Here is a 56,333-nt window from a genome sequence, read left to right as displayed (position 1 = left end):
GCTGCTTGCAATCGCGCGGGGAAATCAGACCGCCTATGAGTCCATGTCCGAACACTCACGCAACTGGAGCAGCGACACGATGAAAGCTGTGCAAGCCGAACTGCGGGATCGCGGTTTTTATTCGGGGTCACTGGACGGCAGGATTGGACCGCAAACCATGGCTGCGGTGGACAGGGTGCGCGACGGGTAATCCGCGCGCCGCTCAGGCAAATGGCTGCGTGAATCGCTCTCCATTGAACGTATGCGTGCAACAGCCGCAAGAGGGCACCATATCATCCACTGTCAAATCCGGATCAATCCGCGCCAAACGGTTGTCCTCATCCACGAACAACCCGCTGAAATAGGAGTTCTCACCCAATCTCACAAAGGTTTGCCGATCCTGTTCGTGCAGAGCGACCATCCAGAAAATGGGCTCTTCCCGATCAAGCCGCGCGATCGCTTCGCGATGAATATCGTCCCAATTTTCGCCGACCTTTGCCAAAAGGAACCGGAACAGGGGCGTGTAATCGAACCCGTGCCGGTGCGTTCCATGCATCGAGCCGTGCGACGCTTCGTTACGCTTGGCTTTCTTGGTGTTCCGCTCCCACTTCGCTTTGCCGCCCGCCTCGCCATGACGCACTCCAAGGGTTTGCGTGTTCACCTTGCGATAAAGAGGATGTTTTGACTTCATTGGGTTACCTGGCCCACGATGAACAGGAGGCTCTGATGCTGTAACCGCCCGCCGACGGCATCGGTGTGCCGAACATCAATGGCCGGTTTTCCCGCCGCAAAGCGGCGTCCGTGATCGCGCTACTGCAGCGATTTTCCTGCTGCGAGCGCGCTCAGCGAAAAAAGGCAATGACTGCCATGGGCTCCGACCGGGCGTTCGCCGCGCCAGGCGCGAATGACGATAGGCAGCCCGAAGCGGTCATAGACTTGGTGTGACGCGGCAAGGATGCTGCCGGTGCAAAATTTTCGGGCCATCTCACCGAAAGCGGCCACTCACCGAACCCAGCGAGCTACTGCCAATGCCGCGGACCGCTTCAGGGGGCGCGATGCGCAGGAAGCGCCCTTTGCAAAGTCTTGGGATCTGATGGCCGGCCGGCGACCCTACGCTGCATGAGCGATGGCAGGAACAGACCTTCGCCGCACGTGCAGCCGCTAACCATCATCGAACGAACGGGATGCGGACTTTTCTGCCATTCATTCTTTTTGCTCGAGTGGCTGCTTTTGGAGTGTCCGGTACTTCCCCGGCCTCATTCTAAAATGCGCATTGAAGGCTTCTGAGAAATGGGGGGTGCTTCGGTAGCCGCTTGCTTCCGCGATATCCGGCAAGCTTTTGGAGGAAGACTTCAGCAGGCTGGCGGCGTAGTTCAGCCGGATCCGGGCTGACAGCTCGCCTGGGGTGCAGTCGAACACAGCGCGGGTCAGCCGTGAAAGCGTCCGGCTGGAGATAGCGATTGCGGCGCAAATCTCGTCCAGGGGCCTTGGGGCTGAGAGGGTCTGCTCGACCAGCTGAATATAGCGGGCGAGCCGCGAGTCGAGATTTTCCAGCGAACCTTTTAGTCCAATGGATGCAGCAAAGGTTTCCGAACGCTCAGGTTTGAGCAGCACATGCCTGCGGACATTCTCGGCGATTGCAGGGTCGAAGGCCTGCGACAGCAGCTCAAGCATCAGGTCTGTCACCGCATCTCCGCCGACACAGGTTGCAATCCGCTGGTCGATCAAGAAGGGCCGGAATGTGAAACAGGTTTCGGCAAACGCAGTTTCCAGCGCCGGAAGCTGCGCCGGGTGTGCCGCAGCCCGCCTGCCCGCCAGCAATCCCGCCTGACCCAGGGCGAAGATACTGGTGCCAAGGCCAATAACCCAGCCGCCATGGCGGTGGCATTCCCGCAGACCGGCCAGCAGGGCCGCTTGGGCGCCTTCGGAACCCAGATCACGGGACGAACAGACGAACACATAATCGGCCCGTGAAATCACCGGCCAGCCGTGGTCAGCCAGGATCACCGCACCGCAGGAACTGCGCACCGGACCCGAGTTGGAGGCAGCGGTAGCCACCTCGACCTGTACGTTGCTGCCGGTGTCATTGGCCATGCGGATCAAGTCACGCGCGATTCCGTAGCCAAAAAGTGAAAACCCGGTGTGAACGGCAAAAACTGCGAGCTTCTTAGGAGGCATTGGCGGTATTCCATATCATTCTGGCAGGATACCGTACTATCGAAGCCTGCGGCCATGCAAATCTGCTGCCAGACGATGATTGGAGCGAGGGGAACCATGCTGAACATTCTGGGCTGGCAAGGGTATGATGCGGGGCTGGGCAAAGTGTTTGACAGCTTCACCAGCGACACCGGAATTGCGGTTACTTTCCGGGGCGTTCGCAATCAGGATGAGATGCACGCGTCGGCGCAAACCGAAGATTTCGATATCGCCTGCCCGACCACCGACAGGCTGGCCAGCTGGCTTGACAGCGGGCTGATCGCCCCGCTGGATGAGGACCGGTCCGGATACGGGCGGATTGATCCTGCCTTTCATGCCGATGCCCATACGATCATCCGGGGCCGGCGCTATGGCTCACCCAATCTCTGGGGCGGGGCCGGCATTGGGCATCATACCGGCAAGGCGCCGCTTGACGGGGCAGAGGCCAGCCTAATGACGTTGTTTGACCCCGCTTTCGCCGGGCGGCTGACCCTGCGCGAGGACACGGCCTTTGTCGCTGCCGGGCGGGCGCTCGAAAGTGCAGGCAAGCTGCCGTTCCCGTTTGACGATTCCTATGCGTTTGAGGAGCGGATGATTGCCAATTACGATGTCATCTGCGCCTTTCTTTGCGGGCATGGCGCCCATATCGCTCGCTTCTGGTTCAGCGAGGAAGAGGGCATTGATGCGTTCCGCGACGGCGGGTGCGTGATCGGCTACAGTTGGGACACGACAATGGCGGCCCTGACGCGCCGGGGGCTGCCCTTTGCCTTTGCCGCCCCGGCGGAGGGCGCAAACTGCTACCTGCAGAATTTTGTCCTGAGCGTCACTGCCGATCCCGGCCCCGCGCAGGATTGGATTTCCTGGGTCAACACGCCGCGCGGCGGCGCGCTTTATGCCTCGGCCTACGGGGCCAACCCGGCGGCCCATGGCGCAAGAGAGCTGCTGCCGCCGGAGGATCAGGCGTTCTTTGCTGCCAGTTATCCGGGCAGTGCCCTGGACAAGCTTTGGTGGCAGCCTGAGCAACCTTTGTGGTTTGTGAAAAACCGTGGCGATTACGCCCGGAAATTCCGCGCGGCCGTGGAAGGATGACAGGCTGGCCGGTGCATAAGGTTGAGGTTGGGGCGCTGCGTATCACGGTCCTGCCCCTGGGTGAAATCCATGACGATCTGCGCCGCTGGTTTCCGCCGGGTTCCCTGGCTGTTGCGTGCGGCGAAACACGGCTGCCGGTGAACTGCCTGCATGTCGGCGGGCCCGGCATTTCGGTTCTGATCGATGCCTGCGATCCCCGGTGCTATCCGGAAACCGGATCTGCAGGCGGCAGCATCGAACAGAGTTTAGAAAAGGCCGGAATTTCCCCGGGGGGTATCACCCATATCCTTTTGACACATGGGCATCACGACCATTTCTGCGGTGTGGCCGGCCCCGGTAATGAACCTGCCTTCCCCCGTGCGCGGCATATTTTATCCCCACTGGACTGGACCGGCACCACGCTGACACCCGAAGCGCAACTGGCCGATGGCGATGCCGCCGACCCTGCGCCTCTTGAAATGCTGTACCGGCGCGGATTGCTGGACCTGGGTGAAAGCGCCGTACCCCTGCCGGAGGAAATCAGCCTGCTCGACGCCCCGGGTGAAACCGCGGGCCATCGCGTGGTGCGTGTTTCCTCGGATGGCGAGGTCCTGTATTTTCTGGCCGATTTGTTTCATGTGCGGTCCGAGATTGACGACCCCGCCCTGTGCCCCGTCTGGGCGGATGCGGCCGCGTTGAAGGCAAGCCGTCGCCGGATCCTATCCACCATGCGCCGCGAAAACGCGCGCTTTTTGTGCAGCCACATTTCGGGCGTTCTGTCCCCGGACCTCTTTCGCAATTTCTCAACCAGCTCAGGCGAGGCATCCGCATGACCAAGGCAAGTCAACCAAACATCCTGCTGATCATGGCCGATCAGATGACGCCCTTCATGCTTGAGGCCTGCGGCGGCACCGGCGCGAGAACCGCAAACATGACCGCGCTGGCCCGGCGTTCGGCCAATTTCACCAATGCCTATACGCCCAGCCCGATCTGCGTGCCCGCGCGGTCCTGTTTCATGACTGGGCTCTATACCTCGACCACCGGCTGCTATGACAATGGCGACCCCTATCACAGTTTCATCCCGACCTTTGCGCATTATCTGGCCAATGCCGGGTATGAGACGGTTTTATCGGGCAAGATGCATTTCATCGGTGCCGACCAGCTGCACGGGTTTCAGCGCCGCCTGAATACGGATGTCTACCCGTCGGGGTTCATCTGGTCCTACCCGCTGCCGCCGGAAGATGCCCCGGACTTCAAGGCCTTTGACTTCACTCCGCAATATCTGGCGGAAAACATCGGGCCGGGCTGGTCCAAGGAGCTGCAATATGATGAAGAGACTCATTTCAAGTCGCTGGAGTTTCTGCGTAACGCTCCGGGCAATCCCTGGCTGCTGACAGTCTCTTTCACCAACCCCCATCCGCCCTACAAGGTCCCCAAGAAGTATTGGGAGATGTACAAGGACGCAGATATCCCGCTGCCTGACTATCCCGATGATATGGATGCCAGGTATTCCGACTATGATCTCGCATTGCGCCGCTGGCACGGGCTGCATATCCGGGGCGATGAAATCCGCGACCCGGCAAACCTGATTGCGATGCGCCGCGGCTTTGCCGCCTTGGCGCATTATGTGGACGACAAGATCGGCGAGCTTCTGGAGGTTCTGGAAGACAACGGCCTGCGTAACGACACGATTGTCATCGTCACGTCGGATCACGGCGAAATGCTGGGCGAAAAAGGCATGATCCAGAAAAGGGGCCTTTATGAATGGTCTGCCCGGATCCCGATGTTCATAGACATTCCGGGGGCTGAGCCCCGGCAAATCGGCACACCGGTTTCCTTGCTGGATCTGCCCGCAACCCTGATTGATATCGCCGGGCAGGAACCGGTGCGGAGGCTGGAAGGCCGATCCCTGCTGCCTGCCATTCACGGGGCCGGTCTTGATATCATTCCGGTGATTTCTGAATACCACGGCGAAGGGATCATGCGCCCCAGCTTTATGGTGCGGCTGGGCGACTGGAAGTATCATTACTGCCACGGCTCAGCGCCGCAGCTATACAACCTGGCGCAAGATCCCGGGGAATGGAACAACCTTGCGGGCGATCCCGGTTATACCGAAATCGAAGCCAGGCTGAACCGCGAAATCACCGGCGGCTATTTCGATCTGGAGAAAATCAAATCCGACGTCTGGGACCGGCTTGCCATGAAACAGGTGGTCAATGACGCAATGAAGGCAAATGGTACGGCCTGGGATTACTCAGCGGCTCAGGACGCGGCGTCCCAATACGTCCGCACCTGAGACACGGGGCAACCGGCTTTCGCGGTCGAAATCCGCAGCAAAATCGCGATGCAGCCATTCGACCTGATTGCAGCACCAGCAGATATGGGCTCACTGCCGACTTGCGGCGATGCAGCGGCAGGGTTGCAGCAAAACTTCACCAGGACGCTTCTCCCAGACGACGCCAGGCAGCCCGAAGCGGTCACAGACAAGTGGTGCCGCACCGAAGATGCTGCTGGTGCGAAATTCCATGGTCACTTTCCCGGAAGCGGACCCTCGGCAGGGCCAAGCTGCTTCACGAACTGCTGCGGGTTGAACCGGGGGCAGCGGAGCGCAGACAGCGACCTCTGCAAAGTCGAGGTTCCTCGGGCAGGGCAACAGGCATGACACGGCCCAAAGCAGCCCTTGATCGGGGGTCCCGTAGCTCCAGCGCAGCTTCCCCAGAGCGGCCATTCGCAATCAGGTGCAGCATTTCAAACCAACCAATGCCTCCGTGGCGGGACGGGGACGAAGCCGCTACCGCGGCAGGGGCGCTCGGTGATACCGTTGCGGGATGATCTGACGACTGAGATTTTGGGAATGGGCGTGTCTGTCTGACGATTGGGGTCTCTCAATCAACAGACAGGAGGGTCCCATGGCGGACACAAAGACCACACCGCTTCGAGAGCGGATGATCGAAGATATGCGGATCAAAGGGCTCGGGGAGAGTTCGCAGAAAGCGCATATCAGGGCCGTTCGATATTTTGCCGAGTTTCTTGGCCGATCGCCGGATACTGCAACGCCCGAAGACCTGCGCGCTTACCAGCTGCATATGGTGAACACGAATGTCACCCCTTCGACCTACAATGTGCGGCTTGTCGGGCTGCGGTTCTTTTTTGAAACGACATGCCAGCGCCCGGAGATGAAGCAATGCCTGCACTACCGCACGGAGCCAAGGAAGCTACCGGTCGTGTTCAGCGCCGAATAGGTGTTCGAGCTGCTGAAGGTCGCGCCCGGCCCGGGGCTGAAGTACCGCGCTGCACTCAGCATTTCCTATGGCACCGGGCTCCGGGCGTCGGAGGTCTGCAATCTCAAGGTCACCGATATCGACAGCGACCGGATGCTGATCCATGTCGAGAAAGGCAAGGGCGGCAAGGATCGCAAGGTAATGCTGTCGCCAGGCCTTTTGGCGCTTCTGCGCGACTATTGGCGCGAGGCGCGGCCGGATGGCTGGCTCTTTCCAGGCAAGCCCCGGATCAATCCGCTCTCACCCCGCCAATTGCACCGTGCCTTCAGCGCAGCCAAGCATCTGGCTGGGATCAAGAAGCCGAGGAGCACGCTGCACAGTTTGCGCCACAGCTTCGCAACCCACCTGCTAGAAGCCGGAACAGATGTGCGGGTCATTCAAGTTCTGCTTGGGCACGCCAAGCTGAGCACGACGGCGCAATACACCCATGTCGCGACCAAGCTGATCCGCGACACCGACAGCCCCTACGAGTTGCTGGTGCAGCTCCGGGACCGAAGGTCGGAGTGACGCGCGCGGGCAGTGCCGCGCCCGAAGCTGGAGGTTGCTGACATCTTTCGAACCCACGGTCCTGCCTATCGGCGGGCCAATGCCGGGCATCTGAACCTGGCGCAGTTGAAGGCCATGTCAGCGATTGAAGCCTGCCGAACGGGGGCGCTCGGCGGGCATGTGGCGGCCTGCACCAAGTGCAACCACCAGCATATTGCGTATAACAGCTGCAAGAACCGGCATTGTCCGAAGTGTCAGGCACCAGCGGCGCGAGACTGGATGGCAGCACGCGCCGAGGACCTTCTACCCGTGGAGTACTTCCACGTGGTCTTCACACTACCGGCCGAGATTGCGCGGATTGCTCTCTGGAACAAGCGGGCGCTCTATAGCCTGCTGTTCAAAGCGTCCGCTCAAACGGTCATGACAATCGCCGCCGATCCCAAGCGCCTCGGCGCCCGTGTCGGCTTGACCAGCGTGCTGCACACCTGGGGCTCGGCTCTGACCCATCATCCCCACATCCACATGATCGTCCCGGGTGGCGGCCTGTCGCCCGACGGCACCCGGTGGGTCGCGTGCAAGCCCGGATTCTTTCTGCATGTACGCGTGCTGTCGCGGCTGTTCCGGCGGTTGTTTCTGGACGGGCTGATGGCGCTGCACGGTGCCGGGCACTTGAGACTCTTCGGAGATCTTGTGGAATTGGCAGACGCACCCGCCTTCGCTGAATGGTCGGCCCCGCTGCGCAAGATCGACTGGGTTGTTTATGCCAAACCGCCCTTCGGTGGTCCGGAGGCGGTGCTTGCCTATTTGAGCCGGTACACACACCGCGTGGCGATCTCAAACCATCGCCTGGTCAGCGCTGACGCCGACACCGTAGCGTTCCGCTGGAAGGATTACCGGATCAAGCGCGGGGACCGGATGAAGGTGATGCGACTTGCAACCGGCGAGTTCATCCGCCGCTTTCTGATTCATGTCCTCCCCGACCGGTTCCACCGCATCCGACACTATGGCTTCCTCGCGGGCAGTAGTCGCAAAGAGAAAGTCGCCCGGGTCCGCGCGGTTCTCGGAACGGCGGGCTCTGGCGAACCGGACCAGCCAGAAGACGACCTCAAAGAACCCCTGACCCTGCGCGAACCATGCCCCGATTGCGGCGGACCCATGCGCATCATCGAAACCTTCCGGCGCGGCGAGGTTCCGCGATCCCGGGCACCACCAAGATTGCAGGCCGCATGATGAAAAGCCCGTCTCACAACCACTCTGAGATCAGAAACTTCCCATGCTGGTCAACGGTGCGCTTTGGCCTACGCTCGTGCTCGCACCTCAAGACGATGAAAACCGCCCCGGCAAGACCCGCGAAGTTTCCAGACACTGCCCCAAAGGCCGTGCCGCCAATCGCCCAAGCTCAGCAAACCCCGCGAAAATTCCACCAATATCCATGGCGGATGCCTGCGCTTTCCCCATAGCGCAGCACACACATCCCGCGGCTTCCACCTTGTCAGATTTGTCAACGCGGGCCACCCCGCCAAGCCCAACCTAACCAACTGGCCCGCATCGAAAAATCTTGGACGTAGCTGACTTTCGCTGCAAGTGCAGCTGGTGCAGCCCTTAGTGCCGGGTTTGCTGCAGGTTTTTTGGACGCCAGAAGAAGACTCATCTCAGCGCACGCACAGGCCGACCAAATCTTGCGCGGTGCGTCCTGATGCTCCCTACCGAGGGGACCGGCGCCCAACTTCTCCGTGCAAGCTGACCGCGTGGCGGCTCCCGCTCCAAAGATCCCAAACGGAAGTGTTTTGTCAGTAAGCGGGTTCAGCCCGGGTTCAGGATCGACTGAATCTCATCTATACGGGCCTTGGCAGCCAATCTTTCGGGGCAGTTGGGGAAAAGGGACACCATAAGCAGTTCCATTTGCTGGAGTGCGGTGTCCCGGCCGATGCCGCCTTCATGCAGCCCGCACCGCAGCCACAGCCCGTCGATCATGACCGAAATCGCCAAGGCGACCTCCTCCGCCCTTTCCCGCTCTGCCAGCTGTTCCAGCGCATGCATCAGGTTTGAGCGCATCCGCTGGTGAATGGCGGTCTGTATCCTCTGGTAGCTTGGATTGTACGGGATTTCCGCGAGCAGGGAGAGCCAGGCGTGCGCAATCTTGGGAGTAAAAAACTGGCGCGAGAAATTGGCTTCGATCACTGAATAGACCCTCTCCCACGGCGTGTTTGAGCGAATCAAGAGCGCGCTGACTTCGCGGGCCAGGTCCGCGTTGCCGTAACGCAGGGCCATTTCCAGCAGCCGGGCCTTGTTTCCGAAATAGTGCAGGACGTTGGTCTTGGAGACGCCTGCGCGTTTGGCGACCTTCTCCACGGTGGTTCCGGAAAGCCCTTCTTCACTAAGGGTTTCGAAGGCCGCCTTGGAATATTCCTCGGTCCTTAGCCGCCACAGTTTGTTCCGCTTCATCCGTCTCTCCCAGAGCTGACCGGAGTAAATATTTCGTTGACTCGAGTGTCAATGTGTACCTTTCAGACTAATTATAGACCAATGAGTCTACATAATCTGGGAGGAAAAAATGAAGGCATTCTCGATTTCAGCTGCCCTTGGCATTTCGCTTCTGGGGGCGGGTTTGGCCGAAGCATCCTGCGAGAAAGTCCGGATGGCGGAGCCGGGCTGGACGGACCTGGCGCTCACTTCAGGTGTGGCATCCGTGCTGCTGAAGGGGCTGGGGTATGAGGCGGAAACAAAGGTGCTCGGCACCACGGTCACCTATGAGGCGATGGTCAACGGCGATCTGGATCTGTTCCTGGGATACTGGGACCCTGCCATGGCAACCTATTTCGCGCCCTATATCGAGGGCGATGCCATCGAGACGGTGAACCAGAACCTGGAAGGGGCGAAGTACACCTTTGCCGTGCCGAAGTACGTGTATGACGCGGGCGTCACCAGCTTTGCCGACTTGGCCGCCCACTCAGAAAAGTTCGGCAGCCGCTTCTACGGCATCGAACCCGGCTCAAACACGCAGATGATGGATATCATCGACACGAATGCCTTCGGGCTGGGCGGCTGGAACGTCGTTGAAAGCTCGGAGCAGGGCATGCTGGCGCAGGTGCGCAGGGCCGTATCGCGGGAGGATTGGGTTGTGTTCCTCGGGTGGGCCCCGCATCCGATGAACGTGGAATTCGACATCGAGTACCTGAGCGGCGGCGACGACTATTTCGGTCCGGACTTCGGGGCCGCGACAGTACATACCCAGACCCGCGCGGGCTATACCGAGGAATGCCCGAACATCGGGCGCCTGATCGCCCAGCTGGACTTTACCGTGCCGATGGAAAGCGAGGGCATGGGGTACATCATCAACGATGGCGAAGATCCCGAAGAGGCTGCGATGCGGCTGATCAAACACCACCCGGGCATGCTGGACGGTTGGCTGGACGGAGTGTCCACCCTTGCAGGCGGCCCGGGACTGCCCGCAGTCCGCGCCTATGCCGGGCTGGAATGACCATCATGGAGTGGCTCATTCCTCACACCGCCAAGGCAAATGGCCAGCCGGTGCCGCTCGGCTACTGGGAGGCCGGTGATCCGGCTGCCCATCCCGTTGTCCTCTTGGTCGGGCTAGGCATGCAGGCGATCGAGTGGCCCGCGGATTTTACCCGGCAGCTGTCGGAAACCCGCCGGGTCATCTGCATTGACAACCGCGATGCTGGAAAGTCGCCGCGCTGCGGTGAAGACAGCGAGCCGCTTGCTGCCGGGATCTGGATGCAGGGCGATACCGCGGCCGCCCAGGATTTGGCCCCGTATTCCCTTTTTGACATGCGGGATGATGTCCTGGCGCTGCTGGACCGCCTGCAGGTCGGCACCTTCGACATCATCGGGTTCTCCATGGGCGGCATGATCAGCCAGCTGGTTGCTGCCGCCGCGGGCCCGCGGGCCGGGCGCTTTGTGCAGCTGGCCAGCAACGACGGAACCGCCGAAGTCGATGGCGACGCGGATTCCAAGTGCCGGATGGCGCGTCTGTTCACCCGGCCTTCGGATCCGGAACTGATCCGGACATACCTGCTGGAAGACGCTTTGGCCTATGGCGCGGGCCGCCTCACCGACACGCCGGAGCTTCGGAGCGAAGTCAACGCTGCTTTCTCCGCGGGGTATTCTTGCGGCGGCGCAGCCCGCCACGCACTTGCGGTTCTGACCACACCGGACCGGCGGCCGCTGCTCAAGTTAATCCAAAGCCGGACATTGGTTCTGCACGGCGACCGCGACAGCTGCATTTCCCCGCAACGTGGCGAGGCAGCGGCCGCGCTGATCCCTGATGCGCGCTTCGAGCTGCTGCCGGGCGTCGGGCATGTTCTGGATCCCATGATGTGCGATGCCGCTCTCAACTGGCTGGAGCCGGCTGCAGGCACAAGGACAAGAATTGGAGAAAGCCATGGAGTGGCTTGAAACACATAAGATCCCGGTCGGCCATTGGGCAAAGCTGATGGTCGACTGGCTGACCGGCAACATGGCCTGGTTCTTTGACGGGCTGTCAGAGGTGATCGGAGCCATCGTCGCAGGCACCCTGTGGCTGCTGCAGATGCCGCATCCGCTGGTGCTGGTCGGCCTGGTTTCAGGGCTGGCCTGGTATTTGCACCGCTCTCTGGCCTTGACCGCCTTTGCAGTGCTGGGCCTCCTGCTGATCATCAACCAGGGCTACTGGACTGAGACGACCGAGACCCTGTCTCTTGTACTTGCGGCAACCGCAATGTCGATGACGGTCGGGGTTCCCATCGGGGTGCTGGCCGCCGGGCGGCCCTGGCTCTACCGGGTTTTGCAGCCGCTTCTGGACCTGATGCAGACGATCCCTACGTTTGTCTACCTGATCCCAGCGCTGGTGCTGTTCGGCCTTGGCGCGGTTCCGGCCCTGATCGCAACCGTCGTGTTTGCGGTTCCGGCGCCGATCCGGCTGACCTATCTCGGGATCTCCTCGACGCCGCCTGCACTGGTGGAAACGGCGGATGCCTTTGGCGCCACCCCGGCGATGGTGCTGTGGAAGGTGAAGCTGCCCTGGGCCATGCCTCAAATTCTGGCCGGGTTGACGCAGACCATCATGCTGTCGCTGTCGATGGTCGTTATTGCCGCGCTTGTCGGCGCAAGCGGGCTTGGTGTCCCCACCCTGCGCGCGCTCAACCAGGTCAATGTCGGCAAGGGTTTCGAAGTCGGTATTGCCATTGTCATCATCGCGATCCTACTGGACCGCCTGCTGAAAGCCGGAAGGAGCTGATATGGCACAGCCAGTCATCAAATTCGAAAACGCCAGCATTGTGTTCGGCGACAATCCGAAATCCGCCCTGCCGCTGATGGACGCAGGCCTGAGCCGGGAAGAAGTCAGGGCCGAAACCGGACAGATCCTGGGGGTCCACAACTGTTCACTCGACGTGCAGGAAGGCGAGATTGTGGTGCTGATGGGCCTGTCCGGCTCCGGCAAATCAACCCTCCTGAGGGCATCCAACAGGCTCAACCCGCTGGCTGCCGGCTCTGTGCATCTGCGCAGCAAAGGCGGGCTTGTGGATCTTGCCGCCGCCTCTGCCGCAGAATTGCGGAGCCTCCGCCGCCATGACGTGTCGATGGTATTTCAGCAGTTTGGCCTGCTACCCTGGCGCAGCGTGCTGGAAAACGCGGCCTTCGGGTTAGAGGCTGCCGGTGTGCCACGGGAGGAGCGGCTTCAGCGGGCAATGCGGCAGCTAGAGAAGGTGCATCTTGGGCAATGGGCCAACACCAATGTCTCTGAGCTTTCGGGCGGCATGCAGCAGCGGGTGGGCCTGGCCCGCGCCTTTGCCACCGACGCGCCGCTGCTGCTGATGGATGAGCCGTTCTCGGCGCTGGACCCGCTGATCCGCAACGAACTGCAGGACGAACTGCTGGAGCTTCAAGCGGACCTGAAGAAGACGATCCTTTTCGTCAGCCACGATCTGGACGAGGCGATCAAACTTGGCAACCGGATTGCGATCATGGAAGGCGGCCGCATCGTGCAGCTGGGCACGCCGCAGGAGATCGTGCTGAAGCCGGCTACGGACTATGTGCGGAACTTCGTGTCACACATGAATCCGATGAATGTGCTTCATGCAGCCGAAATCATGAAGCCGGTCAACGGTACCGTCCCCTCCGGCGCGCGGGTGCGCGATGCCGGCACGACGGTAAAGGACCTGATGCGGGCGCAGCTGAACGACGGCGGAGAGTACTTCGTGTCCAATGGCCGCGACATCATTGGCAGGCTGGATCATTCCGATATCTTCAAGGCACTGCTGCGCGAATAGCGCAGCAGGTTTTCCCGGCGCAGAACCAGCTTATTGCTTAGAAAAAACAACGGAGTGGCGACCCGCTCCCATTTTCCTTAAAGGCGCAGCTTGAAGTATCCCTACATAGGGGTAAATACCAAAGCATGAAACGAATCACACATGACCGCGAAAACATGGCCCTGGTTCTGGCCCTCCTGCGCAGTGCCCAGCAGTTCCATCGGGCGATCGGCCCGGCGTTCCGGGCCGCAGGACTGACCGCGTCACAATGGGACGTGCTGGAAACCCTCAGCAACAAGGGCCCGATGACGGTGAATGCGCTGCTGGAACGGGCGCTGGGAACTTCCGGCAACCTCGATGTGGTGATCAAGAACCTGATCCGCTCCGGGCTTGTTAAAAAATCGGTCAGCGATACGGACCGGCGCAGCCGCGTCCTGTCCCTGACAACCGAAGGCAGGGCAAAGGTCGAAACCTTCCTGCCCGCCCACAACGCCGCGCTGGCGGAGATCTTTGAAGGCCTGCCCGCCGACGGCAAGCGCCAGACCATTCGGATGCTGAACCGGCTCCGCCGCAGCATGCGCCACACCCGAAAGGATCATACCGATGAGTAACCGCAGCTTCCTGACAGCGCACAGCGTGATCTACGCTTTCTTCGCGCTGGCGCTGTTCTTTGCACCCGGCCTGTTGTGGCCGAACTACGGCGTCGAGCTGAACGACCGCTACGCCTGGTTCCTGTCGCAGCACAACAGCATCTTTCTCGGCGGCATCGCCGTCATCAGCTTCCTGTTCCGTGACGCGCCCTCCGGCAGCGGCGAGAGCCGCAAGGTCCTGACCGGCCTGATGTGGACCAACCTGCTGGGCCTCGCTGTCACCTTTTACGCCGGTGCGGCAGGTATTTTCACCGGCTTTGGCTGGTCGGACCCGGCCTTCTTCGCCCTGCTCTCAGCTCTCTGCTTCCTGCAGCTCCGCAAGGGCTGAGCCCGCCCCAATGCAATCGCAACCACACGTTTCTTGCAACTCCTCAAAAGGACCCGCGCATGAGCACTCAGAAAATCTGGGACATCCACCTCACCTATGATGGCCCCGTCACCGAAGAATTCCTCCAAGGCGCCAAACAGCTTGCCGAGAGCATTGCCCAGGAACCGGGCGTTGTCTGGAAAATCTGGACCCATGAGGCCGGCACCAATCACTTTGGCTCCACCTATCTGTTCAAAAGCCTTGAGCATCTGGAGGCCTACAAGGCCATGCACATTCCCCGCCTGAACGCGATCGGCATCGAGGTCGTCAGCGACCACGTGTTCGACGTGATGGAAGAACTCAGCCAGATCAACCGCGCGCCAGTTGGGACAAGTTCGTAGACCGGCCCGCTGGTCCTGAGTGCCTCTCCTGACCGCAACAGGAGAGGCCTTCCAAATCCGGGTTCATTCTACAATTTCTTCCCGCCTGCGCCTCAATTGCGGCAAATAAACCTTGGTTCCAGGGCTAGAACGAACAAGTGGGGTAGCCGCTATTCGCCATCCCGGTAGTTTACAGCAAATGCCGACCCGTCCTTGGCAGCAATGGTCTCCATGCCCGGTATGACGTCGGTGTTGTGCGCAGCCAGGACGGTCCAGCCATTGGCCAGACGCTGTGCAAAGAACACCATTATTGCAAACCGGTCCTCAAGGGTTTCACCTGCCTTGCCAATCTGCCCTGCTAGCTTCCAGCGGGTGTGAATGATCGCGGTGTCGCCGCCAACCCGCCGGACCTTGATACCCCGGGCAGTAATCTCCGAGTGCCGGAAAAACGTACTGAGCCCGTAGGCGTGCGCTTTTTCAATGTCGACGCGGTTGTGCCACCACAGGCCCACCACGTTGACGAAATCAGCGTCCTCAGCAAAGAGAGCAGCCAGGGCGCGAGCGTCCCTGGCATTCCAGGCCTCGGCAAAAAGCCGGGGGATGTCATCCGGTGTTTCAGGCATAGGCATGCAGCACCGCCGGGATCAGGATATCTTCCTCGTCATAGGTATGCCGGTTCAGGATCTTGTTCAGAACTTTCGCCTGCTCCAGCGCCTTGCCGATTTGTGATTTTGAGGTTTCCCCGCCGCGCAGCAGGGCAAAAACCTGCTCCGACTGGTCCAGTGCCTGATCAAGGATCTGGTGGTCGTTTTCCAGAAGGTCAATGGCCGAAGCCAGCTGCGGGAAGCGCCCCAGGAACCCGGGCAGCACATTGCTGTCCTCGAAGCTGTGATGGCCGTGAACATGCGAGACCAGATCAAGCCCCAGGCGGTTCATGCCGGTCAGGCCCATCAACTCCTGCGCGCTGCCCTCCGGCTCCCCCAATACGACTTCCAGCCCGCCGATCAGTCGGGCACTGGCCTCAGAGATCGAGGCGTGAAGGCGTTGAAGATGCGCGGGCCAACCAAGAAACCGGGGGTCATCGTCCCATGCCGAACGGTCCGCTGGAAACAGGCCTTGCAGCAGGTCCGGGCCAATCCGGCCGCGCGAGGCAATGTGGTAATCGGGGGCGTTGTAGTCGTAGTTGTGCATTGTCAGCTCAATCCCTGCGCCTTCATCGCCGCCTGCACGCCGCGGTCTTCCAGCATGGTTTCCATGAAGCGTTTCACCGGCGGGTAGTCCTGCCAGGGTTTCGGCGTGTGTGCCGTCCAGCGCACCATCGCAAAGGCGTAGGGGTCGGCAATCGTGCGCTTGCTGCCTGCAACATGCGGGCCACCGTCCAGAAGTGTGCCGAGATGGCTCATTACCCGATCAATCCTGGCGAATGCCGCTTGCCGCACTTCATCCTGCGCACCCGTGGAACCGTTAACCGTGTACCGGTCCGGCACAAAGAAGGGCCAGAACGCGGGATGGAAATCGCCTGTCAGAAAAGCCAGCGCCTCATCCAGTCCGAATTGGCTGAGCGGATCTTTGGCGACGCCCAGGCCGGCTTCCGGGTATTTGGCCTCGATATACTTCAGGATCGCATCTGCCTGCGTCATGATACGGAATCCATCATCCTTAAGCGCTGGGACCATGCCCAGAGGATTGATCTTGAGGTATTCCTCGGACCCGAGTTCAACCCGCTCTGCTTCGTAAGGCTTGCCCGTCCATTCCAGGGCGATATGCGGAGCCAAGGCACAGGTGCCGGGTGCGTAGTAGAGTTTCATGACCGGTGTCCTTTCCATATAGCTTTTCAGTTGCTGCGCGGCTTGAAGGTGAGGCTTTCTGTCTTTTGTCCCGGCTGGCTGTAACCATCGCTGTCCAGCGGCCGGTCGAACAAGCCAGTCAGCCTGTTTCCAGCGATGTCTTCCAGGGTGGTGTCCACCTCAATCCGGTAGTTGGAGCTTGCCCAAGGGGCGCGGGGTGTGAAGATCCACTCCTGCTCATCCGGCCCAAAGCGCAGCGAGCCGCCGAGCCTTGCACCGGCTTCATCGGTCACCCGCACCCTGTAGGCCAGGGAGACGTGATCCATCGGGCCATTCAGTGTTACCAGAAGCGGTTCAGTAGAGTCCGCCATCGGCGCCTGCACCTGCCACTTCACCAAATCAGGCGCCTCGAAATCTGCTTCGGCGGCAACGAAGGTCTTCCCATAGCTGCGCGTTAACGTGCAGCCACTCCTGGTTTCCGCGCTGCTCCTGATTTGCAGTGTATAAGCCTTCCCCGGCTCCAGCGCCCGGCCCAGCGTATTGTGCGCTACCAGCCCGGTCTTCACCCGGCCTGGATCAAACAGCACCGTCAGCCTTCTGTCATCCGGCGACCAGAGATCGAATTTGTTCTCGATGAAGGCCCCCGGAACCACCTTGCCGTTTCCATCAAGCAGCACGACGGAGTCCCATATGCCCTCCCGTGCCATCGGTTCGGAGAAGTAGACATAGAAGCGCAGCAGGTTTTCGGGGAGCACATCAGCACTTGGGTAGACTTGGGTTACCTGGGCAGGACCTGACACGCTTTCCTCGCAGGCCTGTGCCGCTGAACTGGCCGCAAGAAGCGCGGCCAGCCAGAGGGATGCAGCTTTCAGATTGCGGAGCATCTGCACGTTACCTCGCCAGATCAGCGTAGCCCGCGTCTGCCTTCAACATGTTCTGGAAGTTGCGGAAAAACTCCTGCTCCTCCACATACTGATAGTCGGGGAAGTTGTATTCACTGACGAAATCGCTGAGCCGGAAGTAGGCGCCCTTGCGGAAGGAGACCAGGTCGACATCGCCGGTATCCAGATTGCGCTTGAGCGTGACCAGAAACTGCTCATCCTGGTCATCGGCCTGCAAGACTGCTCCCAGCGGGCGTGCAGCGGTTTTCACCCCTGCGTCGCCCCAAAGCTCTGGGGACGACAGCCCTTCGCCTTTGCTGGCCTCGGCCAGGTCAGCCACCCGGATCAGATCGGCATCTCGTTCCTTGTTGATGACCAGCACATATTCTTCCGGCTGGAACTCCTCATTCGGAGCAGTGAAGTGCAGCACTTCAAGGGGCGTGTTGCCATAGCCGAGCTCGGCCACAGTCTTGCCGGACACATGGGCGCCATCAGCTAGATCGCCAGACGGGATCGTGACCAGTGGTGTGCAAGTGTAGGCGGCAACAACCGTCTTCACACCATCCAGATCGACCACGCTCATAGCCCGGATCGGCGCCCGGGTTTCGGTCTGATTGTGAACGGTATGGTAGATTTCGATGCTGGACGCGGAAGCGTTGTCAGTGAACGGGTACGGGATCTGCCGCAGGGTTGAGGCAAACTCTCCGGTCGACAGCCCGGCAGCAAACAGCGTGCCATCCACGAAATCAAGATCCGTGACGGTGAAGGTGGCAGCCGGAATGTCATGCCAGAAAGTGACGCTGTCATCGGGTGTGCCGTTCAGTTCCACCGACGTGCCCTCCAATGCGGTCAGGTCCAGCGGTGTGATACTGCCATCCTGATCCACGCGCACAATCATCGGCGACTTGCTGCCGCCCGAGCGCAGGGACATCGAAATATAGGTTTCCTTGGAGACGGGATGCACAGCGATGTCGTGATAGCTGATGCTGTACGGATCTGCGCCGGTCGAGGCCGCCAGCCGGGCGCCCAGGCCAATCAGGTTGTAACTGCGCGATTCCGCTGCCGGGGCAGCTTCGGGCAGCGTGTAGGCAAAGATCCTTCCGCCGTCGGAGTCTGCCACAAACAGCGTATTGCTGTCGGCAAACTCAAGCACGGTGGTGGACTGAGGCGTTTCAAGCGCGGCAGCGCCTGTTGCAAACGACAGGGACAGAATTCCTGCCGCCAGGGCGGGTGAGGTGAATTTCAGTTTCATGGTGCCTCCAGGCAGGTCGTGGGCTGGCGGCTCCAAGACAGTTTCTGCCTTGCCGCCGTGCCCCAATTTAGCACCTATGGTCCAATGCGGTGAGTAGGAACACTTTGGATACTATTGAAGATGTCAGTTCGCCTTTGCACAGAGGCTGTTCATGACGCGGAACCCGGCGCCCTCCGAAAGGAGCAAGCCTTGGCAGGGCGGCGTATCCAAGGGTACATTTCTGGAGCGAGGAGCTTATTGGGATGCTTGAAGACCAGATGAAGGATGCAACAGAGGATGATGCGGCGGCGCATGTATGCCCGGTCGAAACCGTCATCGAGATCATCGGCGGGAAGTGGAAGTGCCAGATCATTCACTTCCTGCTTGGCGGCACCCGGCGGTTCGGTGAAATCCGCCGTCAAATCCCCGACGTGTCTCAGCGGGTTCTGACCCGCAAATTACGGGAACTGGAAGCGCATGGAATCGTCGTCCGTAAAGTTTATGCAGAGGTTCCGCCCCGCACGGAGTATTCCCTTACGCCGGCCGGGCAGTCTCTTGAGCCCGTAATGCAGGAGCTAGACCGTTGGGCCCAGGCAAATCTGGGCAGTTCCGGTGGCGTAGTTTAGTTAGAATGAGCGATGGCGAAGCCGGGCACGCCTGTTGAATGCCGCACCGACTGGGCGAAGCAAAACAGTTTCGCCAGAGCAAAAAAGATCTTGGAAGGCTGTCTAGAATTCGGTCCAACGCCCGAACTACCGCAACAGCCTTCACAAGGCCTGTTCAGTTCACTCCGCTGAAGCAATGTTCAAAAACGGCGCTAACTGACATGACGCCCGCCTAAGCCGCTAACTCAGCATTTCGCGCGCGATGATGGTTCGCTGGATTTCCGATGATCCTTCATAGATCCGGAATATCCGTAAGTCGCGCAAGTAGCGTTCCACCGGAAAATCACGGGTATAGCCATAGCCGCCGTGGATCTGCAGCGCCCGGTCCGCAATACGCCACGCAGCCTCACTGGCAAAAAGCTTGGCGAATGCAGACTCAGACGAATAACGCTCTCCAGTGCCCCGCTTGCGGGCGGCTTGCAGCCCCAATGCCCGCGCCGCGGCCAGTTCGGTGGCACTGTCGGCCAGCATCCACTGCAGCCCCTGGTAATGGCCGATCGGCCGTCCGCCGACCTCACGTTCTTTGGCATAGGACACAGCCGCATCCAGTGCGGCGCGCGCAATGCCAGTGGCCTGCGCGGCCACTTCGATACGGCCGTTATCCAGCACCTTCATCGCGGTTCGGAAACCGGTACCCTCCTCGCCCAGCCGGTTTTCCGCGGGCACATGGCAATCAAACGAGATCGGAAACACATGGCCGCCGCGCAGCCCCATGGTCTCCTCATGTTTGCCGATCTCCACCCCAGCGGTTTTGGCCGGTTCCACCACAAAGGCGCTGACCCCGCGGGCACCGGCTGCGCTGTCGGTTTTGGCATAAACCACGATAAAATCTGCATCACCCGCATTGGAGATGAAGCATTTGGAGCCCTTCAGCCGGTAGCCGTCGCCTTCGCGGGTTGCGGTACTGCGCATATCAGCAGGGTTGGAACCCGCCATCGGCTCAGTCAGCGCAAAGGCGCCAAGTGCCTCACCCGCTGCGGCGGCCGGCAGGAAGCGCTGTTTGAGCACCTCCCCCCCGCCCAGGAGCAGCGAATCCGTTGCCAGGAAGTGTGCCGTCAGCATCGAGGCTGTGGAGCCGCAGGCACCTGCGATAGCCTCCACCGCGCCGTACAGAGCCGGCCCGGACAGGCCGATGCCGCCGTAGGTTTCAGGCAGGTTCATACCCATGATGCCCATTCCCGCCAATGCTGCGCGGTGCAGGGTTGCAAACTGTCCCTTGGCGTCGAGAGCGGCCGCGGCAGGTGCCAGCACCTCGCTGGAAAACCGTTCAATCTGGCTGATGACAGCCTGCTCTTCGCTGTTCAAGTCGCCGATCATTCGGCCTCTCCTTCCTGTAACTGTTGTAGAATTTCCTGTGTATGCGCGCCCAGTTCCGGGGCCGCCTGCCGGTGACCTCTTGCCGCTCCACTGAAATGGACGGGCTGTTCCGGCACAGAAAATTCACCGAGAATGGGATGTTTCACCGGGGACGCCAGCCCGCGCGCCTGCGCCTGAGGCGAGGCCCAGGCCTCAGACACTGTACTCAGGGCCGCGGCTGGAATGCCCGCCTCTGTCAGGACTGCCACCGCATCCTGCGCGCAGCGCACGGCGGCCCAGTCTTCGATGTGCCGAGCCAGGGCCGGTTCATTCTGTCGCCGCAACACATCACTGGAGAAACGCTCGTCCTCCGCCAGATCCGGCGCGCCAATGGCCTCCGTGAAACGGGCAAACAGCCGGTCGTTCAGTACCGCTACGGAAAAACTGCCATCTTTGGCCGGATAAGTGCCAAATGGTGCCGATAGCGCATGTTTGCTGCCCGTCCGCTTTGGCGTCTCACCCGCCATCAGCGCCCGGCAGGCCGCCACCGGCATCATCGACACCAACGAGTCGTAGAGCGCCAGATCAACATGCCGCCCCCTGCCACTGCGCTCCCGGTCAAACAGTGCCACCATCGCTCCGAAGGCCGCGAACATGCCGCCTGCAACGTCGGCAAAGGCATCACCAGCCATCATCGGCGGGCCATTCCGATCGCCAGTCATGTCCATAAGGCCGCTCATCGCCTGGATGATGATGTCATAGGCTGGCAGCATCCGGTTCGGACCGGTCTGGCCAAAGCCTGAAACCGAGACATAGACCAGTTGTGGATAGGCCGTGCAAAGCTCCTCAGCACCCAGCCCGAACCGCTCCATCACGCCGGGGCGGAAGTTCTCGATCAGCACGTCGCAATCTGCCGCCACCGCCCGTGCCACCGCCGCGCCTTTCGCGGATTTCAGATCCAGAACGATGGATTTCTTGCCGCGGTTCACCGACTGGAACAGCAGGCTTTCGCCTTCCTTGAACGGGCCGATATGGCGGTAGTCATCGCCTGCAGCGGGCTCAACCTTGATTACTTCCGCGCCCAGATCAGCCATCAGCGCCGTGCAGTAAGGCCCGGCCAGAACGCGGGAGAAATCCAGCACCCGGACTCCTTCGAGCGGCCTGCGGCCTGCCGATTTGTCATCTTTGAACATGCATCCACCTTCAATTGCTTGCTGGAGGATAGCGTTCGGTTAGGTATTGTAGGAAATACGAGATAGGTATGAAGGGTATTCCTGTTTGAATATACCATTGAACTTCCGCCAGGTTGAAGTCCTGCTGGCGGTCGCAGACACCGGCAGCACTGCCGCGGCGAGCCGCGCGCTGAACACCTCGCAGCCCTCGGTTTCGCTAGCCATTACCCGCTGCGAGGAGGTGTTCGGACAGAAGCTCTTTCTCCGTATCCCAGGGCGCGGGATGGAGCTGACCCCGTTCGGGCGGCACAAGGTCGCCCAGCTGCGCGAACTGGAGAAGCAAGCGCGTTGGGTACTGAGCGGCGGCGAAGGAACACCGGAGTTCCTGAACCTGGGAGTGTTTTCCACCCTCGGCCCGCGCTATGCCCCACGGCTGGTGCGCCGGTTCCTGAACGACCGCCCGGACGCCGAAGTCCGTATCCTCGAAGGTGACCTGCAAACGCTGTTCGACTGGCTCAGCGAAGGCCGGATTGACATGGCGCTGCTATACGACTTCGGCATTCCATCCGACTTTGTCATCACTCCGCTGATGGCGGCGGTGCCCTATGCCCTGCTGCCGCAGGGGCACCATTTGGCACATCAGCCCAGCGTGAACGCCGAAGACCTGGCGCAGGAGCCGGTCATCCTGATGAACCTGCCCCACAGCCGCAGTTATTTTCTGTCCCTGCTGCAAAACGCCAAGGGCTCAGTGCAGGTCGCCCACGAAACCAGGTCAATCGAAATGCTGCGTTCAATGGTGGCCAACGGGTTCGGCGTCGGTCTGCTGGCCACCGATCTGCCGGATGCCCCCTGTTATGATGGGAGCCCATTGATCCGGGTCCCTCTTTCCGGCAATCCGCCCCTTCATCAGATCGCTCTTGCCCATCGTGGTGCAGCTCTGAAGCGGCCTATTCTCCAGGCTTTCAGCGCCTTTGCAGAAGCCTTTTTCAATCAGCACCACTGAGAGCGAGGCACCCTTCCGGCGCAGGCCCTCTACAACATGATTTCGGTTTCCTATCCTGCCTGCGGCATGTCGCGTTTCGGCCCTTTGCTGCCGTTGGCCACTGCGTTCCTCCGCTGCACTGCGGCCCGTCATTGCGGACTTTAGCCGCGACGCCGAATTCTGATGCTGCGTGAATTCACACACTGCGGGACTTTTAGACTTTCGCTGCGAGTTCTCAAATGACTGCTATTTGCACATTGCGTCCGAGATGGAACGTGTCTTCTGCGGAAGGCGACCGTCGCAGATGACAGGTCGTCGATGTCTCGGTCAGATAACGCTCCGCTTAATTTTACTTCAGTGGCGTCAGGTGACTTCGAACAGTGCTGCGGCCCCCATGCCTCCGCCGACACACATGGACGTAACCACGTATTTTTCGCCACGACGCTTGCCCTCAAGCAAAGCATGCCCGACTTGTCTCGCGCCTGTCATGCCGTAGGGGTGGCCAATCGATATAGCACCGCCGTTCACGTTGTAGAGCTCGGGATCAATGCCAAGATGGTCGCGGCAATAGAGCGCCTGGCAAGCGAATGCCTCGTTCAACTCCCAAAGCCCGATGTCATCGATACCGAGACCTGCATTCTTTAGCAATTTCGGTATGGCATGGATTGGGCCGATCCCCATCTCTTCCGGTGCATTGCCTGCGACTGCCATGCCGCGATAGATGCCAAGGGGTGTAAGGCCATGCTGGTCAGCAATTTTCCGTTCCATCAGGACACAGGCCGAGGCCCCGTCGGAAAGCTGGCTTGCATTGCCGGCTGTGATGACGCCCCTTTCCAAAACAGGATTCAATTGGCCAAGTGTTTCGGCTGTCGTGCCTGGCCGGTTGCCTTCATCCTTGGACAAAGTCACCTCTTCCAGGGTCTCCTCCCCGGTTTCGCGGTTCCTGACCCGCTTGGTGGCGGTGATCGGGACAATCTCGTCGTCAAAGGCGCCAGCGGCTTGTGCCCGTGCAGTCCGCTTTTGCGAAATTGCTGCGTATTCATCCTGAGCGTCGCGGCTTATCCCATATACCCGGGCCACATTCTCAGCCGTCATCAGCATCGGCATATAGGCATGTTCGCACTGGGCGGTAACGCTTGGGTCCTTCTCATCACCTGCCCACTTCAGATAGGCATTCTGCACCGCGGAAATATTCTCCTGCCCGCCTGCAACCGCAACGTTCTGCCGATCCACGATGATCTGTTTTGCGGCCGCCGCAATGGCCATTAATCCCGATGAACATTGCCTGTCTATCGTCTGACCTGACACAGTGACAGGAAGTCCAGCCGCCAGCGCGGATAAGCGGCCGACATTCAGCCCTCCTGTTCCGGCAGTCAGGACCGATCCGATCACAACATCTTCGATCAATCCGGGGTCCATTCCTGCACGTTCAACCGCGTGCTGAATGGCGTGCCCCATCATAGTTGGGGATTTGATGTTGTTCAGCGCACCCTTGAAGGCAACCCCAATAGGGGTTCGTGCGGTAGAGACGATAACGGCTTCTCTCATGATGTTCCCTTTTTGGCCTCAAAGTGCTCTGCAAGTGTCACGCCCGTGTTTGCGAGTTCCTCCAGCAAAGGCGCGGGTGTGAACCACATCTCGCCATAGGCGCCCAGCGATTGCCGGTAGTGGTTCATGCGGTCCAGAATGCGGGGCAATCCGACTTCATCGGCATAGTGCATTGGGCCGCCGCGCCAGTCGGGAAAGCCATAGCCGTTGACCCAGATCAGGTCGCAGTCCCCAGGGCGCGTTGCCATGCCTTCTTCAAGGATCAGAAAGCCCTCGTTGATCAAGGGATACAGACACCGCTCAAGGATTTCCTGATCGTCGATTTGTCGGTGCGCTACACCATGCCGTGTGGCCAGCTCTTTGCTGATTTGAACAACCTCGGGATCTTCAACCCGTGTCCGGCCCTCGTAGATATAGCTGCCTCGCCCGGTCTTCTGACCCAGTCGTCCCAATTCAAAAAGCCTGTCCTGGACTGCCTGGAATGCCGGATCATGCGCAATTTCACTTCGCCGCTCCTGACGCACGCGGGCGCCCACATCGATCCCAGCCAGATCTGCCATCGCATGAATGCCCATGGCCATGCCGAAACCTTCAAGGACGTCATCTACCTGTTTCGGCGCCGCCCCCTCAAGCAGCAGCCGGGACCCTTCGCGGAAGTATGGCTCCAGCATCCGGTTCCCGACAAAGCCGTAGCAAACGCCCACCGTGACAGGGAGCTTTCGAATCTTCTTTGCGACTGTGATTGCCGTCGCAATGACATCGGGTGCGGTCTTGGCGCCGCGCACCACTTCCAGCAAGCGCATGACATTGGCCGGGCTGAAGAAATGGAGACCAATCGCATCCTCCGGACGGGACGTGACCGCGGCTATTTCATCAAGATCCAACGTCGATGTGTTTGAGGCCAGTATCGCGCCAGGTTTTGCGTGCCGGTCTAACGCATCGAAAATCTGGCGTTTGACATTCATGCTTTCAAACGCTGCTTCGATGATCAGGTCGGCATCTGCGAGGTCTGCATAGCTGAGCGTCCCTGTGGCGTTGGATGCAAAAGCCTCTGCCTGATCGGGACTGAGCCGTCCCTTGTCAGCTGCACGCTGGAAGTGCTTTGAAACCTGATCCAGCCCCTGTTCCAGCGCCCCTTGTGTAGTTTCCAAAAACGTGACCGGAAACCCCGCCTGAAGAAAGGCAATGGCGATGCCGCGCCCCATTGTTCCCGCGCCGATTACGGCGACCGATGCAATGTCACGTGGCCGCTGCCCGCGTGAAACGCCGGGAACCTTGGTGCATTCACGCTCAGCAAAGAACAAATGCCGGCCTGCACGCGACTGAGGGGTCTCCAGCAGCTCAGCAAAACCTGCCTTTTCCTGTGCCAGCCCCTCGGCCAGCGGCAATTCACAAGCGGCCTCGATAGATTCCAGGCATCTCTCAGGAGCGACAAGATTTTCGGATTTTGGCGCAATCTCGTGCCGGAAACCTGCGAGTAAACTTTTCGGATCAGGGTGTGTGACGATCATATCCGCGCAACTGCGTTTCGGGTCATCCTTACGCGCAATCCCGGTGGCGAAGTCCAGAACATGCGCGCGAAAATCCTGGTTGTTTTCAAACAGCGCGTCGACCAGCCCGCAAGACAGAGCATAATCGCCGTTCACGGGATCACCGGAAAGGATCATCCGCGTCGCCGCTTCCAACCCGGCAATCCGTGGCAGCCTTTGGGTGCCGCCGGCACCGGGCAGCAGCCCCAGCTTGATCTCGGGCAGGCCCATCACTGCCTCCGGCGTGGCAACACGGTAGTCACAGGCAAGTGCGATCTCCAGCGCGCCCCCCATCGCTGGGCCTGCAATTGCCGCGACAACAGGTTTCCTGCTGGTTTCAATTGTTACACACAGGTCTGGCAGATCCGGTTTGTCCCAGACTGCCCCTGTGCGGAACTCGGCGATGTCAGCGCCGCCGCAAAAAAGCGGCAGTGCGGAACATAAAACGATGGCCTTGACCTGCTCGTCAGATTCTAACTCATGAATGGCCGAAGACAGTGCTTGCCGCATCTTCAGGCCAAGGGCGTTCACTGGCGGAGCGTTCAGTTCGATGACTGCAACGCTGCCGCTGCGTTCTATAGAAAACATTTTGGGAAACCTCAGATGGACTTTTGGGCAAGACCTTGTTCGATCTCGGCCCAGTCGTCGAAGTGGATGACATTGCAGCGAGAACTCACGTTCTCAAGCCAGACAAAGACCGAGATGAACGGCTGATCATAGACCCGGGTGGCATGGGGCTCGCCCGCGGCGTTCCAGATAAGCGATCCAGCAGCATAGTCCTGCCATTCGCCGGATCTGAACCGCCAGCCGGATCTCTCTGACAGGTTCAGATAAAGCTCAGGCGCGTCGTGGTTATGGTCGCGGTACAACGTCCGCGGACCCAGCATGAAGATACCCAGGCTAAAGTCCGGGTGGTGAAGCCCGCAGGCGTCGGCGCCAATCAGCAAGGAATGCAAGTTGCACTTGATATAACCCTCTCCCAGGTCGGCGCCGGGCGGATAGAACTGCGCGTTGTCCTCGCGCCAGACCAGGTCATCCTTAGCCGCAGACAGGCATTTTGCGATTTCAAGCAGTTTGGGCTCGGTGATGCCGGCGATGGCTTGAGTCAGCACCTGATCATGACGGGTTCCCTGGGGAGGGACATCACGCTGCCGCCTGCAGGAAAGATCCATGGCTGCAAGCTTGTCCAGCGTCAGATCAACACCGGGCGCATCGCTGCGGTGGGTCTCCAAATACGCGACAATGGCTCGGATGAGGGCCTGAATACGGTGCTGCTTATCTGTCATGATTTCACGTCCGCGCCTGTTTAAATCTCTTGCCGCAAGAGTTTCTTGTCGAGCTTGCCAACACTGGTCCTGGGAAGCCGTTCGACAAAGACTATTCGGTCTGGCACCGCCCACTTCGACAGGTCCCCCATGTCAGCGCGCGACTGGAATTCTTCCAGGATGACTTGGCGCACCTGATCCGGTTCGGCATTCTTTGCAAGCTGAGCAACCAGCACCGGCCTTTCGCCCCACTTGGCATGTGGCAGGCCAATCGCGGCCACGTCTTCGACGCCGGCACAAGCGGAGGCTATGTTTTCCAATGCCAGTGACGAAATCCATTCGCCGCCGGTTTTGATCACATCCTTGAGTCGGTCAGTGATCTGCAACGATCCATTCTCACGGATGTAGCCAACATCCCCGGTGTGCAGATACCCGCCAGCCCACAGTTCGTCAGAGGCTTGCTCATTTCCGAAATAACCCTGGGTCAACCAGGGTGCCCGGGCAACAACTTCGCCGGTTGTTTCACCGTCATGTGGGACGTCCTTCATATCTGGCGTCACGACACGAAGGTCGACAAGCGGGCCGGGAAAGCCGGTTTGCGCCTGTCTCTCCGGATCATCGCTGGACAGATCTGCCACCGTCAGAAACGGACAGGTTTCGGACATTCCATAAGCCGCATGCAATGATATGCCAGCCGCAGCAGCGCGGTCCTGCAGGCCGCGCGGTAAAGCGGCCCCGCCAATGATTACTTTCCACTGGCTCAGGTCTGTCTGCGGGCAGCCGGGATGGTCGAGCACCATGGACAGAATGGTGGGCACGCAATGGGAAAAAGTGACGCCTTCAGCAGCAATCAGCCGCAGAACTTCGTCTGGCGTGTAGCGGCCGGGATAGACTTGGCGCACGCCCATCATCGTCGCGGCATATGGAAACCCCCATCCATGGACGTGAAACAGAGGTGTCAGCGGCATGTAGACGTCGCCGCGGTGAAACCCGGCGTTTCCGGGGAATGCGCCAAAACCAGCGATCAGGCCCAAAGTGTGAAGCACCAGCTGGCGATGGGAATAGCTCACGCCCTTGGGGTTGCCGGTGGTTCCAGTCGTATAGAACAGTGTTGCGGTCCGGCTTTCGTCAAAATCAGGAAATTCAAACCCGGTTGGAGCGCCCCCGATCCAGTCTTCGTAGCCGTCTCCGTTTCCGATGGGGACAATGGTAATGTCCCGGTCAAAATCCGATTTAATCTCATCAATAAGCGGCATGAAATCCTGATGCACTATGATCAGGTCCGGCTGCCCATGGTTGATTGTGTAAAGGACCTGCGCAGGCGACAAACGCACGTTGATCGTGTGCAGCACAGCGCCCATCATCGGAACCGCAAAGAAACATTCAAGATAGCGGTGCGTATCCCAGTCCATGACACCAACACGCATGCCCTCGCCAATACCGCTGGCCTTGAGGGCATTGGCAAGCTGGCCGATGCGTTCGTTGAGCTGAGCATAGGTCAACCGACTATTGGAGCCGCTGACGATCTCTTGCCTGGCGGAGACCAGCCTGGAACGCGTCAGCAGCTGCTTGATCAGCAACGGGTAGCCATATGCATTCAGCGAAGGTGACGTGACGGACATGCAGAAGGAATCCTTGGCTTTCTTCACTTGCCAATCTGCCATCTCTCAACGAGCCGAAGAATTGAAAGATTTTTGCATTCATCAAGGATTTCTAACCGGTGTGTTGAACGTGAAAATACCGTTTGACCGCATGTAAAGTTGGGCAAATATTCAATGCCACCCGCCGCCGCAATTTTTGCCGCCAGTTAGGCAAGCTAAAGGATGACAGGCTGCATTCATCAAGGAGGCCCGCCGGTGACGACCCATATGCCAACATTGGTTTCTCTGCGCGCCTTTGAAGCCGTGGCGCGTCACAAGAGCTTTCGCAAGGCCGCTGACGAAATCTGCGTGACGCACGCGGCCGTCAGCCATCAGATCAAGGCACTGGAGAATTCAATCGGGGTTCAACTGCTTGAACGCACAAGCCGGTCCGTCGAACTGACGCCAGCCGGCGAACAGTTTTATCCGCCAATCCGTGAACACATTCAGGGGATAATCAAGGCCACCCGGCGCATACAGGCGCCGGACGAGCCCGATGTGCTGCTCGTTCAGTCTTATGCGAGTTTCAATACAATGTGGCTGCAGCCCAGGCTTGCCGATTTCCTTCAGGACAATCCGAACACCCGCGTGCGCATAATCTCAACCTTTGAAGACGGTGACTATGATGCGCACAGATTTGACGCGGGCATCTTCAATGCCCCGCCTTTTGACAAGAGATTTAACTACAGCCCGTTGTTTGAAACCGACATTTACCCGGTGTGCGCTCCCGAGGCTTTGGGTGATCCGGACATGGGCATGACACTTGATGAATTGGAGAGATTCTTGCTGCTGGGTGTCCCGACCACGCCGTCAGATGTTGATGACTGGACTTGCTGGCTGGAGGCGGCAGGCCTCAGCCGCGACGACATGAAATTCGGATCCGTTTTTGACAATTATCCGCTGGTTCGTGAGGCAGTCCTGAAAAACCATGGAATTGGAATGGCAAGAGCACCGTTCTGCTCCCGTGACCTTGAGAGGGGCCGCTTGGTACAGCCGTTCGCCCTCTCTGTTCCGGAGCCGAGCCAATGGTACCTTGCAACGCCAAGAAACCGTGCAGCGAACCCGAAACTGGCTTTGTTCACCAGGTGGCTTGAAGAAGAAATCGAAGCTGACCCGACGATGAGACGCATTCCAGCCGACGTTTAGGCGTCGTCATTCAGGAACCACCGGTCAGCGTTCCAGATCAACGCTGACCGCCCTGGGGTGTCACCATGCCACTCATCTCGCGTGCATGCGTTTTTTGGTTTCGCGCACACGTTCCGTTGCCTCAGGGCTGCCATCGTGAAAGCTGCCGAACCAGTTATCCCAGGGCATTTCCGGGCCGCCATAATTGCATTCGAAATACCGGTGATGCAGTTGGTGGTGGAACGACCCGATCTTCAGGTGGGCCTTGTCTCCCAGCACCAAGTTTTCAAACCCGGCATGCGACGTGGCTGAAGCAAGCGCCAACGAGAATCCGATGAAGAGGAAGTGGATCGGATGCGCGGGCACAACCAGGAAGATCAGCAACAGGCTCATGTAGCCGACATGCTCGATCGGATGCATGGAAAAGCCAGACCACGGTGCGACTGAAACACTGCGATGATGCACCGAATGCACGCGTTTATTGAACCGCCCCGGTTTCACCGGAGGCTCCGAAGTTAGTAAGGATGGAGCCTATGGGACGAGACAACAGATCAAACCGCTATTCACCTGAGACCCGCGAGCGAGCGGTTCGGATGGTTCTGGACAACGAAGGGCAATACCAGGACCGGTCAGCCGCGATCCGGGGTATTGCGCCGAAGATTGGATGCAGCAGGGAATCTCTGCGCCGTTGGGTCGCGCAGAGCGAAGTGGACAGGGGGCATCGGGGTGGTGAGACCAGCGAAGAACGCGCCAGGATCCGGGAACTGGAGCGCGAAGTACGAGAGCTGCGCCAGGCGAATGAGATCCTAAGGAAGGCGAGCGCATTCCTGGCTGGTCCGCGCCGGTCGAACTTGTAGTCGTCGCCTTGCTTCTTCCATCCGTAAAGCCACAGGTGCAGCCCTTGGGCAAAAATGGTTATCAGGATCAGGTTGCGCGCCCAAAGCTGCAATACCCATCCCCAGCTCAAGCGCTGCATTTGCTCCAAGGGTGGCACCAGCCACGCCCAGATGGCCCAGGCCATCAGGGCGTAGATCAGGTACTCGGTGATCGGCAACCAGTTGGTCGCAAACCACCGGAGCGTGGCCATGGGCCTTGGCGGCCACGAAAAAAGCGGTGTTACTGCGACAGGCAAGTCGGGATGCCAGTTCCATTCCTTGCTTGTGCCAGCTTCCACGCGCTTTTCAGTGGCCGACATGTGCGCCTCCTATGCGTCCAACCAGATCTTATCCATGTGGATTTCAAAGGTCGGGTGCATGGCCATCCCTTTCACATTTGGGCGGCTGTGATTGTAAAGGGAGCGCCAATAGGGCTGCGTCACCACACCTTCGTCGAGCAAGATCCTCTGCAGTTTGGCCATGATTTCCCTGCGCTTGTCCGCATCAGGGGTTGCCAGTGCATCTGCCAGCAAACGGTCGAACTCAGGATTGTTGAACCCGGTTTCGTTCCAGTTTTCTCCGGACCGGTAGGTCAGGGCCAGAATTTGCACGCCGAGCGGGCGCATGTTCCAATTGGTCGAGCTGAAGGGAAATTTCGCCCAGTCATTCCAGAAAGATGCTCCAGGAACTACTGTTCGCTTCACCTTGATCCCGGCTTCTCGCAATTGCGCAGCCATGGCGTCGGTTGTGTTACGGCGCCAGTCATCGTCGATCGAAATCAGCTCGTGCTCAAAGTCTTCCATGCCGACTTCCTTGAGAAGCTCTATGGCCCCGGCAGGATCGTGAGGTATCCGGTCCACTTCCGCATACTCGGGATGAATCGGACAGACATGATGGTTCTGCGCCGGTATTCCCAACCCGTTGACCCCCAACTCGAGCAATACTGAGTTGTCGACCGCCATTGACAGGGCGCGACGGACACGTGCGTCTGCATAGGGTTTTTTGCCATTCACTGTGGCGTCCTGATTGGGGCGGATAACAATGGTCGCGGCCGTCACGGCTTCGTTTTGCTGCAGGCCCAGCCCGGTCAGCACCGCAACAAAATCACCGCTGGATTCGTAGTTGGCGTCGATTTCTTCCGCTTCATAGGAAGACAGGATGGTGGTCGGGTCGGTTCCCACGTCCAGGTATTCGATCCTGTCCAAATAGGCCCCCTGGCCCTCGTTCCACCACGTGTGGCCGTCTTTGCGGACAAGCACGGCTTTAACGCCGACTTCATGGCTTTCCAGGGTGTAGGGACCTGTCCCCAGTGGCGCCTTGAAAGGATCTGCACTGCCGGCGTCTGGATGCACGATGGCTGCGGGATAGTCCGCCATGCCGGCGATCAGTGTAATATCCGGGTTCGGCAGGTTCAGCCGTACGGTCGAGGCGTCAACCACTTCGATGGTTCCCTCAGCCGCCTTTGAGGTATCGGGATCAATCAATGTCCCGAACCGGCCCGCCATGGAATTGCCTTCGGCCCCCTTATCGCACCACCGTTCAATATTGTATGCGACATGCTCCGCGGTAAGTGGATCGCCGTTGTGCCAGGTCACCCCGGGGCGGACATTCAGAATGTAGGTCTTTGCATCTTCGCTGATTTCCCAGCTTTCCAGAAGCATCGGCTCAAAGGTGAACTGATGAGTGTAGCGCACCAGATACTCAAGCCAGCCCCGGCTGATGTTGGCTTGCGGGCTGTCATCATAAGACCGCGGATCCTTGCCTTCCCGAACAACCATCCCGATCCGCAGCGTTCCGCCGGTCTTTGGTGTTTCTGACGCGAACGCCGGGGCATTCATGCCCAGCATGGTGTAGGCTGTTGCGGTAGTGGCCCCGAACGTTGTCGCCATGGCAAGAAATTCACGCCGGCTGACTTCGTCATTCCGACGCTTCGCATTGTGAGCAGAGTCTTCGAGGGTTGCGGGCAGTATGTCACAGCCGGACTTGTAAAGTTTCATGAATTCCTCCCGGGTTGGCGGGAGGCAAACGCCGCGATCAGAGCCGGAAGGGCTTCTGGAATCATGAACGCTTACTTCCCATTGTCGTTGGCACGCCTGGGGTGAAACAAAGTCCAAGCCAAGTTATGCCTTATTTGTAATGGCAATATGTATCGGCAGGCCCGCGCTCGAAGAACTGAAAAGATTTTTGGATCATGTACAATCAGTAACCGGTGCAGGATTGGAGCTGAACTTTTGCACAGGTGATCTCGTTCCTAAGTTGGCGAATATGAGCACCGGTAAGACTGCTGCCGAGAACCTGTGGGAGGTGTCATCCTTCCTGTGAATGTCTGTTTTGCGCCGTTCACACTTATTCAAGCGTACTGCAACATTGACCGACTTGGGCTCGTTGCTGCCTTGCGGTAGCGCGGAAATGAATAGGCCTAAATGAACGCCGGAATGACAGCTTTCTCAGATGGCACCACGAGATCTCGCACCCGCCGAGAAGGTCCGCAAACCGCCCGACCTGCATGCGCTGGCCCGCCAGACTGGTCACCAGGCTTGGGGCCGCCTGGCGTCGTCTGGCAGAAGCGTCTTGGTGAAGTTTCGCTGCAACCCTGCCGCCGCATCGCCGCAGGTCGGCAGAGAGCCCTACATGCCAGTTTTCTGCTCGGCGGCGAACGTCAGCTTCCAACGTCCCAACTCACTTTTTTGAACCAACTCATCTGAACAGTTGTTGAACGATTTCGCGGGCGTAGGCGTGAACCCAAACCTCTGCTTGGTAAGAGGACGAGTAATAGACCACTACCGTGTCAGTCTCAGGGGACACATAGAGGCACTGACCAGTTCTCCCTGATTTGTACATGTCTCCATCCGGGAAAACAGCATCCCACTGGTAGGACGCGCCAAAGCCATCTTCGCCAAAGTCGTTGAGGAGGCGCTTGCTCATGTAGTCTTCGCCATAGATGGCGGGGGCGGCGGCGGCTTGGACCTTTGCAAAGTAGTCCTCTGAGACCACTTGTTCTTCTGCGACAACGTCCCAGCTCGGCGTGAAAAGCACTCCGAAGCGGGCCAGATCACGAAGTCTGGCGGCGAACGCCCCCGGAGAAGAAGGTTCTCCACTGACAGTCAGGCCGAGGACCCCGTCACCCTCCATGCCTGCTTGGCTCCAGATGTGTTCGGTTACGAGGTCTTCGAAAGGCTTCCCTGTAACCTTCTGCAAGATCAACGTCGTGACGTAGGTGTTGAGAGACGCGTACTCAAAACGACTGCCAGGTTCTACGTCAACTTCGACGCGCTGCAGCGCTTCCATGAGTGACAGACCCTCTGGGATATTGGGGTCACCAAAGCCAATGGCGTAAAACAGACTGACCGGGTGGTCTGGAGAGCTACCCAACCGACTTTCGCTTATATCAAGACCGGATCGCTGGTGGAGAACATCAGCCACCTGGATATCTGCCCAAGGTGTGTCTCCGAGTTCAGGTACATAGTGGGATACCGTTTCATCAAGGTTGATGAGACCTTGCTCGTTGGCGATGTGTGCAAGAGTTCCGACCAGTATCTTGGTTGCAGAGGCCCAGAGGTGATTGTCCCAATCGCGTATGCCAACATACTCTTCGAATACGATCTGTCCCTTGTGGATAACCGCGATTGCCTTGAGCCGAGACCTTTCATCTTGGATCATCTCGTTCAGTGTCATCGTGCCGAGAATGGTTGTCGCTCTGACATCACCAACTTCAGGCATAGGCTGGTAGCTGAGTTCTGAAACTGGCCCATAGCGATGCACAATTGCTGTTGGCAGGTTCTCACTAAGGCGAGACGCTGCATAGCTGCCGGCATCGCCGGACGTGGTCAGAGTTTCTCCGTCATAGGCTTGTCGATAGGACTGGCTCTGCTCAGCAGAAAAGCCGTCTCGGCCTTCTGTGACAGACTTCAAGTCCGCCGGAGTTGTGAAGTCGGAACGCTGTGGCTCGGCTTCTTGCCCGGCTGTATGGCTGACAAAGATAGTTAGCCCGAAGAGCAAGGCGAGAAGGGACGTTGCAGGAGAGCGACGATGATCATTTTGGTTTCTCATAAATGAAGTATCTCCCTCGTAAACCGTTCGTCAAGAAAGCCCTTGCCGACCAGATCGCAAAGTAAACCAGAGCGGCCATTTGTAGATCACCATTCAACGGCAGCAGTGTCCGGCGACCTGTGAATTCGGGTGAGTGATCTCGCTGCGGCGCGCATGAGTGACCGCTCTTCCTGCTGCTTGGCGGCATCAAACTTCGTGCTCACGCGGCGATTTTTCTGCTGCGAGCACGCGCAGCGAGAAAATCCAGGGTACAGGTTGGGCTCTCATCAAGATTTCGCCGCTACCAGGCCCGACCACGGCTTTGCGCGTGCGGGTGGCAGCGCATCACCGTAACCGGCGTCTGCGCCCCACGTTGTAGCGCCCATCCCGTGCTGCGAGATCTTGTACATCTCACAGTGGGGAGTGCGTTTCGCAATGTGCGCTACAAATTCGTTTCTCAAATCGTTGGGCGTCGAGATCTACGCGTCGGGTCACCGGCGCTGGCCGGATGAGGCCAAGGCCAGGGCGGTGGCGGATACGCTCGAGCCGGGTGCGACGGTGAATGGCGTGGCCGCGCGGTATGGGGTCTTAGCGAACCAGCTGTCGGCTTGGCGCCGACTGGCGAAGCAGGGGAAGCTGGTATTGCCAGCGGCGGAGCTGGACGAACCGGTCTTCACCCCGCTGGTGGTCTGCGATGTTCCGGAGGAACAGCCGGAACCGGACATTGCGGCATCCGATGAGGTGATCCGGATCGTTTCGGGCGAAGTCAGGATCGAACTGGCGCCGGGCACGCCCGCAATCCGGATTGCCGAGATCGTGCATGCGCTCGGGGCCACGCCATGCTGATGCCCTCACAGGGCGTCCGGATACTGGTGGCGACAAAGCCGGTGGACTTCCGCAAAGGCCATGACGGCCTTGCGGCGCTGGTGCAGTCAGTGCTGGCCGAAGATCCTTTCACCGGCACGGTCTTTGTGTTCCGCGCCAAACGGGCGGACAGGATGAAGATCCTGTTCTGGGACGGCAGCGGACTTGTGATGGCTTACAAGCGGCTGGAGGAAAACAGCTTCACTTGGCCTGCCATCCGCGACGGGGCGATGACGCTGAACCGTGCCCAATTCGAAGCGCTGTTTGCCGGGCTGGACTGGCGGCGGGTGCGGTCCCTGGAGGCGCGCCGCCCGGCTGTGGCAGAGTGACTCGGGCTGCGGAAAGCCTGCGTCCAGAGAGGCAGACCAGGGTATGCTCCGGACATGTCCAGCACCCCGCCCATCGACCTTTCTGCCATTCCCGAAGACCAGCGTGACGCTGTTCTGGCAGTGCTGCGCGAGCGGGATGTGCTTCGGGAGGCCAATAAACGCCTGGAGCATCTCGTTGCCGAGCTGAACCAGGCCGTGCATGGCAAAAGGTCGGAGAAGCTGAGCGAGGACGAGCGGCAGCTGGCCTTCGAGGATCTCGAAACCGCGGTGGCCGAGGTCGAGACGCAGCAAAACACGCAGACATCCACCGGTCCGGCGCCGCGCAAGCCAGCCCGCCGCAACCGGGGCAATCTGCCCAGGGACCTGCCGCGGATCGAGAAGGTGATCGAGCCGGACAGCCTGGACTGCCCATGCGGGTGCGGCGAGATGCACCGGATCGGCGAGGATCGCACCGAGCGGCTGGATATTATTCCCGCGCAGCTCCGTGTCATCGTCACTGTCCGGCCCAAATATGCCTGCCGCGCCTGCGCCGAGGGCGTCATCCAGGCTCCGCCCCCCGCGCACCTGATCGAGGGCGGTCTGCCGACCGAGGGCGCCATCGCGCATGTGCTGGTCAGCAAATTCTCGGATCACCTGCCGTTATACCGCCAGAGCCAGATCCTGGTCCGCTCCGGGATCGACATTCACCGCAGCACGCTCGCCGATTGGGTGGGGATGGCCGCCTTCCACCTCGGTCCCGTAGTCGACCGGCTGGCCGAGCGCCTGAAAGGATCGGGCAAGCTGTTCATGGACGAGACCACGGCGCCGGTCCTGGACCCAGGCCGCGGCCGGACAAAGACCGGATACCTTTGGGCGCTGGCCCGGGACGACCGCGGATGGGGCGGCGATGACCCGCCCGGCGTTGTCTTCACCTATGCCCCGGCCCGCGCCGGGCAGAACGCGGAACAGATCCTGCAGGGCTTCGATGGCATCCTGCAGCTGGACGGCTATACCGGCTACAACCGGCTGACGCGCCCCTCGCGGAAAGGCGGCGCGCCGGTCACCGTCGCGCATTGCTGGGCGCATGCCCGCAGGAAGCTGAAGGAAGTCTTCGACCGCGACGGCTCGGAGATCGCCGCCGAGGGACTGCGCCGGATTGCGGAGCTCTACCGCATCGAGGGTGAGATCCGCGGCATGGGCCCCGGCCAGCGGCTGTCGGCCCGGCAGGCCCGCACCGCGCCGCTGGTCGCCGGGTTCGGAGAATGGCTGCAAAGCCAGCGCCGCCGGATCTCCTCAAAGTCGCGTCTCGGAGAAAAGCTGGCTTACATCCACCGGCAGCGGGAGGGGCTGCAGACCTTCCTCCACGACGGCCGCGTCGAGATCGACTCCAATGCTGTCGAGAACCTGATCCGCCCAATCGCCCTGACGAGATAGAACGCCCTCTTCGCCGGCCATGATGAAGGCGGCCGCGCTTGGGGCCGCATCGCTTCGCTCATCGCCACAGCAAAGATCAATGGCGTCGAGCCCTTCGCCTACCTCAAGGCCACCCTCGAAGCCATCGCTGCAGGTCACCCTGCCAGCCGGCTCGACGAACTCCTCCCCTGGAATTTCCAGCCGTCAAGCTGAAAGCCCGGTGCCCTCCAGACGCCGCTTACGCATCACCGGAAACGCCGCAGGAACAGCCTCTTGGCCGAAAATGTCAACGGCCGGTCCCTATCCAAGCACGACAAGGGCTTTGCCGCGTTGGCATTCGGCAGCAGTGAGCCCATATCTACTGATGCTGCTATTTCCGCGAACGGCTGGTATGTCGTGGTCAAAAGGTGCTGACGTAGCCTTCAATCTCATTTGTATTACTAGCAAATAGGAGCACGTTCGGGTCTTGAGGGGAGTTCATCTCCTAAACGCTATTCTCGCCAAGCTCAGAAGGGGCGAGCGGTCCATAGGATACAGACCATTCAATTTTCAACCAGAAGGCTGGCGACCGATTTTGCTTCGCGGGCAGCCGACTCTGAATGTGACATGGACGCGATGACAATCGCCCCTTCTTTCAAAAGAAGGAATTGCCGGGCCAGTGCATGCGGGTTCTCTGCCCCGGCTTGCGTGGCCAGATTTTCAAAGTGGTCCACAAGCATTCGTTTGTGCGCATAGGCCTGCGCGTTGATCGCATTGTCCGGGTCTTGGAATTCGGCACTTGCTTTGATGAACATGCACCCCTGAAAGCTGTCTTCGAGAAACCACTCCTCAAGCGCGTCAAACATTGCCAGCAATTGCCCCTTCGGTGTGTCGGCCAGCTCTTCCATGCGCCGGAACAGCCAATTTCGGAAGTTCTCGTCCCGAAGGCGGAGCACCGCCAGGATCAATTCATCCTTCGTTCGGAAGTGCTTGTAGATCGAGGTTTTCGACACTCCGGTTTCTTTGGCGACAAGGTCCATGCCAGTCGCGTGAAATCCGTTCCGATAGAACAGCAAGAGTGCTTTACGAATCAGTTCGGCTCGCTTGTTTTGGCTCATTCTGGCATCCATCGCTGACTGATCGGTAAATAGCCTTGAATTGAAAGTCGGTCAATAAAACAGGCTAAAATCTATAGCTTAACCGCGATAACTTCGACGTTATCATCAGCGACCATGTCATTCATCACGAATTTTTGCTTGCCTTCATTAACCGATCAGTACACTTTTCACATTAACCGATCTGTTCACCCTTGAGCCGAAGAACCTCAGGCTCAATCGCTCCTTCGCCGAGCACACAAAACAACTTGGCCGCTCCGGCCCTTGGAGAACCAGCATGGCCTATGCCTTTGCCAAAATTGCGTTCACGCCCACAGTCTGGGACCAACAGGACAGAAACGGGGCCGGAGCATTTGCAATCTTCCTGTCCGACATGCGGTACGGCGGGGATACTCTCTCCGGTTTCGAGCGTGCTTTCATCGAGGGATGCGACGGGTTCTACCAGGCGACCGTTTCAGAAACCGGATGGTCCTATGTCCAGTTTCGCGGCGGGCCAGCCGGGTTTCTCCAGACCGGTGCCGGCAACCAGGATGTGCAGCTTGAGATGTTTCTCGATTATGGCACCAACGTTCGCGAATACGCCAAATGGCAGGCCATGTTCCGCGATAATCAACCGCCAGCGCTGATCATCTGGGGCAAGAACGACTACATTTTCCCGGCCGAAGGGGCGCATCCGTATCTGAAGGATCTGGATGATGTGGAATTCCACCTTCTGGATACCGGTCACTTTGCCCTGGAAGAATTCGGCGAGGTCATTGCCGCCGAGATCCAGGACTTCCTCCCGCGCACTCGGCAGTAACCGCGGCCCTGCCTGGCACCGCCTGGTCAGGGTCCGATCAAGAAAGGAGCCGCACAATGACCACGATAGATATGACAGGTGTTCGCCGGATAGCCGCATTTTCCGAAGGCAGAGCCGGCGGAAACCCTGCAGGTGTACTTGTTGGCGACAACTTGCCAAGTGATGCAGAGATGCAAGCCATCGCAAGCGCGGTTGGGTACTCGGAAACTGCCTTTGCAGCCCGCCAAGGTGACCACTGGCGCGTTCGGTATTTTGCTCCCGATTGCGAGGTTGCGTTTTGCGGTCATGCCACCATTGCACTTGGTGCCGTCTTGACGGATCTGCACGGCCCGGGCTCGTACGCACTGCAGATCAACGCAGGCGAAATTAGCGTTGCCGGACGCTTGGACGATGGCGGGCAGCCGCAGATCGAATTGTCTTCACCGCCGACGCACAGCAGCCCGGTTGAACGTGCTTTGCTTGAAAAAGCACTTGCACTCTTCGGTCTTCGCAGCAGTGACCTTGATCCGCGGATACCTCCGGCAATCGCAAACGCTGGCAATGATCATCTTGTTCTGGCCTTGAATGCGCGCGCACGATTGGCCGCTATGGAGTATGATCTGAGTACCGGGCGCCTCCTCATGGAGTTGCATGGTCTGACCACCATCAATCTGGTCTGGGCTGAGGACCGGCACCACTTCCATTCCCGGAACGCCTTTGCCATCGGCGGTGTGGCTGAAGACCCCGCAACCGGAGCCGCCGCAGCAGCGCTGGCAGGATACCTGCGAGATCTCTGCTGGCCCCATAATGGCGGCATCCGCATTTCACAAGGTAGCGACATGGGCGTTCCCTCCAAACTGGCAGTGACGATTCCAGACGAGCTAGGCTCGCCAGTGCTGGTGGCGGGGACAGCCCGTACAATCGAGTAGAAAGCCTGGTGAAAATCCAAATGTAAACGGGGAGGGGAATCCGAAATGGCATCCGTGGCATCTGTATTTGCGACCACCTTAACCCGCGCGGCGGGGTTTGAACTGAATGCGGATGGAGAGGTTCTGAGCGGAGGAGAAATCCTGTTCCGCCTGAACAGCTCCACCGCGCACAAGATCCCAGACAGTGCCTATTTCGAATTAGTCGGCTGGCTGCAGAAACAGAAGAAGGACGACCCTGAACTTGTCTTCAGCTATGCGCGGGAACTCCGCAGCAACGATCTTGGCGCTTTGGGCCTGGCGGCGAAATCCGCACCGACCCTCCGGGATAGTCTGCTGCGCCTGGAGCGCTATTTCCGGTTGGTCACAGACACCGCAGTTTACCGCTTGAATGAAGAATCCGCTCCAGTTCTGTTCTCGCTTGAAACCTGCACCCCTGATCACCCGGCACTCCAGCTCCGGGATGAATGTGCGCTTGCCGCCATGGCAGAGAAAATCAAAACCTTTGGCATCGGCGAAGTCGAACTGGATCACGTTTCCTTCAAGCATGGCTGCCGAGGAGACCCCGCGCGTTTTGAGGCCTTTTTCGGTTGCACGGTCCTGTTTGGAGCGAACCGGAACGCGCTCGCGTTGGCGCCTGACATTTTAAACAGACCAAACAAATTGGGAGATCAGGGCATTTCCGATTTCCTTGTTCGGCACCTGGACACGGAAATCCAGCACCTGTCCGGATCGCGTTCCCTAAAAGAAGAAGTTCTGGATCATCTGGCGTCGCGGCTAAGCGAAGGGGTGCCGCAAGCCTCGGATGTAGCAGTGCAAATGGGTATGAGTGAACGCACTTTTTATCGCCGCCTGGCGGATGAAAACCTGTCCTACAGGGATGTCCTGAGGGATGCGCAGCTGTCATTGGCGCAGGAACTTTTGACCGGCAGCAGCTGCTCCATCGCCGAAGTCGCGTTCCTGACCGGGTTTTCCGAACAAAGCACATTCAGCAGAGCGTTCAAGCGCTGGGTTGGCGAGGCACCTGCGCAGTTCCGGCAGCTTTCGCTGTAACATGCCAGGCACCAGCAGGGATTGGCAGACAGTGCCAAAAGCTTGGCAGAAACGGCCAATACCCAAAGCGCCCCGGGTCCTAAATTGGTTTCATCAGTCCCTGAGGGATGCCAGCACTCAGACGTCAGGACACTATCTGACACAGTCAAGGCAGACCTCCAACCGGAGAAGCAGGAATGAGACGTTCCGAAAAGTCTGTCCTCCCCAACCGGCCTTCATTGCCGGGCATGCCTTGTCCCCCCAGCCATCGCGTTCGCAGCCTTTCCGGCTCTATTTCTGCTTCTCCTCCTTCGTCATCCCGCGGCACTTTGAGGCCCTACAAGAAGCTGTCCAATGAAAGGGTACTCGCTCTGGGGCTCATTTGCAGTGTTTGGCCGGTTCTCGCGTCCATCGCTGAGATCGTAAGGCTTGCCGGGGCACCAGGGGCGTCACTTTGAACCTTGCCGGCCTCATGCACCCTTTGATGCAGTCCCTACAATAATCACCAAAAGGAAAGTAAAATGACACGCCCGCCGTTGCCGCCGTTCACCCGCGAAACTGCCATTGAAAAGGTCCGCATGGCCGAAGATGGCTGGAATTCCAAAGATCCGGAAAAGGTTGCACTTGCCTATACGGCCGACAGTGTCTGGCGAAACCGGTCTACGTTCATGACCGGGCGCCCCGCCATCATTAAGTTTCTGACCGACAAATGGATCCGGGAACAGCATTACCGCCTGATCAAGGAGCTCTGGGCCTTTTCCGGCAACCGCATTGCGGTGCGGTTCGCCTATGAATGGCGCAACAACAGTGACCAATGGTTCCGGTCCTATGGAAACGAAAACTGGGAATTCGCCGAGGACGGGCTGATGAAATGGCGGGTCGCCTCGATCAATGACCTGCCTATCGATGAAGCGCAGCGTCTGTTCCATTGGCCGGATGCAGCACGCCCCCTGGAACATAAAGGTCTGACGGAACTGGGCCTTTAGGAACCTGAAGACTTAGCGAAGCCGTAGCGCAACCCTGCACCGGTCCTGCAAGCAAGAAAATTTAACACCGGCAACACAGCTGCATCGGCTGTGAACAGCAGAGTTTTGCCCAAACCTCTGCACCTTCAAAGCAGGACCCCAATGTCCTGCATCCACCTCTAAAAAAGGAGACTTCTCATGAGTTTCGGTCACGAACATAAACACAACTGCGGGTGCGGACACACACAGGAAAGCGTCGATCTTGCACGCCGCCGCCTACTGGCAGGTGTTGCCGCCGCAAGTGCTGCGGGGGCTGCGTCCGTCATTGGCCAAACAGCCGCGGCCGCAACCGATGCAGCCAAGGTTCAGTACGCTGATCCTGAAAACCCAGGCCTGCCGCAAATCGACATGACAATTGAACCTGGACGCACGGCCCTTGTTGTCACCGATCCGCAGATCGACTTCCTGTCAGAGGACGGAGTGACCTGGGGGGTTGTGGGTGAAAGCGTCACGGAACAGGGTACCGTCGACAACATCGAACGCCTCTTTATCGCGGCCAAGGCAGCGGGCATGCCGGTCTTCATCTCACCGCATTACTACTACCCGCATGACCATAAGTGGAACTTCGAGGGCACGTTGGAAGCGACGATGCACAAAATTGGCATGTTTGACCGCCTCGGTCCGCTGAACCTCGAAAACTTCGAGGGATCGGGCGCCGATTGGATGCCGCAATACAAAAAATACATCGAAGACGGCGAGACCATCGTGTGCTCCCCTCACAAGGTCTACAGCCCGGCGCAAAACGACCTGAACCTGCAATTGCGCAAACGCGGGATCGACAAAGTGATCCTTGCGGGAATGTCCGCCAACCTCTGCACGCAGGCGCATCTCTATGACCTGCTTGAATTGGGCTACGAGGTCGCCGTTGTCCGTGATGCAACCGCTGGGGCCAAAGTTCCGGAAGGGGACGGATACCTTGCCGCACTGATCAACTTCCGCATGGTGGCCAACGGTGTGTGGTGGACCGAAGACGCTGTCACCCGGATTGGAAATAGCGCCTGACGCGCAGCTCCTTCCCCCTGTTCTCTGGAGAAGAAAATGACCAATAGCACTCTGAAGTCGGTTTGTTTCTGGGCCGCCACTCTCGTTTCGTCTTCTGTCATTACACTGTCGCTTGCGACCTGGGTACTGGCTGCCGACGAATATAGCGTCACCAACAGCCTGACCCTGTCAGGCCAGCCACTGGGTATGCACGGTTTTGACCCTGTATCGATGTTTCATGGAGGGAGCCCTGAACAAGGCAATGCGGAATTCACCTCCCAGCATGATGGTGTGGACTACTACTTTGCCTCCGCGGCAGCCCAGTCCGAATTCGACGCCGACCCGGCGGCTCATCTGCCGCAGTTCGGGGGCTTCTGTGCCTTTGGCGTCTTCGTGGGCAAAAAACTCGACGGTGATGCCCGCTACGCCGACATTGTTGACGACAAGCTCTATCTCTTCGTGAATGCGGCAATTTTTGCGAAATTTCTCGAAGACAAGGCGGCGGTCATCGAAGGCGCCCAAGCCAAATGGCCCGGCATCGTCAATACCCCTGTGAGCGACCTGTAGTCAACAATTACCCCCCAAAAAAGAAAAGCGGCGGCGGGGGCCACAGCAGTGTCTGCCGCGCCCCTTGTCACTTAAGGAAACACCCATGACCCGTTTTAAAAAACACACCGTCGAAACGGCACCTGACGCTGCCAGGCCTATCTTGCAGGCAGCTCTGAAAGGATACGGGTTCATCCCGAACCTTTATGCTGCAATGGCCGAGGCCCCGGCAATCCTCGAAGGGTACATGAGCCTTTCGGCTATCTTCGGAAAGACCGGGTTGTCGGAAACTGAGCGGCAGATCATTCTAATGACCAACAATCGCCTCAACGGCTGCAAGTACTGCATGGCGGCACACACTACGCTCTCGCAGATGGCTGGAGTGGACGGAGACATAATTGATGCACTGCGCAATGACACTCCAATCGCTGACGCCAAGCTTGAGGCGCTTCGCCAGTTTGCCATTGCCATCAACGAAAACCGTGGCTGGCCCAGCGAAGCGCAGCTGGATGCATTCCTGGCGGCGGGCTATACATTGCAAACCGTGCTGGAAGTGATCCTAGGTACCGCACTGAAGATCCTGTCGAATTATACAAACCACGTTGCAGATACTGCGCTCGACGAGGCATTTTTGCCAAATGTTTGGGACGTAGATACCCAAAACGCAGCAGAATGACCGGATTTGGCGGGTAGTGATCTTGTCAGGTCATCTGCCCGTCAGACTGGATCTCCAGTATCAGAAAGCGGGCGTCTTCTCCTCCAACTTCAGCGTTGCAAACCAAGACCAGCCATAGGTTTCGAAGTTGTGAATGTCGGCATTGTCCCGGTAGTTAGCATTGAAGCTTCGCGCAGTGAGTGACTGATTTCCGCCCTTGTCGAACTCTATCAATCTGAGCGGCTCTCCGGAACTAAACCTCAAACCTCTCGCCTGGATCATTGCGCTGGAAGATTGCAGCAACCATTGGATCCTCCGGCAGGTCCAGTTTCTGCCGGCATTCTGCCAAAGCTTGCGCATCCCTGGCAATCGCCCTGCGATGCTCGTGCAGCGCATCCTCGATGATTTCCGCGATAATCTTCAAAAGGATCTCGAGGAGCGACATCGCCGGCGACAGCCGTGCATGCAGCTTGAGCGGCAGCGGCCGTTCCGGACCGCCGCGTGGGCCGGCCACCAGCCTGCCTCCACGCCCGTCATTGCCGGCCACCCAATGCAATTGATCACGGCGGATCAATTCCAATCCTAAAGAAATTGCTTCAACCCGCTTTTGAACAGCTCCCGCCCTTTCTTCCTGACCCTTTATCGATCTTTCCCTGTCCTCAACCTCCTTCTCCCGGCTCGCCAACGCTTTTTCTCTTTCCCTGACCTCTGCCTCCTTCTTTTTCATTGCAATATATTCTGCCGCAAGGCGGCTCTCTTTTTCTGCCAAGGCCTTGGCCTGCGCTTCCAGCGCCTGCTCTCGCACTTCCAGCTGGGTCTCGAACCGAAGGTTCGCCAGTTGCTCTTCCGCGCGGGCTTTGGCACCGGCCTTGCGCGCAGCGTATTGCTTTGTGGTCAGGCGCTCGTGGCCCGGTCCCTTGCGCAGAAGCCCGCAGGGCCTGCCGACCGCTTCGTAGTAGCGGTCTTGAAAGCGTATCATCCCAGCATCAAACGCTTCCTTTTCAGGGTTCTTTTCTTTCCGCTTCTTCCGGGCGGCATGCAGATGCCGCCCGTTCTCCTTCTTCCACGCCTCGAGCTTTTTGGCATTGGCAGCTTCCGCCCTGGCGCAGGCTTTCTCCCATTCAGCCAATGCCCGTTCATGTTTTGCCATATTCTTTTTCTGGGTGACCCGGTTCTTGCTCGGGCGCGGCTTCTTTGGTTTCCGCGGCTTCGGCTTCAATTCTGGCTTCGGCAGGGACGAGAGTGTCCGCGGCTTCTCATGCCTGGCCCGGTAATCCGCCGCCGCCACTTTGCCGGCGTGCAGCTTGTTGGCATCCAGCCGCGGATCGTTCATGTTCAGCGCCAGGATGTGCATATGCACATTCGCCTCATCCAGGTGGAACGTCGCAGCAAACTGGATACCCCGCGGCATCCGTTTACGGAAGTCCTGCAAGGCAAGGTTCGCCCATCTGTTGATCACCGGCTGGTGCTTTTTCCGGTCTGCCAGAAACTCGCGGGCTGCAATTGGATGAGAATGAACTTCTGTGTACAAGGTCGGCGCATCAGAACGCAGTCTGCGGGTGTAGCTCTTGCCGGACGACGCCGTAACTGTTTCACGTATTTCACAGCAGCGCCGGTCATGCAGCGCCTGCAGTTCGCTGATTGGGATGGCGCCGAGACTCAGAACCGGAACCGGCGCACGCGGGTTCTCTATATGCTTGCAATAGTGCAGGTACCTCTGCGCTTCCTCGAAGACCTGCTGAACGGAGTTAAGCTGATCTTTCGTGCCCTTCACCAGCTTCGGCTTCCGGGTATAAGTTTCGACGTGGACGTATTGGTAGGCCATGAGGCGGTACTCCTTTTTTCATTGGGTACGCGGCCTCGGCGAAAACGCAAAACGCGGATCCGCCTCAGAAACTCTTCATTTTGAGGATAAGCTATTTTGCCATATAGTTTTTCTGTCTCTTTGGGCAGCTTAGACAGGCGCACAAATGCGCGGGAAAGCTCCCCAAAGAGACAGACTATAGGTAGCTGAAGCTACCTCGTCTGCCCCTTACGCCGGGGAGGCGCTCCAGCAGCCCTGCGGGTGCTTGCGCGGCCGGTTCCCGGCCTTGCACTTGAAGAACTTTCAGGTGGCTTGTTTTGGTTTGAGTTGCCTGCTGGTGTTCTCTGGAACCTGTCTTCCGGGAGGACTGATCCAGTGCTTCACCGTTTCTTTTCCGATGCAGCAAAGCTGAGAATGCAAAGCAGTTCCCACAGGATCGTTGCCGCGACCAGAGCGGTGTTGCCCGACCGATCGTACGGCGGAGAAACCTCTACCACATCCGCACCAATCAAGTTCAGTCCCTGGAACCCCCTGATCAAAGCCTGGACCTCCCGCGGCAGCAGCCCACCAATTTCCGGTGTTCCGGTTCCCGGCGTGAAAGCCGGGTCGATACTGTCGACATCAAAGGAGATGTAAGTGGGACCTGTGCCAACAATGCTGCGGGCCTCCGCCAGCACATTGTCCAAGCCCATCTGGTAGAACTCCTCGATATGGATCACCCGCATGCCACTGTCATAAGAGAAGTCCCAATGTGGTTCCGCGCGGCCCCGGATGCCGATCTGAACCGTGCGTTCCGGGTCCAGGACACCCGCCAGGACCGCATTGCGAAACGGCCCGCCATGGTGAAAACGGGATCCGTTGAATGGCCCCCCGGTGTCGGCATGGGCGTCAATATGGATCAGTCCGGCAGGAGCGTCGCGGCCGATAGCCTTGAGAATGGGATAGCTGATCGAATGATCACCGCCGACTGACAGCGGCATGACGCCTGCGTCTGCGACCGTTTGGTAATAGTCTTCGATTTCCTGAGTTGCCTGTTCCAGATTGTAGGTGCTCGCAATCGGCACATCGCCGCAATCGGCGAAACGCGCCAGCGTACCCGGAATGACTCCGGTTGCATGGTTTTTAGGACCCGCAGCCAGAACCGACAGTTCCCGGACCTGCTGAGGCCCGAACCTGGCACCAGGCCGGTTTGTCACCGCCAGATCGAAGGGCACGCCGAGCATCGCGATATCAAGGCCGGCGAACCCGTCCTGCAGCGGCGTACGCAAAAACGAGGAAATCCCCGCATAAGGGGCAACATGCTCCCTTTTGTCGCCGCCATGCGCCACTCCGCTGTCCAGATAAGCCTGAAGAGCCTGGTCGTTGAGATCGGATTTTTCCGCCAGCGCGCGCAGGCGGTCGAGGTTCATCGCGGTCATAAGGTTCACTTCCCGTCCAAGTTTTCCGGCAGGTTCAGATTTTCTTGAAAAAACCACTTTGATAAATTCAAAATATACAAATCATACTTTACTACTGCCAAAGGAATGCGCCGTGCTGAGCCTCCACGAAAACTCGATCCGCAAGCTCAGGGTGTTCGTGACGGTTGTCGACTGCGGCGGGTTTGCTGCCGCGCAGAGCGTTCTGAACATGTCCGCGGCCACAATCAGCATCCAGATGAAAGAGCTTGAAGAGCAGCTGGGCATGACCCTGTGCCAGCGCGGCCGCTCAGGGTTCCGGATCACCGACCAGGGGACAGCGGTCTATGAGGCTGCTCAAACGGTTCTGGGGGCTTTCAGCAATTTCAACCTCGCCGCCGCAGAGATCCAGAACCGGCTGGTCGGAGAGGTGAAGATCGGCCTGCAGGCAAATATGGCCACCAATCCCGCCTTCCGCCTGCCGGAGGCGGTCCGCAAGTTTCAGACACGCCCCAACAAGGTAACCTTCCGACTGGAGGAAACCCGCTCCGCCGATCAGCAAAGCCGCACGCTGGACGGCCGCTATGATCTGAGCATCGGCTTGTTTCCTGCCCGGATACCGGGTCTGGACTACACCCGGCTGTTCACTGAGCGCGTTGCGCTTTATTGCGCCTGCGCTCATCCGCTGTCGCAGATCACCGATGAAAGCCGCCTGCTTCAGGAAATTGGCAGCCATGCCATGGTGTCCTCCGGCACCGCACTGGAGCAGGTCCTGGAGAAACCTTCCGCCCTGCCCTCACCGTCTGTGTTCACTGAGGACATGGATGCAGCCATGCTGTTTGTTCTTTCGGGACAGTACCTTGGGTTCCTGCCGACGCATTTCGCACAGATATGGGAAGACAAGGGGATGGTCTGCCCAATCCTGCCCGGCAGGTTCGCCACAGAATTGGAATTCCACTTGATCACCAGGCGCGGCGGGCGGGACAACAAGGTCGTGGATGTCTTTATTTCCGATTTGCTGGATGCACACAGCGCTGAATAGCGTAGCAGCGGCAGAGCCTTTTCGCCGCGCCGCTGCAGAGTGATGCCCCTCACTCGGAGGTCAGCGCACTGAAGGTTTCAATGTCCCGTTCGATCAGTGCCTCTGTTTCGGCACGGTTCTTCCAGTAAATCTGGGCGCCATTTGTCTGCACGTAAGTTTGCGCCTCCTCGCTCTGCATCGCCCGGACAGCGGCCGCTTCGATCTTGGCGATGATGTCCTCCGGCGTTCCCTTGGGGACAAACAGACCGTTCCACAGGACGATATCCAGAGAGGGTGCGATTTCCGAAACTGTGGGAACATCAGGGGTCAGAAACACCCTCTCGTCCGTAACGCTGGCCAGCACCTTGATCTCGGACAGGCACGGCGCAACAAGTGCTGCCACCGAATTCATGACATCCACATCGCCGGACGCCAGCGTATTGCAATCCAGCGCGTCATAGGCGGCCTCCGAGCCGAACTCAAAGCCCAGTTCTTCAGCGAGCCCGAAGGTGACATGGGTCGGCACCAGCCCGGCACCGAAATGGCCAAGCGTGACATCATTCTCCCGGGCATAGGCCGCCAGTTCTTCCATTGTGTTGTAAGGTGCATCCTTTCCTGCCACGATCAGAAAAGGATAGGTCATGAAGACGCCAACTGGAACAAACGGGTTCGGAGACAATTCCGGAATGCCAAGCGTGGGTCCGACCACCGGCACCCCGATAACAAAAGACCCGACGGTGTACCCATCGGCAGGCGCCGCCGCCACGTCCAGCGCACCGGGAAACGGCCCGCCGCCGCCGCCCGGCTTGTTCACAACGGCCGCAGGCACGCCATACAAGTCCTGGAACTCGGTTGCGATCATCCTGGTCAGCACATCTTCCTCTCCTCCCGGAGGCCACGGAACAATGAACGACACGGGTTTTTCGGGGTAATCGGCAAATGCCGCGGGTACAGATCCCACGCATGCGGTGAGGGCAATTGCTGCCAGTTTCAGCATCGGATTTTTCATGGTCTACTCCCTTGCCACAGAGCCCGGTTTCTGTGCTGCGCGTCACCTGCCGGCAGCGTTGGAAGCCGGAAGCAAAGCGAAAGGCTCCACTGGCAGCTAAGAGAGCATGCTGAATTAGGTTGAAAAATTAAAAAGAAAGAAACTTCACTTTCGAAATTTTGCGAGTATCACCCATGGCACCTGGCTCTGACGTGTCCACGAATATAGCGATTTCCGCAATTGGTCTTCGGTACAAGCTCAAGAGTGCTGTGGACCAATTCGGCCGACTGGTCTGCCGGACACGCCCAACCGGGAGCTTCGGGTGACTCCTGGCTTTGGGTTTTCTGGTTCTCAGAAAAAAGAGCAAATACGACGTAAAAATCAGGGTCGTTACTTCTGATCTCCGCTTCCCAAGTTGGCATCCAAGCCAATCTCGATCAAACGCCGAATAGCTTCATTTTCTGACTGCAAGCGATTTTCGAACCTGAAGTCGGCAATACGTTTTGCCTGTTCTTCTGTCAGATTCACAAGTTTCTTTACTGGGTAGACTGTCTGCTTGGCCATAGGACACCATTAAGCGATATGCAGCATATTGACAATGCTGCATATAACGCATATGCTCAATATGCGGACGGTAGAGGTGTCGTTACCACCTTACCGTCCTAATCACACTGACCTCGGCTATGGAGACCAGCATGACTACCATCCCCGTTATCACGCGCCCCGGCGCGGCAAAAGCCCTGTGGCCGGCATCTGCCGCAAATGACAGCCCCACCTTCATCACCCGCACCTTCGACACGCTGACCAAAGCAGTGGATGAAGCCCTCGAACTGGAGCGTGATCTGTCGCACGCTCTTTCGTGGGATCCCGCATCCACCGGTATCCAAGAGGCCGCAGAAGCCAAATGGCAGGATTGCCTTAAACTCAGCGGCGACATCCTGACCGCACAGATGGTCAGTGCCGAAGATTTGCCAATGCAGCGCATGAGCATGCTGCTGCACTTTCTGATCGAATCTGAGAGCCTGGACGAGGCACTTCGATTCCAGCAGCTGATGCATGAGCACCGGGACCTTTTCACTACCGATGATCCCGGTGTCCGCGAAGCGCTGAACCGCGCGGCGCGGCAAGTCGACGCCGTGGTGGAGATGGCAGTGACAGCTCCGGATTTCGCGCCGGTCTGATCCGCCCAATCCCTTCCTGACACAACCTGACCTGGCCACCGCAGCGGATCTCTCCGCCTGCGCCCGGCCGCGTCATGCCCAATTCCAGATTTTCCCGGCAGGTGCCCCATATGCGGCGCCTGCCCTCTCTCCCGCCTTGCGCAAACGGAGTTCTCAATGACCCATACATCAACCGCCACGTCCGCCGCCTTCCCGCTCACCATTCACCCCCACTGGCGCGCCGCCGCCGAAGCTAAGGGCTTCGGCATCCTGCAGCGGGTCAAGGACCGCTATCACCTGCTCCTGTCCTGCCACACCTGCCGACGGACACATGCCAGCAAGATCTTTGTTCTTATGAACAGCCAGCCGCAGTGCCCGCACTGCATTCAAGACCGGTGGCAGACCGACGCTGTGGCCGCAGGTTTGAAGTGGGCAGGCCGCGATCCGGAAGACCGTCACTATGCCCACTATATCGCCCCCTGCGGCCATAACTTGCGCCGGCAATTTGAGATGGTGAAGCGTGCCGCCGAAGGCGTCTGCGACGTACGGTGCGAACTCTGCCAGCAGCATAAGGAGCAAGAAGAAGCCTCCGCGCAGGGTTGGGAGCTGATTGGACCGGATCCGAACAGGAACCAGAACTACCGCCTGTACCAGCATCAGGCCTGCGGCCATGTTCAGCGGATTGCCCGTGCCAACATGCAGACTGGCCGGTTTCAATGCAGCAACTGCGGCGAGGGCTGGAGCAGTGCGCCAAGCTTTCTCTACGTCATGCAGCTTAAACTCGCCAATGGCGCCAAGCTGATCAAGCTGGGCTACAGCCGCGATCCCGTCTCCCGCCTTTACCACCAGATTTTGAGGAGCAGGGAGACGGAGGCGCAGGTCCTGCGGACAGTTCCCATCAGCTCCGGCCACACAGCTGTGCAAATTGAAAAAGGCCTGCATGCGCGGTTGAAGGCAGAGCACCCCGACAGCGTCGCGCCGCCAGACCTCTACGCCGGTGAATTGAGGGTCAAAAGTGAGGTCTATTTTCCGGATGTGTGCCAAGTGATCTTCGCGATGCTCGACGCCATCCAAGCGGAAGAAGACAGCTAAACGCCCCTACCCTTCAATTTTCAACGTTTCCCGCCCGGTTTCACCGGGCGCCCGATCCCTTTTGCCTGTTCACAGGAGGCTTTCCATGAACCAATCCAACCACTCCCCCGCGCGCCCTGATTGGTGGCAGTTCGCCGAAGACTGCGCCCGCCGCTATCATCTCTACTGCGAAGAGCTGCAGCAGACGCGGCGCAAGACACTCAAAGAAGACGCGCCAGCCGACGGTGCCGACACCGAGGAGCCGCTTGTGTCCACGCCCACGGAACAGCCCCATTCTTTGCTGCAGCATCTGAGCGAGCACCCGAACGCGCGGCATCTGCCGCCAGAACTCTGGGAACACCTGGAGCAGGAAGGCGCCGACCCATTTGCCTGCGATGAGACAGGTCGCTGGCTGCCGCACACAGACCTGCCGGCCGACAAGCTGCTTCTTCTGCTGCGGATCGCCGCGGCCTTCGGCTCCCTGGCTGCGGTGGACACGCAGCTTGCCCGTGGCGCCGTGCTGATCCTTCGCAACGTTCCTGCCTCCGGGTTTTCCAACGTGGAAAACCTCCTCAACCACGCCCTGCTGCCGCCGGGCTGGCAGGCCTATGATGCCCGGCGCCAAGTGCAACTGAACCAGCGCGTGACCCTCGCTGTCCCCAGTGCCCGCGATGGTGCGATTGAACAGCAACACATTGATGAGCTGCACGATCTGATCATCAAGGGTCTAGCGCACAGCCAGCCTTTGTGGATCTGCCTGCCGGATGAGATGGCACTGCCGTCGCCGCTGGTGGCGGAGCACTGTCATCAGCTGGCATTGCCGCAAGTGGACGCGGATTTTCTGATCGCCCTGCTGCGCCAGACGCACAGCCGCACGGGCCGCATCGATGAAGCCGCCACCCGCGCCGCGCTGCCCCCGAACGGCCAGTTGCAAGAGCTCTCCACCGCCGCACTCTCATTCGCCCTGCGTGCGCCCACAGCGAAGAAGATGGCTCAGCGCCTGTCCCAGGCACTTACCGCCCCGGCAACGCCGGAACCCGAAGCCGGAACACCACCAAGAGAGATCACCGGCATCGGCCCGACCTATGACACCGCCCGGCAACTGGTTGCAGACCTGCGGCTCTGGGCCGAAGGCGACGTGGCCTGGAATGAGATCCCGCACTCCTTGCTGCTTTTTGGCCTGCCGGGCACCGGCAAAAGCCATCTCGCCCGCGCGATGGGCCGGAGCGCCGCTGTCAATTGCGTCCAAACAAGCTGCGCGGAATGGCAAAGCGCCGGTCATTTGGGCAACCTGCTGCTAGCGATGCGAAGAAGCTTCGAAGACGCGCGGAAGAATGCGCCCTGTATCCTTTTCATCGATGAGATCGACGCGATCAGCTCGCGCACCAGCGGCGACACCCACGGCAGCAGATATGGATCGCAGGTGATCGCTGGTCTCCTGGAGCAGATGGACCGCATCGGTCTGGAGGAAGGGATCATGGTGGTTGGTGCCTGCAACCACCCGCAGCACATCGACCCCGCGGTGCTGAGAGCCGGGCGGTTTGACATCAAGATCGAGATGCCGTTGCCAAGCATGGCGATGCTGCAGCACCTCCTTGCTGAGCGGCTGCAGGACGCGGTCCAAGAGGAGGATTTGCAGCAGCTGGCACGGGACTGCATTGGCAAGACCGCCGCCGACGTGGACGCCGCGGTGCGCTCTGCCCGCAGTGAAGCCCGGCACAGCGGCTGCCCGCTCGATCTGCAGCTTCTGCGCCGCCATCTCGGTGTCAGGGAGCTGGAGGAGAACCACGGCCTGCTTTACCGCATTTGCGTCCATGAATGCGGCCATGCCATCGCCGCCTGGATCTTCGGAGAGGCGATCACGCAGGTCCGGGTTGCTGCCGCAGGCGGAACAATCGAACGGGATGTTCCCCCGAATCCGGGTCTGGCGTCAGATTTCGACCGTCAGCTCTACGTCCATCTCGCGGGGCGGGCGGCGGAGCGGCTCATCTTTGGGAATGTGTCCGCGGGCGCTGGCGGCAGCGCCACGTCCGACTTGGCACAGGCTGCGCGGATTGCGTTGGCAGTGGACCACGAGCTGGGACTCGGCGCCTTCGGCAACGGCTGGTTTGGACCGCAGGATCCAGCCCAACTTGCAGAACCCGACCGCAAACGCCTCCGTGAGAAGCTCGACTACGCGGAGGACCACGCACGCGCGCTGCTGTACCCCCATCAGCAGCTGCTGCAGGACATGGCTGAAGACCTGGTGCAGAAACGAGAGTTCGATGCCAAGGTGGTCCGGTCCTGGCTGCGCGACGTGCCGCGCAAAAATGGCCCAGAGCAGGTCCTGGACCAGTAGATGCGCCCGCCAACCAAGCCGCGCCGCCGCCGCGAGGTTTGCACAATTCTTATGTGCAAACTTCCGCGGTGCAGGCTCCGGTTGGTCCAAAATCCGGATAATTCCCTTCCGGAAAGGTTTTGCCCACGCGGCAAACGCCGCCGGTCCGGCCGCAACGGCGCGCACCTCAGCTCTCCGCCCCCCGCAAACCACCCCAAAAGGCTGGTTGTCCACATAAACCCGGCCCCGGGGCGGCATCTCCCCCCTTTCACGGGGCCCGCCGCCCTCCCGCACCCGCTATAATGAAGCCAACAGCCGGCGGAGCAGTACCCCGCCAGACCAGCATCATCAATAAATCGCCCCGGGCACCGGCCCGGGAGCGGCGGGAGACCTCGGCCGATGGCACGGGACCAGAAGAGCTATGTCAATTGCCAGGAGACAGCCTGTCTCTCCGGCACATCTCAGACAAACGGCCGGGCCGACTGCGCGGACCCGCTTCTGCACATCATCCAGCTCCTCGCCCGCCAGGCTGCCCAGGAAGACATCGCGGCGCAGAGGAGCCAACCGCCTTCGAAGGAATAATCCATGAATGCAACACCCGGTCTCCGCGCTGCCATCTACGCCCGGTACTCCACAGACAAACAGAAAGACACATCGGTCGAGGACCAGATCCGGCTGTGCCGCCGCCTGTGCGAACAGAAAGGGTGGCAGGTGAAGGAAGTTTTCACCGATCACGCGCTCAGCGGCAAGAATGCCCTGCGCCCGGGATACCAGCGCCTGATCCAGGCAGCCGAACGCGGCGGGATCGACGTTATTGCCGCCGAGAGCCAGAACCGGCTGTCGCGGGACATGGCGGATTCCGCAAGCCTGCTGAAGCGCATGAACTTCTTCGGAGTCAAGATCCACACGGCTTCAGAGAATGAGCTGGATGACATGAAGGTCGGGGTCGGCGGGCTGGTGTCCACCATGTTCCTCAAGGACCTGGCCCAGAAGACACGGCGCGGGCTGGAGGGGCGCATTGCCAGGGGCAAATCTGCTGGCGGGATTGCCTACGGCTACCGGGTGAAGCGTGAGATCCTGCCCGACGGCACACTCAGCACCGGCGACCGGGAGATCGAGCCAGACGAGGCCGCCGTCATCACCCGGATCTTCCGGGATTACGCAGACGGCCTTTCCGCGCGCTCAATCGCTGCCGCGCTGAACGCCGAAGCAGTGCCTGCTCCCCAGAGCGGCAAGGGCACCGGAGTCTGGAACCCCTCGACGATTGCCGGGAACATCAAACGCGGCACCGGCATCCTGAACAATGAGCTCTATATCGGACGGCTGGTCTGGAACCGGCTGACCTACGATACCAACCCCGACAGCGGGAAACGACTGTCCCGCCTCAATCCGCCCGAAGACTGGATCACGGAGGATGTCCCCGGCCTGCGCATCATTGATGATCAGCTCTGGCAGGCGGTGAAGACGCGCCAGGGGGAAGTGCGGCAGGCAATGAACCCGGCAGGCGTTCTGACGGAACGGCCCCGGCTGGAACGCGCGCGCCGCCCAACCTATCTGCTGTCAGGCCTCCTGCGCTGCGCATGCTGCGGCGCCAGCTACACGCTGATCAACAAGACGCGCTACGGCTGCGCAGGTGCCCGCAACAAGGGTGCTGCGGTCTGCACCAACCGCGCCACCATCGGCCGGGCAGAAGTGGAAGAGCGGGTGCTTTCCGGGCTGAAGCAGCGCCTGCTGGCACCGGACCTGCTGGCGCAGTTCGCGGAGGAATACCGCAAGGCGTTCAACGACGCCGCCGCGGGGGCCTGCCAGGACCGGCAGAAGGCCGAACACTCCCTCAAGAAGGTGGAGAGCCGGATCTCAAACATCCTGACCGCTATTGAGGACGGCATGTATACCGCCTCAATGAAGGACAAGATGTCTGAACTGGAGAGGGAGAAGGCCCGCCTGAAGGCGGTCATCGCGGACAACCCGGAACCCCCTGCTCTGCGGCTTCACCCGAGCCTGTCGGCGCGGTACCGGGAGCTGATCGAAGATCTGGCTGGGTCCCTGAATGCACCAGAGGTGCGGCGGGAGGCAACGGCGTCGCTGCGGGCTTTGATTTCGGAGGTGCGGATGGTTCCGGACGCTGACGCGCCGGGCGGTCATCAGCTTGAACTTGTTGGAGAATTGGCAGGTCTGATGTCTTTGGGGGCGGCGGAATCGAAGAAGCCCCCGCTTTTTGCGGAGGCTTGGTCGGAAACGCTGGTTGCGGGAGCAGGATTTGAACCTGCGACCTTCAGGTTATGAGCCTGACGAGCTACCGGGCTGCTCCATCCCGCGACACTTAGTGCTGG

Annotated in this window: 52 protein-coding genes, 1 tRNA gene and 3 pseudogenes (1 of these 56 running past the window's edge); 32 read left to right on the top strand and 24 right to left on the bottom strand. The window is 59.5% G+C overall.

What is annotated here, in order from left to right; all coding sequences use genetic code 11:
- On the top strand, window positions 1–190 hold the 3' portion of the coding sequence (locus tag ACR0AO_RS09140) for a tetratricopeptide repeat protein (protein WP_480602740.1). 2,663 nt of this gene lie to the left of the window's left edge; the window shows 190 of its 2,853 coding nt (coding positions 2,664–2,853); the start codon falls outside the window, past its left edge; it ends in the stop codon at window positions 188–190.
- A 12-nt stretch (window positions 191–202) separates the two neighbouring features.
- Here ACR0AO_RS09140 and ACR0AO_RS09135 read toward each other — a convergent pair whose 3' ends face one another.
- Both ACR0AO_RS09135 and ACR0AO_RS09130 read right to left on the bottom strand, forming a co-directional pair.
- Window positions 203–670, bottom strand: a complete 468-nt coding sequence (locus ACR0AO_RS09135) for a hypothetical protein (RefSeq protein ID WP_480602738.1) — start codon at window positions 668–670, stop codon at window positions 203–205.
- A gap of 512 nt (window positions 671–1,182) precedes the next feature.
- Window positions 1,183–2,157, bottom strand: coding sequence for a GlxA family transcriptional regulator (locus ACR0AO_RS09130; RefSeq protein WP_480602735.1), 975 nt, complete (start codon window positions 2,155–2,157; stop codon window positions 1,183–1,185).
- A gap of 96 nt (window positions 2,158–2,253) precedes the next feature.
- On the opposite strand from ACR0AO_RS09130, the gene ACR0AO_RS09125 reads away from it, so the two are divergent.
- The 3 genes from ACR0AO_RS09125 to ACR0AO_RS09115 are packed head-to-tail and all read left to right on the top strand — an operon-like array spanning window position 2,254 to window position 5,539.
- Entirely contained in the window at window positions 2,254–3,264 is a 1,011-nt protein-coding gene (locus tag ACR0AO_RS09125; protein ID WP_480602733.1) for an extracellular solute-binding protein, read from the top strand.
- Window positions 3,261–4,076: an MBL fold metallo-hydrolase gene (locus ACR0AO_RS09120; protein ID WP_480602730.1), complete on the top strand. Its 816-nt coding sequence runs from the start codon at window positions 3,261–3,263 to the stop codon at window positions 4,074–4,076. The genes ACR0AO_RS09125 and ACR0AO_RS09120 overlap by 4 nt, the downstream gene beginning before the upstream one ends.
- On the top strand, window positions 4,073–5,539 hold the full coding sequence (locus ACR0AO_RS09115) for a sulfatase-like hydrolase/transferase (RefSeq protein ID WP_480602727.1): 1,467 nt from the start codon (window positions 4,073–4,075) through the stop codon (window positions 5,537–5,539). Before ACR0AO_RS09120 ends, ACR0AO_RS09115 begins: the two co-directional genes overlap by 4 nt.
- 90 nt (window positions 5,540–5,629) lie before the next feature.
- Here ACR0AO_RS09115 and ACR0AO_RS09110 read toward each other — a convergent pair whose 3' ends face one another.
- Window positions 5,630–5,770, bottom strand: a complete 141-nt coding sequence (locus ACR0AO_RS09110) for a hypothetical protein (RefSeq protein ID WP_480602724.1) — start codon at window positions 5,768–5,770, stop codon at window positions 5,630–5,632.
- A 382-nt stretch (window positions 5,771–6,152) separates the two neighbouring features.
- Between ACR0AO_RS09110 and ACR0AO_RS09105 the strand changes: the two are divergent.
- Together ACR0AO_RS09105 and ACR0AO_RS09100 are read left to right on the top strand one after the other, a co-directional pair.
- A pseudogene (locus tag ACR0AO_RS09105) lies at window positions 6,153–7,031 on the top strand (tyrosine-type recombinase/integrase).
- Window positions 7,032–7,043: 12 nt separating this feature from the next.
- Entirely contained in the window at window positions 7,044–8,240 is a 1,197-nt protein-coding gene (locus ACR0AO_RS09100; RefSeq protein ID WP_480602721.1) for an IS91 family transposase, read from the top strand.
- Window positions 8,241–8,813: 573 nt separating this feature from the next.
- Here ACR0AO_RS09100 and betI read toward each other — a convergent pair.
- Window positions 8,814–9,455 carry a transcriptional regulator BetI gene (gene betI, locus ACR0AO_RS09095; protein ID WP_480602719.1) on the bottom strand — a complete coding sequence of 214 codons (642 nt, stop codon included), beginning with the start codon at window positions 9,453–9,455 and terminating at the stop codon, window positions 8,814–8,816.
- Window positions 9,456–9,564: 109 nt separating this feature from the next.
- Here betI and choX point away from each other — a divergent pair, with 109 nt between their 5' ends.
- From choX to ACR0AO_RS09060, 7 genes are all read left to right on the top strand, one after another.
- Window positions 9,565–10,491 carry a choline ABC transporter substrate-binding protein gene (gene choX / locus ACR0AO_RS09090; RefSeq protein ID WP_480602716.1) on the top strand — a complete coding sequence of 309 codons (927 nt, stop codon included), beginning with the start codon at window positions 9,565–9,567 and terminating at the stop codon, window positions 10,489–10,491.
- Window positions 10,492–10,496: 5 nt separating this feature from the next.
- Complete coding sequence (locus ACR0AO_RS09085; RefSeq protein ID WP_480602713.1) at window positions 10,497–11,429, top strand: alpha/beta fold hydrolase; 933 nt, start codon at window positions 10,497–10,499, stop codon at window positions 11,427–11,429.
- Window positions 11,416–12,249 (top strand): choline ABC transporter permease subunit, encoded by an 834-nt coding sequence (gene choW / locus ACR0AO_RS09080; RefSeq protein WP_260018800.1) that lies wholly within the window; start codon window positions 11,416–11,418, stop codon window positions 12,247–12,249. The genes ACR0AO_RS09085 and choW overlap by 14 nt, the downstream gene beginning before the upstream one ends.
- 1 nt (window position 12,250) lies before the next feature.
- Window positions 12,251–13,282 carry a choline ABC transporter ATP-binding protein gene (gene choV / locus ACR0AO_RS09075; RefSeq protein WP_480602710.1) on the top strand — a complete coding sequence of 344 codons (1,032 nt, stop codon included), beginning with the start codon at window positions 12,251–12,253 and terminating at the stop codon, window positions 13,280–13,282.
- Window positions 13,283–13,437: 155 nt separating this feature from the next.
- Window positions 13,438–13,872 carry a MarR family winged helix-turn-helix transcriptional regulator gene (locus ACR0AO_RS09070; protein ID WP_480602708.1) on the top strand — a complete coding sequence of 145 codons (435 nt, stop codon included), beginning with the start codon at window positions 13,438–13,440 and terminating at the stop codon, window positions 13,870–13,872.
- Window positions 13,865–14,239, top strand: a complete 375-nt coding sequence (locus tag ACR0AO_RS09065; RefSeq protein ID WP_260018797.1) for a hypothetical protein — start codon at window positions 13,865–13,867, stop codon at window positions 14,237–14,239. The genes ACR0AO_RS09070 and ACR0AO_RS09065 overlap by 8 nt, the downstream gene beginning before the upstream one ends.
- Window positions 14,240–14,298: 59 nt before the next feature.
- Complete coding sequence (locus ACR0AO_RS09060; protein WP_260018796.1) at window positions 14,299–14,619, top strand: monooxygenase; 321 nt, start codon at window positions 14,299–14,301, stop codon at window positions 14,617–14,619.
- A gap of 149 nt (window positions 14,620–14,768) precedes the next feature.
- On the opposite strand, the gene ACR0AO_RS09055 is transcribed toward ACR0AO_RS09060, so the two are convergent.
- From ACR0AO_RS09055 to ACR0AO_RS09035, 5 genes are read right to left on the bottom strand one after another with little or no spacing between them, the layout of a single operon-like run.
- The gene (locus ACR0AO_RS09055; protein ID WP_480602705.1) at window positions 14,769–15,227 is read right to left on the bottom strand and encodes an SgcJ/EcaC family oxidoreductase; all 459 of its coding nucleotides are present in this window, start codon (window positions 15,225–15,227) and stop codon (window positions 14,769–14,771) included.
- A complete protein-coding gene (locus ACR0AO_RS09050; protein WP_260018794.1) occupies window positions 15,214–15,789 on the bottom strand; it encodes a hemerythrin domain-containing protein in 576 nt (191 codons plus the stop codon). The genes ACR0AO_RS09055 and ACR0AO_RS09050 overlap by 14 nt, the downstream gene beginning before the upstream one ends.
- A 2-nt stretch (window positions 15,790–15,791) precedes the next feature.
- Window positions 15,792–16,406: a glutathione S-transferase family protein gene (locus ACR0AO_RS09045; protein ID WP_260018793.1), complete on the bottom strand. Its 615-nt coding sequence runs from the start codon at window positions 16,404–16,406 to the stop codon at window positions 15,792–15,794.
- Window positions 16,407–16,432: 26 nt separating this feature from the next.
- Window positions 16,433–17,269: a hypothetical protein gene (locus tag ACR0AO_RS09040; RefSeq protein ID WP_260018792.1), complete on the bottom strand. Its 837-nt coding sequence runs from the start codon at window positions 17,267–17,269 to the stop codon at window positions 16,433–16,435.
- A gap of 7 nt (window positions 17,270–17,276) precedes the next feature.
- Window positions 17,277–18,518: a hypothetical protein gene (locus ACR0AO_RS09035; protein WP_260018791.1), complete on the bottom strand. Its 1,242-nt coding sequence runs from the start codon at window positions 18,516–18,518 to the stop codon at window positions 17,277–17,279.
- 242 nt (window positions 18,519–18,760) lie between these two features.
- Here ACR0AO_RS09035 and ACR0AO_RS09030 point away from each other — a divergent pair, with 242 nt between their 5' ends.
- The gene (locus ACR0AO_RS09030) at window positions 18,761–19,123 is read left to right on the top strand and encodes a winged helix-turn-helix transcriptional regulator (protein WP_260018790.1); all 363 of its coding nucleotides are present in this window, start codon (window positions 18,761–18,763) and stop codon (window positions 19,121–19,123) included.
- Between the two features lie 219 nt (window positions 19,124–19,342).
- Here ACR0AO_RS09030 and ACR0AO_RS09025 read toward each other — a convergent pair whose 3' ends face one another.
- Both ACR0AO_RS09025 and ACR0AO_RS09020 read right to left on the bottom strand, forming a co-directional pair.
- Window positions 19,343–20,479 carry an acyl-CoA dehydrogenase family protein gene (locus ACR0AO_RS09025; RefSeq protein ID WP_480602701.1) on the bottom strand — a complete coding sequence of 379 codons (1,137 nt, stop codon included), beginning with the start codon at window positions 20,477–20,479 and terminating at the stop codon, window positions 19,343–19,345.
- Complete coding sequence (locus ACR0AO_RS09020; RefSeq protein ID WP_480602698.1) at window positions 20,476–21,651, bottom strand: CaiB/BaiF CoA transferase family protein; 1,176 nt, start codon at window positions 21,649–21,651, stop codon at window positions 20,476–20,478. Before ACR0AO_RS09020 ends, ACR0AO_RS09025 begins: the two co-directional genes overlap by 4 nt.
- 85 nt (window positions 21,652–21,736) lie before the next feature.
- Between ACR0AO_RS09020 and ACR0AO_RS09015 the strand changes: the two genes are divergently transcribed.
- A complete protein-coding gene (locus ACR0AO_RS09015; RefSeq protein ID WP_480602695.1) occupies window positions 21,737–22,633 on the top strand; it encodes a LysR family transcriptional regulator in 897 nt (298 codons plus the stop codon).
- A 342-nt stretch (window positions 22,634–22,975) separates the two neighbouring features.
- On the opposite strand, the gene ACR0AO_RS09010 is transcribed toward ACR0AO_RS09015, so the two are convergent.
- Genes ACR0AO_RS09010 through ACR0AO_RS08995 form a run of 4 tightly spaced genes read right to left on the bottom strand, consistent with a single transcriptional unit; the run spans window position 22,976 to window position 28,576 of the window.
- Window positions 22,976–24,160 (bottom strand): acetyl-CoA C-acyltransferase, encoded by a 1,185-nt coding sequence (locus ACR0AO_RS09010; protein ID WP_480602692.1) that lies wholly within the window; start codon window positions 24,158–24,160, stop codon window positions 22,976–22,978.
- Window positions 24,157–26,277, bottom strand: a complete 2,121-nt coding sequence (locus ACR0AO_RS09005) for a 3-hydroxyacyl-CoA dehydrogenase NAD-binding domain-containing protein (RefSeq protein WP_480602690.1) — start codon at window positions 26,275–26,277, stop codon at window positions 24,157–24,159. Before ACR0AO_RS09005 ends, ACR0AO_RS09010 begins: the two co-directional genes overlap by 4 nt.
- Before the next feature lie 11 nt (window positions 26,278–26,288).
- Window positions 26,289–26,975 carry a dimethylsulfonioproprionate lyase family protein gene (locus tag ACR0AO_RS09000; protein WP_480602688.1) on the bottom strand — a complete coding sequence of 229 codons (687 nt, stop codon included), beginning with the start codon at window positions 26,973–26,975 and terminating at the stop codon, window positions 26,289–26,291.
- 20 nt (window positions 26,976–26,995) lie between these two features.
- On the bottom strand, window positions 26,996–28,576 hold the full coding sequence (locus ACR0AO_RS08995) for a fatty acid--CoA ligase (protein WP_480602686.1): 1,581 nt from the start codon (window positions 28,574–28,576) through the stop codon (window positions 26,996–26,998).
- Between the two features lie 234 nt (window positions 28,577–28,810).
- Between ACR0AO_RS08995 and ACR0AO_RS08990 the strand changes: the two genes are divergently transcribed.
- Complete coding sequence (locus tag ACR0AO_RS08990; RefSeq protein ID WP_271906905.1) at window positions 28,811–29,740, top strand: LysR substrate-binding domain-containing protein; 930 nt, start codon at window positions 28,811–28,813, stop codon at window positions 29,738–29,740.
- Window positions 29,741–29,812: 72 nt separating this feature from the next.
- Here the strand turns inward: ACR0AO_RS08990 and ACR0AO_RS08985 are convergent, their stop codons facing one another.
- Window positions 29,813–30,193, bottom strand: coding sequence for a sterol desaturase family protein (locus ACR0AO_RS08985; protein ID WP_480603160.1), 381 nt, complete (start codon window positions 30,191–30,193; stop codon window positions 29,813–29,815).
- Between the two features lie 59 nt (window positions 30,194–30,252).
- Between ACR0AO_RS08985 and ACR0AO_RS08980 the strand changes: the two are divergent.
- A pseudogene (locus ACR0AO_RS08980) lies at window positions 30,253–30,546 on the top strand (transposase); the annotation flags it as partial.
- 377 nt (window positions 30,547–30,923) lie between these two features.
- Here the strand turns inward: ACR0AO_RS08980 and ACR0AO_RS08975 are convergent.
- Window positions 30,924–32,591, bottom strand: coding sequence for an ABC transporter substrate-binding protein (locus tag ACR0AO_RS08975; RefSeq protein ID WP_480602683.1), 1,668 nt, complete (start codon window positions 32,589–32,591; stop codon window positions 30,924–30,926).
- Between the two features lie 700 nt (window positions 32,592–33,291).
- Window positions 33,292–34,644, bottom strand: a complete 1,353-nt coding sequence (locus tag ACR0AO_RS08970) for a serine hydrolase domain-containing protein (protein ID WP_480602681.1) — start codon at window positions 34,642–34,644, stop codon at window positions 33,292–33,294.
- A gap of 414 nt (window positions 34,645–35,058) precedes the next feature.
- On the opposite strand from ACR0AO_RS08970, the gene tnpA reads away from it, so the two are divergent.
- From tnpA to tnpC, 3 genes and pseudogenes are all read left to right on the top strand, one after another.
- The gene (tnpA, locus tag ACR0AO_RS08965; RefSeq protein ID WP_480602679.1) at window positions 35,059–35,469 is read left to right on the top strand and encodes an IS66-like element accessory protein TnpA; all 411 of its coding nucleotides are present in this window, start codon (window positions 35,059–35,061) and stop codon (window positions 35,467–35,469) included.
- Entirely contained in the window at window positions 35,463–35,816 is a 354-nt protein-coding gene (gene tnpB / locus ACR0AO_RS08960; protein WP_222506893.1) for an IS66 family insertion sequence element accessory protein TnpB, read from the top strand. The genes tnpA and tnpB overlap by 7 nt, the downstream gene beginning before the upstream one ends.
- Before the next feature lie 54 nt (window positions 35,817–35,870).
- A pseudogene (tnpC, locus tag ACR0AO_RS08955) lies at window positions 35,871–37,421 on the top strand (IS66 family transposase).
- 329 nt (window positions 37,422–37,750) lie between these two features.
- Here tnpC and ACR0AO_RS08950 read toward each other — a convergent pair.
- Window positions 37,751–38,305: a TetR/AcrR family transcriptional regulator gene (locus tag ACR0AO_RS08950; protein WP_480602677.1), complete on the bottom strand. Its 555-nt coding sequence runs from the start codon at window positions 38,303–38,305 to the stop codon at window positions 37,751–37,753.
- 274 nt (window positions 38,306–38,579) lie between these two features.
- Here ACR0AO_RS08950 and ACR0AO_RS08945 point away from each other — a divergent pair, with 274 nt between their 5' ends.
- From ACR0AO_RS08945 to ACR0AO_RS08915, 7 genes are all read left to right on the top strand, one after another.
- Complete coding sequence (locus ACR0AO_RS08945) at window positions 38,580–39,101, top strand: alpha/beta fold hydrolase (protein WP_480602675.1); 522 nt, start codon at window positions 38,580–38,582, stop codon at window positions 39,099–39,101.
- A 56-nt stretch (window positions 39,102–39,157) separates the two neighbouring features.
- The gene (locus ACR0AO_RS08940) at window positions 39,158–40,009 is read left to right on the top strand and encodes a PhzF family phenazine biosynthesis protein (RefSeq protein ID WP_480602671.1); all 852 of its coding nucleotides are present in this window, start codon (window positions 39,158–39,160) and stop codon (window positions 40,007–40,009) included.
- Window positions 40,010–40,054: 45 nt separating this feature from the next.
- A complete protein-coding gene (locus ACR0AO_RS08935) occupies window positions 40,055–41,059 on the top strand; it encodes an AraC family transcriptional regulator (protein WP_480602668.1) in 1,005 nt (334 codons plus the stop codon).
- 500 nt (window positions 41,060–41,559) lie between these two features.
- Window positions 41,560–42,024: a nuclear transport factor 2 family protein gene (locus ACR0AO_RS08930; RefSeq protein ID WP_480602666.1), complete on the top strand. Its 465-nt coding sequence runs from the start codon at window positions 41,560–41,562 to the stop codon at window positions 42,022–42,024.
- A 177-nt stretch (window positions 42,025–42,201) separates the two neighbouring features.
- Window positions 42,202–43,065: a cysteine hydrolase family protein gene (locus ACR0AO_RS08925; RefSeq protein ID WP_480602664.1), complete on the top strand. Its 864-nt coding sequence runs from the start codon at window positions 42,202–42,204 to the stop codon at window positions 43,063–43,065.
- 36 nt (window positions 43,066–43,101) lie between these two features.
- The gene (locus ACR0AO_RS08920) at window positions 43,102–43,611 is read left to right on the top strand and encodes a YHS domain-containing (seleno)protein (protein WP_480602662.1); all 510 of its coding nucleotides are present in this window, start codon (window positions 43,102–43,104) and stop codon (window positions 43,609–43,611) included.
- An 85-nt stretch (window positions 43,612–43,696) separates the two neighbouring features.
- On the top strand, window positions 43,697–44,266 hold the full coding sequence (locus tag ACR0AO_RS08915; RefSeq protein WP_480602660.1) for a carboxymuconolactone decarboxylase family protein: 570 nt from the start codon (window positions 43,697–43,699) through the stop codon (window positions 44,264–44,266).
- A 60-nt stretch (window positions 44,267–44,326) separates the two neighbouring features.
- Here the strand turns inward: ACR0AO_RS08915 and ACR0AO_RS08910 are convergent, their stop codons facing one another.
- The 3 genes from ACR0AO_RS08910 to speB all read right to left on the bottom strand — a co-directional run bounded on the left by ACR0AO_RS08910 (window position 44,327) and on the right by speB (window position 47,467).
- Window positions 44,327–44,479 carry a hypothetical protein gene (locus tag ACR0AO_RS08910; protein WP_480602658.1) on the bottom strand — a complete coding sequence of 51 codons (153 nt, stop codon included), beginning with the start codon at window positions 44,477–44,479 and terminating at the stop codon, window positions 44,327–44,329.
- 19 nt (window positions 44,480–44,498) lie between these two features.
- Window positions 44,499–46,070 (bottom strand): plasmid recombination protein, encoded by a 1,572-nt coding sequence (locus ACR0AO_RS08905; protein ID WP_480602656.1) that lies wholly within the window; start codon window positions 46,068–46,070, stop codon window positions 44,499–44,501.
- A gap of 359 nt (window positions 46,071–46,429) precedes the next feature.
- Entirely contained in the window at window positions 46,430–47,467 is a 1,038-nt protein-coding gene (gene speB / locus ACR0AO_RS08900; protein ID WP_480602654.1) for an agmatinase, read from the bottom strand.
- Window positions 47,468–47,579: 112 nt separating this feature from the next.
- Between speB and ACR0AO_RS08895 the strand changes: the two genes are divergently transcribed.
- On the top strand, window positions 47,580–48,485 hold the full coding sequence (locus ACR0AO_RS08895) for a LysR family transcriptional regulator (RefSeq protein ID WP_480602650.1): 906 nt from the start codon (window positions 47,580–47,582) through the stop codon (window positions 48,483–48,485).
- 49 nt (window positions 48,486–48,534) lie between these two features.
- On the opposite strand, the gene ACR0AO_RS08890 is transcribed toward ACR0AO_RS08895, so the two are convergent.
- Entirely contained in the window at window positions 48,535–49,473 is a 939-nt protein-coding gene (locus ACR0AO_RS08890; protein ID WP_480602647.1) for a tripartite tricarboxylate transporter substrate binding protein, read from the bottom strand.
- A 662-nt stretch (window positions 49,474–50,135) separates the two neighbouring features.
- On the opposite strand from ACR0AO_RS08890, the gene ACR0AO_RS08885 reads away from it, so the two are divergent.
- The 4 genes from ACR0AO_RS08885 to ACR0AO_RS08870 all read left to right on the top strand — a co-directional run bounded on the left by ACR0AO_RS08885 (window position 50,136) and on the right by ACR0AO_RS08870 (window position 56,286).
- Window positions 50,136–50,633, top strand: a complete 498-nt coding sequence (locus ACR0AO_RS08885) for a hypothetical protein (RefSeq protein ID WP_480602643.1) — start codon at window positions 50,136–50,138, stop codon at window positions 50,631–50,633.
- Between the two features lie 156 nt (window positions 50,634–50,789).
- Window positions 50,790–51,704 (top strand): GIY-YIG nuclease family protein, encoded by a 915-nt coding sequence (locus tag ACR0AO_RS08880; protein ID WP_480602640.1) that lies wholly within the window; start codon window positions 50,790–50,792, stop codon window positions 51,702–51,704.
- Window positions 51,705–51,789: 85 nt separating this feature from the next.
- Window positions 51,790–54,021, top strand: coding sequence for an AAA family ATPase (locus ACR0AO_RS08875; RefSeq protein ID WP_480602638.1), 2,232 nt, complete (start codon window positions 51,790–51,792; stop codon window positions 54,019–54,021).
- A 564-nt stretch (window positions 54,022–54,585) separates the two neighbouring features.
- Window positions 54,586–56,286: a recombinase family protein gene (locus ACR0AO_RS08870; RefSeq protein ID WP_480603158.1), complete on the top strand. Its 1,701-nt coding sequence runs from the start codon at window positions 54,586–54,588 to the stop codon at window positions 56,284–56,286.
- On the opposite strand, the gene ACR0AO_RS08865 is transcribed toward ACR0AO_RS08870, so the two are convergent.
- Window positions 56,243–56,319 (bottom strand) — tRNA-Met (locus tag ACR0AO_RS08865). The genes ACR0AO_RS08870 and ACR0AO_RS08865 overlap by 44 nt on opposite strands.
- Window positions 56,320–56,333: the final 14 nt, after the last annotated feature.

It is taken from the genome of Ruegeria sp. AF8 (assembly GCF_056541825.1).
Note: the sequence above shows the minus strand (reverse complement) of the source record. Positions and strands in the feature narration are given on the sequence as shown.

Coding starts and splice junctions, on each gene's coding strand:
- ACR0AO_RS08890 (WP_480602647.1), bottom strand. CDS start 49,473: ATGAAAAATCCGATGCTGAAACTGGCAGCAATTGCCCTCACCGCATGC.
- ACR0AO_RS09120 (WP_480602730.1), top strand. CDS start 3,261: ATGACAGGCTGGCCGGTGCATAAGGTTGAGGTTGGGGCGCTGCGTATC.
- choW (WP_260018800.1), top strand. CDS start 11,416: ATGGAGTGGCTTGAAACACATAAGATCCCGGTCGGCCATTGGGCAAAG.
- ACR0AO_RS09125 (WP_480602733.1), top strand. CDS start 2,254: ATGCTGAACATTCTGGGCTGGCAAGGGTATGATGCGGGGCTGGGCAAA.
- ACR0AO_RS09115 (WP_480602727.1), top strand. CDS start 4,073: ATGACCAAGGCAAGTCAACCAAACATCCTGCTGATCATGGCCGATCAG.
- choX (WP_480602716.1), top strand. CDS start 9,565: ATGAAGGCATTCTCGATTTCAGCTGCCCTTGGCATTTCGCTTCTGGGG.
- ACR0AO_RS08905 (WP_480602656.1), bottom strand. CDS start 46,070: ATGGCCTACCAATACGTCCACGTCGAAACTTATACCCGGAAGCCGAAG.
- ACR0AO_RS09070 (WP_480602708.1), top strand. CDS start 13,438: ATGGCCCTGGTTCTGGCCCTCCTGCGCAGTGCCCAGCAGTTCCATCGG.
- choV (WP_480602710.1), top strand. CDS start 12,251: ATGGCACAGCCAGTCATCAAATTCGAAAACGCCAGCATTGTGTTCGGC.
- ACR0AO_RS08995 (WP_480602686.1), bottom strand. CDS start 28,576: ATGTCCGTCACGTCACCTTCGCTGAATGCATATGGCTACCCGTTGCTG.
- ACR0AO_RS08975 (WP_480602683.1), bottom strand. CDS start 32,591: ATGAAACTTTACAAGTCCGGCTGTGACATACTGCCCGCAACCCTCGAA.
- ACR0AO_RS09130 (WP_480602735.1), bottom strand. CDS start 2,157: ATGCCTCCTAAGAAGCTCGCAGTTTTTGCCGTTCACACCGGGTTTTCA.
- ACR0AO_RS09040 (WP_260018792.1), bottom strand. CDS start 17,269: ATGCTCCGCAATCTGAAAGCTGCATCCCTCTGGCTGGCCGCGCTTCTT.
- betI (WP_480602719.1), bottom strand. CDS start 9,455: ATGAAGCGGAACAAACTGTGGCGGCTAAGGACCGAGGAATATTCCAAG.
- ACR0AO_RS08875 (WP_480602638.1), top strand. CDS start 51,790: ATGAACCAATCCAACCACTCCCCCGCGCGCCCTGATTGGTGGCAGTTC.
- ACR0AO_RS08940 (WP_480602671.1), top strand. CDS start 39,158: ATGACCACGATAGATATGACAGGTGTTCGCCGGATAGCCGCATTTTCC.
- ACR0AO_RS09005 (WP_480602690.1), bottom strand. CDS start 26,277: ATGTTTTCTATAGAACGCAGCGGCAGCGTTGCAGTCATCGAACTGAAC.
- ACR0AO_RS08920 (WP_480602662.1), top strand. CDS start 43,102: ATGACCAATAGCACTCTGAAGTCGGTTTGTTTCTGGGCCGCCACTCTC.
- ACR0AO_RS08885 (WP_480602643.1), top strand. CDS start 50,136: ATGGAGACCAGCATGACTACCATCCCCGTTATCACGCGCCCCGGCGCG.
- ACR0AO_RS09030 (WP_260018790.1), top strand. CDS start 18,761: ATGCTTGAAGACCAGATGAAGGATGCAACAGAGGATGATGCGGCGGCG.
- ACR0AO_RS09060 (WP_260018796.1), top strand. CDS start 14,299: ATGAGCACTCAGAAAATCTGGGACATCCACCTCACCTATGATGGCCCC.
- speB (WP_480602654.1), bottom strand. CDS start 47,467: ATGACCGCGATGAACCTCGACCGCCTGCGCGCGCTGGCGGAAAAATCC.
- tnpA (WP_480602679.1), top strand. CDS start 35,059: ATGTGCGCTACAAATTCGTTTCTCAAATCGTTGGGCGTCGAGATCTAC.
- ACR0AO_RS08880 (WP_480602640.1), top strand. CDS start 50,790: ATGACCCATACATCAACCGCCACGTCCGCCGCCTTCCCGCTCACCATT.
- ACR0AO_RS09110 (WP_480602724.1), bottom strand. CDS start 5,770: ATGGAATTTCGCACCAGCAGCATCTTCGGTGCGGCACCACTTGTCTGT.
- ACR0AO_RS08915 (WP_480602660.1), top strand. CDS start 43,697: ATGACCCGTTTTAAAAAACACACCGTCGAAACGGCACCTGACGCTGCC.
- ACR0AO_RS08970 (WP_480602681.1), bottom strand. CDS start 34,644: ATGAGAAACCAAAATGATCATCGTCGCTCTCCTGCAACGTCCCTTCTC.
- ACR0AO_RS08925 (WP_480602664.1), top strand. CDS start 42,202: ATGAGTTTCGGTCACGAACATAAACACAACTGCGGGTGCGGACACACA.
- tnpB (WP_222506893.1), top strand. CDS start 35,463: ATGCTGATGCCCTCACAGGGCGTCCGGATACTGGTGGCGACAAAGCCG.
- ACR0AO_RS09020 (WP_480602698.1), bottom strand. CDS start 21,651: ATGTTCAAAGATGACAAATCGGCAGGCCGCAGGCCGCTCGAAGGAGTC.
- ACR0AO_RS08935 (WP_480602668.1), top strand. CDS start 40,055: ATGGCATCCGTGGCATCTGTATTTGCGACCACCTTAACCCGCGCGGCG.
- ACR0AO_RS09035 (WP_260018791.1), bottom strand. CDS start 18,518: ATGAAACTGAAATTCACCTCACCCGCCCTGGCGGCAGGAATTCTGTCC.
- ACR0AO_RS09010 (WP_480602692.1), bottom strand. CDS start 24,160: ATGAGAGAAGCCGTTATCGTCTCTACCGCACGAACCCCTATTGGGGTT.
- ACR0AO_RS08930 (WP_480602666.1), top strand. CDS start 41,560: ATGACACGCCCGCCGTTGCCGCCGTTCACCCGCGAAACTGCCATTGAA.
- ACR0AO_RS09135 (WP_480602738.1), bottom strand. CDS start 670: ATGAAGTCAAAACATCCTCTTTATCGCAAGGTGAACACGCAAACCCTT.
- ACR0AO_RS09025 (WP_480602701.1), bottom strand. CDS start 20,479: ATGATCGGCGACTTGAACAGCGAAGAGCAGGCTGTCATCAGCCAGATT.
- ACR0AO_RS08870 (WP_480603158.1), top strand. CDS start 54,586: ATGAATGCAACACCCGGTCTCCGCGCTGCCATCTACGCCCGGTACTCC.
- ACR0AO_RS09065 (WP_260018797.1), top strand. CDS start 13,865: ATGAGTAACCGCAGCTTCCTGACAGCGCACAGCGTGATCTACGCTTTC.
- ACR0AO_RS08950 (WP_480602677.1), bottom strand. CDS start 38,305: ATGAGCCAAAACAAGCGAGCCGAACTGATTCGTAAAGCACTCTTGCTG.
- ACR0AO_RS09055 (WP_480602705.1), bottom strand. CDS start 15,227: ATGCCTATGCCTGAAACACCGGATGACATCCCCCGGCTTTTTGCCGAG.
- ACR0AO_RS09050 (WP_260018794.1), bottom strand. CDS start 15,789: ATGCACAACTACGACTACAACGCCCCCGATTACCACATTGCCTCGCGC.
- ACR0AO_RS09085 (WP_480602713.1), top strand. CDS start 10,497: ATGGAGTGGCTCATTCCTCACACCGCCAAGGCAAATGGCCAGCCGGTG.
- ACR0AO_RS09000 (WP_480602688.1), bottom strand. CDS start 26,975: ATGACAGATAAGCAGCACCGTATTCAGGCCCTCATCCGAGCCATTGTC.
- ACR0AO_RS08945 (WP_480602675.1), top strand. CDS start 38,580: ATGGCCTATGCCTTTGCCAAAATTGCGTTCACGCCCACAGTCTGGGAC.
- ACR0AO_RS09045 (WP_260018793.1), bottom strand. CDS start 16,406: ATGAAACTCTACTACGCACCCGGCACCTGTGCCTTGGCTCCGCATATC.